This is a genomic window from Streptomyces sp. NPDC104226, assembly GCF_055584085.1.
In genome coordinates, this window is record NZ_JBVJMS010000002.1 from 112,015 (window position 1) to 169,685 (window position 57,671).

Annotated in this window: 46 protein-coding genes and 5 pseudogenes (2 of these 51 only partly in view); 23 read left to right on the plus strand and 28 right to left on the minus strand. The window is 70.4% G+C overall.

Translation table 11 applies throughout. From position 1 onward, the window contains the following. Together ACZ60J_RS05890 and ACZ60J_RS05895 are read right to left on the minus strand one after the other, a co-directional pair. A protein-coding gene (locus ACZ60J_RS05890) for an amino acid adenylation domain-containing protein (RefSeq protein WP_469679205.1) crosses the window boundary here: on the minus strand, positions 1-281 show its beginning. The gene continues 7,087 nt to the left of window position 1, outside the view; only the first 281 of its 7,368 coding nucleotides appear in the window; its start codon is at positions 279-281; its stop codon lies off the left edge, out of view. Positions 282-474: 193 nt separating this feature from the next. Then, on the minus strand, positions 475-1,536 hold the full coding sequence (locus ACZ60J_RS05895) for a hypothetical protein (RefSeq protein ID WP_469679206.1): 1,062 nt from the start codon (positions 1,534-1,536) through the stop codon (positions 475-477). A 1,241-nt stretch (positions 1,537-2,777) separates the two neighbouring features. On the opposite strand from ACZ60J_RS05895, the gene ACZ60J_RS05900 reads away from it, so the two are divergent. The 4 genes and pseudogenes from ACZ60J_RS05900 to ACZ60J_RS05915 all read left to right on the plus strand — a co-directional run. Then, on the plus strand, positions 2,778-4,880 hold the full coding sequence (locus tag ACZ60J_RS05900) for a molybdopterin oxidoreductase family protein (protein ID WP_469680238.1): 2,103 nt from the start codon (positions 2,778-2,780) through the stop codon (positions 4,878-4,880). Continuing rightward, positions 4,877-6,343 carry an FAD-dependent oxidoreductase gene (locus ACZ60J_RS05905; RefSeq protein WP_469679207.1) on the plus strand — a complete coding sequence of 489 codons (1,467 nt, stop codon included), beginning with the start codon at positions 4,877-4,879 and terminating at the stop codon, positions 6,341-6,343. Before ACZ60J_RS05900 ends, ACZ60J_RS05905 begins: the two co-directional genes overlap by 4 nt. Next, positions 6,340-7,590: an NAD(P)/FAD-dependent oxidoreductase gene (locus ACZ60J_RS05910; RefSeq protein ID WP_469679208.1), complete on the plus strand. Its 1,251-nt coding sequence runs from the start codon at positions 6,340-6,342 to the stop codon at positions 7,588-7,590. The genes ACZ60J_RS05905 and ACZ60J_RS05910 overlap by 4 nt, the downstream gene beginning before the upstream one ends. A 427-nt stretch (positions 7,591-8,017) precedes the next feature. Continuing rightward, positions 8,018-8,251: pseudogene (locus ACZ60J_RS05915) on the plus strand (hypothetical protein); the annotation flags it as partial. A 3-nt stretch (positions 8,252-8,254) separates the two neighbouring features. Here the strand turns inward: ACZ60J_RS05915 and ACZ60J_RS05920 are convergent. Next, a complete protein-coding gene (locus ACZ60J_RS05920) occupies positions 8,255-9,121 on the minus strand; it encodes a GNAT family N-acetyltransferase (protein ID WP_469679209.1) in 867 nt (288 codons plus the stop codon). Between the two features lie 419 nt (positions 9,122-9,540). Here ACZ60J_RS05920 and ACZ60J_RS05925 point away from each other — a divergent pair, with 419 nt between their 5' ends. Continuing rightward, positions 9,541-9,717 carry a hypothetical protein gene (locus ACZ60J_RS05925; protein WP_469679210.1) on the plus strand — a complete coding sequence of 59 codons (177 nt, stop codon included), beginning with the start codon at positions 9,541-9,543 and terminating at the stop codon, positions 9,715-9,717. A 736-nt stretch (positions 9,718-10,453) separates the two neighbouring features. Continuing rightward, positions 10,454-10,681 carry a hypothetical protein gene (locus ACZ60J_RS05930; protein WP_469679211.1) on the plus strand — a complete coding sequence of 76 codons (228 nt, stop codon included), beginning with the start codon at positions 10,454-10,456 and terminating at the stop codon, positions 10,679-10,681. A gap of 269 nt (positions 10,682-10,950) precedes the next feature. Here ACZ60J_RS05930 and ACZ60J_RS05935 read toward each other — a convergent pair whose 3' ends face one another. Then, entirely contained in the window at positions 10,951-12,588 is a 1,638-nt protein-coding gene (locus ACZ60J_RS05935; protein ID WP_469679212.1) for a trypsin-like serine protease, read from the minus strand. Between the two features lie 43 nt (positions 12,589-12,631). Here ACZ60J_RS05935 and ACZ60J_RS05940 point away from each other — a divergent pair, with 43 nt between their 5' ends. Continuing rightward, positions 12,632-12,754 (plus strand): hypothetical protein, encoded by a 123-nt coding sequence (locus ACZ60J_RS05940; protein WP_469679213.1) that lies wholly within the window; start codon positions 12,632-12,634, stop codon positions 12,752-12,754. 48 nt (positions 12,755-12,802) lie between these two features. On the opposite strand, the gene ACZ60J_RS05945 is transcribed toward ACZ60J_RS05940, so the two are convergent. After that, positions 12,803-13,300: a hypothetical protein gene (locus ACZ60J_RS05945; RefSeq protein WP_469679214.1), complete on the minus strand. Its 498-nt coding sequence runs from the start codon at positions 13,298-13,300 to the stop codon at positions 12,803-12,805. Between the two features lie 464 nt (positions 13,301-13,764). Here ACZ60J_RS05945 and ACZ60J_RS05950 point away from each other — a divergent pair. Further along, positions 13,765-13,845 (plus strand): annotated as a pseudogene (locus ACZ60J_RS05950) (hypothetical protein); the annotation flags it as partial. A 102-nt stretch (positions 13,846-13,947) separates the two neighbouring features. Continuing rightward, entirely contained in the window at positions 13,948-17,190 is a 3,243-nt protein-coding gene (locus ACZ60J_RS05955; RefSeq protein WP_469680240.1) for an ALF repeat-containing protein, read from the plus strand. 98 nt (positions 17,191-17,288) lie between these two features. On the opposite strand, the gene ACZ60J_RS05960 is transcribed toward ACZ60J_RS05955, so the two are convergent. After that, positions 17,289-17,936 (minus strand): hypothetical protein, encoded by a 648-nt coding sequence (locus ACZ60J_RS05960; RefSeq protein WP_469679215.1) that lies wholly within the window; start codon positions 17,934-17,936, stop codon positions 17,289-17,291. Between the two features lie 1,302 nt (positions 17,937-19,238). After that, entirely contained in the window at positions 19,239-20,210 is a 972-nt protein-coding gene (locus ACZ60J_RS05965; protein WP_469680242.1) for an NAD(P)-dependent alcohol dehydrogenase, read from the minus strand. A 179-nt stretch (positions 20,211-20,389) separates the two neighbouring features. Between ACZ60J_RS05965 and ACZ60J_RS05970 the strand changes: the two genes are divergently transcribed. After that, entirely contained in the window at positions 20,390-21,013 is a 624-nt protein-coding gene (locus ACZ60J_RS05970; RefSeq protein ID WP_469680244.1) for a TetR/AcrR family transcriptional regulator, read from the plus strand. Between the two features lie 226 nt (positions 21,014-21,239). On the opposite strand, the gene ACZ60J_RS05975 is transcribed toward ACZ60J_RS05970, so the two are convergent. Continuing rightward, entirely contained in the window at positions 21,240-22,754 is a 1,515-nt protein-coding gene (locus tag ACZ60J_RS05975; protein ID WP_469679216.1) for a glutamate synthase-related protein, read from the minus strand. 154 nt (positions 22,755-22,908) lie between these two features. After that, positions 22,909-24,594 (minus strand): acetolactate synthase large subunit, encoded by a 1,686-nt coding sequence (locus tag ACZ60J_RS05980; RefSeq protein WP_469679217.1) that lies wholly within the window; start codon positions 24,592-24,594, stop codon positions 22,909-22,911. A 496-nt stretch (positions 24,595-25,090) separates the two neighbouring features. Between ACZ60J_RS05980 and ACZ60J_RS05985 the strand changes: the two genes are divergently transcribed. Together ACZ60J_RS05985 and ACZ60J_RS05990 are read left to right on the plus strand one after the other, a co-directional pair. After that, positions 25,091-25,810: a hypothetical protein gene (locus ACZ60J_RS05985; RefSeq protein ID WP_469679218.1), complete on the plus strand. Its 720-nt coding sequence runs from the start codon at positions 25,091-25,093 to the stop codon at positions 25,808-25,810. A gap of 869 nt (positions 25,811-26,679) precedes the next feature. Beyond that, a pseudogene (locus ACZ60J_RS05990) lies at positions 26,680-27,051 on the plus strand (response regulator transcription factor); the annotation flags it as partial. 159 nt (positions 27,052-27,210) lie between these two features. On the opposite strand, the gene ACZ60J_RS05995 reads toward ACZ60J_RS05990, so the two are convergent. Both ACZ60J_RS05995 and ACZ60J_RS06000 read right to left on the minus strand, forming a co-directional pair. After that, positions 27,211-28,404 carry a serine/threonine-protein kinase gene (locus ACZ60J_RS05995; protein ID WP_469679219.1) on the minus strand — a complete coding sequence of 398 codons (1,194 nt, stop codon included), beginning with the start codon at positions 28,402-28,404 and terminating at the stop codon, positions 27,211-27,213. A 1,025-nt stretch (positions 28,405-29,429) separates the two neighbouring features. Continuing rightward, positions 29,430-29,945 carry a hypothetical protein gene (locus ACZ60J_RS06000; RefSeq protein ID WP_469679220.1) on the minus strand — a complete coding sequence of 172 codons (516 nt, stop codon included), beginning with the start codon at positions 29,943-29,945 and terminating at the stop codon, positions 29,430-29,432. A 10-nt stretch (positions 29,946-29,955) separates the two neighbouring features. On the opposite strand from ACZ60J_RS06000, the pseudogene ACZ60J_RS06005 reads away from it, so the two are divergent. Continuing rightward, positions 29,956-30,228: pseudogene (locus ACZ60J_RS06005) on the plus strand (IS21 family transposase); the annotation flags it as partial. A gap of 10 nt (positions 30,229-30,238) precedes the next feature. After that, positions 30,239-31,033 carry an IS21-like element helper ATPase IstB gene (gene istB, locus ACZ60J_RS06010; RefSeq protein WP_469679221.1) on the plus strand — a complete coding sequence of 265 codons (795 nt, stop codon included), beginning with the start codon at positions 30,239-30,241 and terminating at the stop codon, positions 31,031-31,033. A 21-nt stretch (positions 31,034-31,054) separates the two neighbouring features. Here istB and ACZ60J_RS06015 read toward each other — a convergent pair whose 3' ends face one another. From ACZ60J_RS06015 to ACZ60J_RS06025, 3 genes are all read right to left on the minus strand, one after another. Then, a complete protein-coding gene (locus ACZ60J_RS06015; protein WP_469679222.1) occupies positions 31,055-31,474 on the minus strand; it encodes a DUF5959 family protein in 420 nt (139 codons plus the stop codon). 676 nt (positions 31,475-32,150) lie between these two features. Continuing rightward, positions 32,151-32,396, minus strand: coding sequence for a hypothetical protein (locus ACZ60J_RS06020; protein WP_469679223.1), 246 nt, complete (start codon positions 32,394-32,396; stop codon positions 32,151-32,153). Between the two features lie 9 nt (positions 32,397-32,405). Next, on the minus strand, positions 32,406-33,692 hold the full coding sequence (locus ACZ60J_RS06025) for a polymorphic toxin-type HINT domain-containing protein (RefSeq protein WP_469679224.1): 1,287 nt from the start codon (positions 33,690-33,692) through the stop codon (positions 32,406-32,408). Between the two features lie 337 nt (positions 33,693-34,029). Between ACZ60J_RS06025 and ACZ60J_RS06030 the strand changes: the two genes are divergently transcribed. After that, positions 34,030-34,770 (plus strand): hypothetical protein, encoded by a 741-nt coding sequence (locus ACZ60J_RS06030; RefSeq protein ID WP_469679225.1) that lies wholly within the window; start codon positions 34,030-34,032, stop codon positions 34,768-34,770. Positions 34,771-34,848: 78 nt separating this feature from the next. Here ACZ60J_RS06030 and ACZ60J_RS06035 read toward each other — a convergent pair whose 3' ends face one another. From ACZ60J_RS06035 to ACZ60J_RS06055, 5 genes and pseudogenes are all read right to left on the minus strand, one after another. After that, the gene (locus tag ACZ60J_RS06035) at positions 34,849-35,814 is read right to left on the minus strand and encodes an LLM class F420-dependent oxidoreductase (RefSeq protein WP_469679226.1); all 966 of its coding nucleotides are present in this window, start codon (positions 35,812-35,814) and stop codon (positions 34,849-34,851) included. Between the two features lie 81 nt (positions 35,815-35,895). Next, on the minus strand, positions 35,896-36,186 hold the full coding sequence (locus ACZ60J_RS06040) for a DUF3253 domain-containing protein (protein ID WP_469679227.1): 291 nt from the start codon (positions 36,184-36,186) through the stop codon (positions 35,896-35,898). A 96-nt stretch (positions 36,187-36,282) separates the two neighbouring features. Continuing rightward, positions 36,283-37,476, minus strand: coding sequence for a spore photoproduct lyase family protein (locus ACZ60J_RS06045; RefSeq protein ID WP_469679228.1), 1,194 nt, complete (start codon positions 37,474-37,476; stop codon positions 36,283-36,285). 282 nt (positions 37,477-37,758) lie between these two features. Next, entirely contained in the window at positions 37,759-37,917 is a 159-nt protein-coding gene (locus ACZ60J_RS06050) for a hypothetical protein (RefSeq protein ID WP_469680289.1), read from the minus strand. A 43-nt stretch (positions 37,918-37,960) separates the two neighbouring features. Then, positions 37,961-38,779, minus strand: a pseudogene (locus tag ACZ60J_RS06055) (polyprenyl synthetase family protein); the annotation flags it as partial. Positions 38,780-38,806: 27 nt separating this feature from the next. Here ACZ60J_RS06055 and ACZ60J_RS06060 point away from each other — a divergent pair. Further along, positions 38,807-39,163: a hypothetical protein gene (locus ACZ60J_RS06060; RefSeq protein WP_469679229.1), complete on the plus strand. Its 357-nt coding sequence runs from the start codon at positions 38,807-38,809 to the stop codon at positions 39,161-39,163. Between the two features lie 116 nt (positions 39,164-39,279). Here ACZ60J_RS06060 and ACZ60J_RS06065 read toward each other — a convergent pair whose 3' ends face one another. The 3 genes from ACZ60J_RS06065 to ACZ60J_RS06075 form a co-directional block, all read right to left on the minus strand. After that, on the minus strand, positions 39,280-39,504 hold the full coding sequence (locus ACZ60J_RS06065; RefSeq protein ID WP_469679230.1) for a DUF5133 domain-containing protein: 225 nt from the start codon (positions 39,502-39,504) through the stop codon (positions 39,280-39,282). A 210-nt stretch (positions 39,505-39,714) separates the two neighbouring features. Continuing rightward, a complete protein-coding gene (locus ACZ60J_RS06070) occupies positions 39,715-40,455 on the minus strand; it encodes a dienelactone hydrolase family protein (protein ID WP_469680246.1) in 741 nt (246 codons plus the stop codon). A gap of 239 nt (positions 40,456-40,694) precedes the next feature. Further along, the gene (locus tag ACZ60J_RS06075; RefSeq protein ID WP_469679231.1) at positions 40,695-41,012 is read right to left on the minus strand and encodes an ArsR/SmtB family transcription factor; all 318 of its coding nucleotides are present in this window, start codon (positions 41,010-41,012) and stop codon (positions 40,695-40,697) included. A gap of 100 nt (positions 41,013-41,112) precedes the next feature. Here ACZ60J_RS06075 and ACZ60J_RS06080 point away from each other — a divergent pair, with 100 nt between their 5' ends. The 3 genes from ACZ60J_RS06080 to ACZ60J_RS06090 all read left to right on the plus strand — a co-directional run bounded on the left by ACZ60J_RS06080 (position 41,113) and on the right by ACZ60J_RS06090 (position 44,358). Next, positions 41,113-41,427 carry a putative quinol monooxygenase gene (locus tag ACZ60J_RS06080; protein ID WP_469679232.1) on the plus strand — a complete coding sequence of 105 codons (315 nt, stop codon included), beginning with the start codon at positions 41,113-41,115 and terminating at the stop codon, positions 41,425-41,427. Positions 41,428-41,663: 236 nt separating this feature from the next. Continuing rightward, positions 41,664-43,184 carry a catalase gene (locus ACZ60J_RS06085; protein WP_469679233.1) on the plus strand — a complete coding sequence of 507 codons (1,521 nt, stop codon included), beginning with the start codon at positions 41,664-41,666 and terminating at the stop codon, positions 43,182-43,184. 385 nt (positions 43,185-43,569) lie between these two features. Beyond that, entirely contained in the window at positions 43,570-44,358 is a 789-nt protein-coding gene (locus ACZ60J_RS06090; protein WP_469679234.1) for a hypothetical protein, read from the plus strand. Between the two features lie 95 nt (positions 44,359-44,453). Here ACZ60J_RS06090 and ACZ60J_RS06095 read toward each other — a convergent pair whose 3' ends face one another. Then, positions 44,454-45,638, minus strand: coding sequence for an MFS transporter (locus tag ACZ60J_RS06095; RefSeq protein ID WP_469679235.1), 1,185 nt, complete (start codon positions 45,636-45,638; stop codon positions 44,454-44,456). A 67-nt stretch (positions 45,639-45,705) separates the two neighbouring features. Here ACZ60J_RS06095 and ACZ60J_RS06100 point away from each other — a divergent pair, with 67 nt between their 5' ends. Beyond that, a complete protein-coding gene (locus tag ACZ60J_RS06100) occupies positions 45,706-46,281 on the plus strand; it encodes a CGNR zinc finger domain-containing protein (RefSeq protein WP_469679236.1) in 576 nt (191 codons plus the stop codon). Positions 46,282-46,383: 102 nt separating this feature from the next. Here the strand turns inward: ACZ60J_RS06100 and ACZ60J_RS06105 are convergent, their stop codons facing one another. The 5 genes from ACZ60J_RS06105 to puuE form a co-directional block, all read right to left on the minus strand. Continuing rightward, the gene (locus ACZ60J_RS06105; protein ID WP_469679237.1) at positions 46,384-46,827 is read right to left on the minus strand and encodes a hypothetical protein; all 444 of its coding nucleotides are present in this window, start codon (positions 46,825-46,827) and stop codon (positions 46,384-46,386) included. Between the two features lie 223 nt (positions 46,828-47,050). Next, positions 47,051-47,938 (minus strand): dioxygenase family protein, encoded by an 888-nt coding sequence (locus ACZ60J_RS06110; RefSeq protein ID WP_469680247.1) that lies wholly within the window; start codon positions 47,936-47,938, stop codon positions 47,051-47,053. Positions 47,939-48,066: 128 nt separating this feature from the next. Beyond that, positions 48,067-49,014, minus strand: a complete 948-nt coding sequence (locus ACZ60J_RS06115) for a helix-turn-helix transcriptional regulator (RefSeq protein ID WP_469679238.1) — start codon at positions 49,012-49,014, stop codon at positions 48,067-48,069. Between the two features lie 676 nt (positions 49,015-49,690). Next, positions 49,691-50,476, minus strand: a complete 786-nt coding sequence (locus ACZ60J_RS06120) for an SDR family NAD(P)-dependent oxidoreductase (RefSeq protein WP_469679239.1) — start codon at positions 50,474-50,476, stop codon at positions 49,691-49,693. Between the two features lie 120 nt (positions 50,477-50,596). After that, entirely contained in the window at positions 50,597-51,502 is a 906-nt protein-coding gene (gene puuE, locus ACZ60J_RS06125; protein ID WP_469679240.1) for an allantoinase PuuE, read from the minus strand. A 240-nt stretch (positions 51,503-51,742) separates the two neighbouring features. Between puuE and ACZ60J_RS06130 the strand changes: the two genes are divergently transcribed. The 3 genes from ACZ60J_RS06130 to ACZ60J_RS06140 form a co-directional block, all read left to right on the plus strand. Beyond that, a complete protein-coding gene (locus ACZ60J_RS06130; RefSeq protein WP_469679241.1) occupies positions 51,743-55,111 on the plus strand; it encodes a S8 family peptidase in 3,369 nt (1,122 codons plus the stop codon). Positions 55,112-55,449: 338 nt separating this feature from the next. Then, complete coding sequence (locus ACZ60J_RS06135) at positions 55,450-56,184, plus strand: SDR family oxidoreductase (protein WP_469679242.1); 735 nt, start codon at positions 55,450-55,452, stop codon at positions 56,182-56,184. 168 nt (positions 56,185-56,352) lie between these two features. Next, positions 56,353-57,671, plus strand: partial view of an MFS transporter gene (locus ACZ60J_RS06140; RefSeq protein WP_469679243.1) — the 5' portion only. The gene runs 37 nt beyond the window's last position; the window shows 1,319 of its 1,356 coding nt (coding positions 1-1,319); the start codon lies at positions 56,353-56,355; its stop codon lies off the right edge, out of view.

Sequence of the window (57,671 nt, forward strand, 5' to 3'; positions counted from 1 at the left end):
CAGGCGAGGGCGGCAGCGGTGTCGATGTGCTGCCACAGTTCGCCGTCCCGCAGGACGAAGCGGGTGCGCAGCGCCTCGTGCCGGTCGACCAGGCCCTGGGCGCAGGCGCGCAGCGCGGCTTCGTCCACCGGGCCTTCGAGGCCGTAGAAGACGGGCATGTGGTAGGTCGGCCTGCCCTCCTCCAGCTGCTGGAGGAAGTACATCCGCTGCTGCGCTCCGGACGCGCGGAAGACGCTGAAAGACGGCTCCGCAGGGCGTTCGATCGGATCGTGACTGGCCAAGGCAACTCCCTCGGCGCCGCACCGGTGACCGGCCCGCGACGCTTGCTCCGCTTGCTTGCCCGTCCAGCCTAGGAACAGTCCCGATTCGGGTGAAGTCGCCTGTTTTCGGTCCCTGGTTCACGTGACACGGGGCGGCTCCGTGCGGAGTACGGGACCCTCCACGGTCCCGTACTCCCACCGCTCCGGCTCGCCGCTACCCGGAGGTGTCGGACGCCCAGAACGGCTGGCCGCCGCTCTGCCCGGAGCCGTAGATGACGATGTTCCCGTCGCCCTGGAGCGCGAGGACACCGGTGGAGGTGTTCACTCCGGGCGTGCTCCAGCGCGTGTTGCCGGCAGCGTCGCGGATCACCAGTGCGGCTCCGGTGAAACGGGCGCTCAAGCCCTGGCCGTCGTGGCCCCACGTGTTGGTGGCCCACACGGCCGTGCCCGCAGCGCCGTACCAGACGAGGTTTCCGTCGAGTTGCATCACCAACTGGTGTCCGGTGACCGAGACCGCGGAGTTCGCGGGCAGTACCAGCCCGCCGAACCGTCCGGTCGTGGAGGTGAACCAGCGCTCCAGCCCCTGCGCGTCCGTGATCACCAGGCTGCCGCCGGCACCGGTCGACAGCCGGGAGGCAGGGCCGCCGGAGGTCGCGGACTGCCACAGCACCTGACCGGAGGGGCCGACGACCACGAGGCGGCCCTCCGGCGTGAACCGTGCCGAGGCGCCGGGGGTGCTCGTGCCCGTCGCCCAGACCGCGCTGCCGCGCGCGACGTCGTACTCGACGAGGTTCCCGTCGCCCTGCATGACCAGGGAGTAGGCCCTGCCGCTGCTCGTGAAGGTGATCGCCTGCCCGCTGGTGGCCGTCCAGGATCCGGAGTCGGCCGCCCACGGGGTGTCCGGGGCGCCCCAGGAGATGTCGACGCGGCCACTGCCGCCGGACCCTGACGGGGGCGTGTAGCCCGCTCCGCTTCCGGTGCTCACGCCGGTGACGGTCACACCGTTCGCCCCACCCCCGGCCCAGCCGCCGGGTGAGTCCGCACCGCCCTGCCCTGGGTAGGCGGCGCCACCGCCGCCACCGGCGACGACGATCCGGTCCTGTGCCCCGTACTGACCGTCACCGTTCTGCACGCGCACATCAGACGCGCCGCCGCCGCCGGAGCCGCCCACGTTGACCTGGAGGGCCTGACCGGGGGTCAGCCCCGACACGGTGGCGGTGGTTCGGCTGGGCGCTCCGTCGCCCGTGCCGTAGGCGGTGACCGCTACGGTGGTCACCGTCTGGGGCACCGTGAACATCTGGGCCCCACCGGTATGGCTGTACGTACACGTCTGACTCTGAGTCTGCGCCCCACCGCCATCGGCCGAGCACGCGGGCCCGCTCCCTGCCCCGTCGGCCCGAGCGACGCCCAACGGGGCGCACATCCCCAGGGCCATCCCCGCGCTCGCCGCGACCAACCGCCACCACAATCTGCCGATCGCACGTCCACGATCGCGCGGTGCCACTGCTTCCACTCTCCACCCCACGGACTCCGAGGCACCCCGAACGGTCCTCACGCTACCGAGAGTCACACATCGCAACGCTTCAGGAAAGACATACTCCGTCTGGCGGCTACCCGGGCGCGGGCACTGCCTCGACCACGGCGCGGAATAGACCGATGTGGCGGTCGGAGACGGCGTTCAGGGCTTCCGATGAGCGGGCCCGGCAGGGCCGCATCGCGCGACGGCGGGTCCAGAGCCGCTCGCGCAGCAGGGCGAACAACTGCGCGGTACCGTCGCGGCGGCCACGGGCGACGATGGCGAGCAACGGCGGCGAAGACGACCGAGGTCAGGGCGTGTCATCAGACCGTAGTAGGGGCCGGCTCCCCCGCTCCCGACACGGAGCAGAAAACTCCGATACTGCTCAGGCAGACCAACGCCCAGATCCGCCTCCAGCTCCCGGAGGCGTCCACCCCCATGACCGCCCCCAGCAGGAAACCCTGCCCCTGCCACTGCCACTGCCACTGCCACTGCCACTGCCACTGCCACTGCCACTGCCACTGCCACTCGGTGTGAACCAGGTCGTCCCTTCACAAACCAGCCCGGCTTGCTGCGGCCAGGGAGTCAGACGGCAGGCCCTGAAGTACGCGGCGGGGCTTCCCCCGTGCGCCGTTCGGGTGCCGGGCAGATCCCGAGCCTGATCCGATCGGCGGGCCCGGGCCGGACCGGTCGCGCCGCAAGGCCCGCGTCCTGCCGACCTGAGCCTTCGCTTGGCGGGGATTTGGGATTTCCGATGGCGTATCAAAACTCGGCCTCGGGTAATCCGGACCCATGCCCGGATATGCCGTAAATGCGCCGTTCTGTCCATGTGGTCGGTTCGACCGGCCGGGCCCCGGACACCCCCGGCGGCCCGCCCGGCCCGACCTCGCCACCCGCCCCGTACGGGTGGGGGCAGCCCGGTGACCCTCACCTCGCCCCCGGCCGCCGAGCCCACCGGCACGGAACACGCCGTGCTGCGCGAAGGCGTGCTCCCCGAAGCCGTGCCGGCCGGGGCCGCGCCCCCCGGTCCCGAGACGGCCACCCACTGCCCCTACTGCGCCCTCCAGTGCGCCACCCTGCTCAGCGGCCCCCGGGAGGCGGTGCGCCTGCGCCCCGACCCCGCCTTCCCCGTGAGCCGGGGCCACCTCTGCCAGAAGGGCTGGACCGCCACCGCCGTGCTCGGCGCCCCGGACCGGCTCACCGCTCCGCTGCTGCGCGATGGCGACGGGCGGCTCGCGCCGACGGGCTGGGACCAGGCCCTGGACCACACCGCCGAACGGCTGCGGACCATCCGCGCAGCCCACGGACCCGACGCCGTGGCCGTCCTCGGCGGCGGCGGCCTCACCAACGAGAAGGCCTACTTGCTGGGCAAGTTCGCCCGGCTGGCCCTCGGCACCACCCGCATCGACTACAACGGCCGCTTCTGCATGGCGGCCGCCGCCGTCGCCCAGCGGGCCGCCTTCGGCATCGACCGGGGGCTGCCCTTCCCGGTCACCGACCTCGACGACGCGGACGTGGTCCTGCTCGCCGGCGCCAATCCGGCCGACACCATGCCGCCCCTCATGCGGCACCTGGAACGCGCCGACCTGATCGTCGTCGACCCCCGCCGCACCCGTACCGCCGCCGCTGCCGCCCTGCACCTGAGGCCGGTCCCCGGCACCGACCTGGCCCTGGCCCTCGGCCTGTTCCACCTCGCCGTCAGCGAGGGGCTCCTGGACGAGGCGTACGTCGCCGGGCGCACCAGCGGCTTCGACGAGACCTGGGCGCGGGCCTGCGCCTGGTGGCCCGAGCGCGTCGAGGCCGTCACCGGGGTCCCCGCCGGGGAACTGCGCACCGCGGTAAGGATGCTGGCCGCGGCGCCCAGCGCGTACGTACTGACCGGGCGCGGCGCCGAACAGCACAGCAAGGGGACCGACACGGTCGCCGCGTTCGCCAACCTCGCCCTCGCCCTCGGCCTGCCCGGCCGCCCGGGCCGCGGCTTCGGCACCCTGACCGGTCAGAGCAACGGCCAGGGCGGCCGCGAAATGGGCCAGAAGGCCGATCAACTCCCCGGCTACCGTTCCCTGTCCGACCCGGCGGACCGGGCCCACGTCGCCCGGGTCTGGGGCGTCGACGCCGACCGGCTCCCCTCGCCGGTCCCGGCCCCCGGTGCCCGTACCCTTCCCGGCGCGTACGAGATCCTCGACGCCATCGGCAGCCCCGGCGGCCCCCGCGCGCTGCTCGTGTTCGGCTGCAACCCGGCGGCCTCAGCCCCCGACTCGGCCAGGATCGCCGAGCGGCTGGCACGACTGGAGCTGCTCGTCGTCGCCGACTTCGTACCCTCCGAAACGGCCCTCGCCGCCCATGTGGTCCTGCCCGTCGCGCAATGGGCCGAGGAGGAGGGGACCATGACCAGCCTGGAGGGACGGGTCCTGCGCCGGCGACGACTGCTCGACCCGCCTGCGGGAGTGCGCCCGGACGCCGCCGTCATCGGCGAACTGGCCGTACGGTTGGGGGAGCCCGCCGGCCACTACCCGGCCGAACCCCGCGCCGTCTTCGAAGAAATGCGGGAGGCGACCCGCGGTGCGCCCGCCGACTACTCCGGAATCGACTACGACCGCCTCGACGCGGGCGAGGCCCTCTACTGGCCCTGCCCCGAGGGCGGTTCGGGAACCCCGCGGTTGTTCCTCGACCGGTTCGCGCACCCCGACGGGCGCGCCCGCTTCACCCCCGTCGAACACCGCGACGCCGCCGAACGCCCGTGCGGCCGGTACCCGTTGTACGCGACGACCGGACGGGTCCTGGCCCACTACCAGACCGGCTCCCAGACCCGGCGCGTCGCGGAACTGGTGGACGCCGCCCCCGAACCCTTCGTCCAGGTGCATCCCGACACCGCCGCGGGCGCCGGAATCGCCGACGGCCAGCTCGCCCGGATCGCCTCCGCCCGCGGCAGTGCCCTGGCACGGGTGCGCCACGACCCCGGGCTGAGGACCGACACCGTGTTCGTGCCCTTCCACTTCCCGGGCGCCGGACGGGCCAACCTGTTCACCCACGCGGCGCTCGACCCCCGCAGCGGCATGCCCGAGTTCAAGGTGTGCGCGGTGCGTCTGGAGCCGGCCTCGTGACCCGGCGGAGTCGGGAGGACGAGGGCATCGTGGTCATCGGGTACGGGCCCGCCGCGCACCGGCTCGTCCAGCGGCTCGGTCACCACGGGTGGTCCGGTCCGGTCACCGTGCTCGGGGCGGAGACCGAACCGGCCTACAACCGGCCCCTGATCACCGCCGTACTGGACGGCTCCCTGCCCGCCGGCGCCCTGCGGCTGCCCGAACCTCCACCCGGCACGGTGGTACGGCTGGGCGTGCGGGCCGTCGCGATCGACCAGCGGCGGCGCCTGGTCCACACGGACTGCGGCGACTCCCTCCCGTACGGGCGGCTCGTCCTGGCGACCGGAGCCGCAGCCGTGGTACCCGACCTGCCCTGGGCCCGCCGCGGCGACGGGCGGCTCCACGAGGGCGTACGGCCGCTGCGGACCCTGGACGACGCGGTGCCGCCGCCCGGAGGGCAGGGCGCCTCAGACGGGCCTCGTACAGGGGTGGCGATCGTCGGCGGGGGAATCCTCGGAGTCGAGGCAGCCCTGGCCCTGCGCCGGCGCGGCCACCCGGTCGCCCTGGTCCACCGCGGCCCGTACCCCCTCGACCGGCACCTCGATCCGCGCGGGGGCGAGGCCCTGACGGGCCGGCTGGGGGCGCTGGGCATCGACGTCCGGCCGGGGCGGACCGTCGCCGCCCGCGAGCCGGGCCTCCTCACCCTCGACGACGGCAGCCCGCTCGACGCCGACCGGGTCCTGCTGTGCGTCGGCGCGCGCCCACGCGTGGGCTTGGCCCGAGCCGCGGGGCTGGCGGTCCGCACCGGTGTCCTCGTGGACCACCTCCTGCGCACCAGCGCCGACCGGGTCCACGCGCTCGGCGACTGTGCCGAGCCCCTCGACGGCGGCGGCCACGGCCCCTTCGCCGCACCCGGCCCGACCGGCCGGGTCCCCGCCGGGGGGTTCACGGCCGCCTGGGAGCAAGCGGAGGCGCTGGCCGTGCGGCTCACGGGCGGCCGGACCGCCGGGACCCCCGGCAGCCGGAGCGTACTGCGGCTCAAGGCAGAGGAGTTGGACCTCATGCGGGTCGGCACCCCGGCCGGGGCCGACGAGACGGTCGTGCTCGCCGACACCGCCCGGGGCCGCTACGCACGGCTGTCCCTGTGCGGTGGCAGGCTCACCGGTGCGGAGCTGATCGGCCTGGGCCGGGCCGCAGCCGACGTGGTCCGCCTCCACGAGCGGGGAGCGCCCGTACCTGCCGACCGGCTGGCGCTGCTCCTCGGCGGGGCCCCGGGGTACGCGGCCGGGCCTCCGCCCGGCACCGCCGTGGTGTGCCACTGCAACAACATCACCGGCGACGCCCTGGCCGCTGCCTGGCGCGCGGGCGCCCGTACGCCGGAGGCCCTCGGAGCGGCCACCCGGGCGGGCACGGGCTGCGGCGGCTGCCGCGACGAACTGCGGGACCGGTGCGCGGTGTGGGCACGAGAGGCGGGAGAAGGATGACACGGGTACTCGTCGTGGTCGGCCACGGCATGGTCGGCCACCGCCTGGTGCGGGAGGTGCGGGAACGCGACCGGACGGACAGTTGGCGGGTGGTGGTGATGGCCGGGGAGTCCCGGCCGGCCTACGACCGGATCGCCCTGTCCGCGTTCGCCCGCGGCGCCGACCCCGATGAACTGGCCCTCGAAGGTGCCTCGTTCGAGGGGGACGACCTGGTCGAGGTCAGGCTCTCGGCGCCCGTGGCGCGGATCGATCGGGCGGGCCGGGCGGTCTTCACGGCGGACGGCGCGCGGACCGGGTACGACGCGCTGGTACTGGCCACGGGGGCGCGGCCCTTCGTACCGCCGGTGCCCGGGCACGACCTGCCGGGCTGCCACGTGTACCGCACGCTCGACGACGTGAGGGCGATCCGCGCGGCGGCCCGCCCGGGCCGGCCCGCGGTGGTGGTCGGCGGTGGGCTCCTGGGACTTGAGGCCGCCGGCGCCCTCGCGGCCCTCGGCATGCACCCCGAGGTGGTGGAGGCCGCGCCGTGGCTGATGGCCGTCCAACTGGACGAGGGCGGAGGCCGGTTGCTGGGCCGACTCGTCGACGGCCTGGGCGTGCGGCCCCGGTGCGGTGTCGGGCTGCGGTCGGTCGACGCGGGCCCCGACGGCCGCGTGCGGTCGGTGACCCTTGCCGACGGGCAGATCCTGGACACCGACCTGGTGGTCTTCTCCACCGGGGTGCGGCCCTGCGACGAACTCGCGGCCGGAGCGGATCTGCCCACGGGCGAGCGGGGCGGCTTCCTCGTGGACTCCCGCTGCCGGACACCGGATCCACGGGTCTGGGCCGTCGGGGACTGCGCGGCGGTCGAGGGCCGCTGCCACGGGCTGGTCGCCCCCGGGTACCGGATGGCCGCCATGGTCGCCCGGGAGCTGTGCGGCGACCCCGACGGGGGCGCCTTCACCGACCCCGACCTCTCCACGCGGCTCAAGCTCCTCGGGGTGGAGGTGGGCAGCTTCGGCGATGCGCACGCCCGGACCGAGGGGGCGCTGGAGTTCATCCGCAGCGACCGGGGCGGAGACCGCTACGCCAAGCTCGTCCTGGACGGGGAGACGGGAGTCCTGCTGGGCGGCGTGCTGGCGGGCGACACCGGGGCGTACGCGACCCTGCACTCCCTGGTCGGGAACCCGCTGCCCGGACCACCACACGAGCTGCTCGATCCGGCGGGCCAGGGGCATTCCCTTCGGAGCACCTCGCTGCCCAGATGACGACGACGGCGAGGTCGAGTCCGGCGAGATAGATGGTGGCGGTCTCGTCGGAGCGGGCGCAGGCGGCACGGGCGGCTTGCTCGAAGGCGTCGGCCACCGCCTGGACCCGGGTACGGACGAGGGCCGGGGCCATGCGCGGCGGCCACCGCCAGGAGGGAGGATGCTTCGCGGATCCGGTGCTCGGCCAGCGCCCAGTCCGCGTCGGTGACGCCCGGCTCGTAGTACTCGCGGACACGGGGCAGGGACAGGTCGCAGGCCAGCGTGGAACCGGCGAACCAGACCGGCCGGGTGCCACCGTCGGCGCGGTCGCCGGGCAGCGCGACCACATACCCGACGAGGGCGCCGTCATCCGCCCGGCGTTCGCGCACGTGCAGGCCGACGTCTCGGAGTCGCCCGAGGAAGTATCACGGCGTCGGATTCTTCCTGGATGGCCCCGTTCTCCGGGCTGAGTCCTCAGGCCTTCGGGAAGCCGGTGACGGTTCTGCGGCGCCAGGGTGCGGACACGGTCCGCAGACGCCGCTCGCCGCTCGCCTGGAACCGCAACGACTGCAAGGCACGGGAGGAGTCCGGCGCCGAGGCCGCCGTCGGCAAGACCACCACGATCGCCGACGGCGGCTTCCCGGGCACCGAACTCGTCATCCTGCAAAGCCGAGACCGGGGCTCCCTAGGCGGCTCGGACGACGTCCAGCCGTTCGGGTGCCGGCTCGTAGCCGGCCGCCTTGTACGTGGCGACGGCCGCGGTGTTCGAGCTCTCGGCGGCGACCAGCGCGCTCGACGCGCCCATCTCGCGCAGCGCCGCCGCAGCGGCGATACAGATCGCCACCCCGTGACCGTGACCACGGTGGTCGGCATGGACCCCCATCGGCTCCAGCAAGCCGGGCCTGCCGGGCCCGGCAGACCAGACCGTCACCGCGGCCACAGCGTTGTCCCGGTCGTCGTAGCCGATCAGACAGCGGGCGTCGGCGTAGACCGGCCCGGCCGCCAGGACCTGCCAGATCTCCTCGGTGAACCTCGGGCTGCCGAACGCCGAACGGTGCACGGCGGCCCTCGTCTCCGCCGTCTGCGGACCGGCGACCTCGATGCGCAGGCCGGGGTCCTTCACCGGTTCGCCGAGGTCGCGGCCCAGCGGCGTCCACGGCTCGCCCAGATGCCAGCCCGCCCCCACGAGGGTCTCGCGGAGCAGGGCACCGGTGGGGATCTCGAGGCTGACCTGTCCGGACGGCAGGACCCCGCGCTCGGGATCATTGATGTCCGCCAGCAGGTGACGCGCCAGGGCCTCGTCCTCTCGCAGCTCCGGTGCGGTCGTCAGCCGAAGCAGGTCGGGGCCGTCCAGGTATCCGACGGCGACGATCCGCCCGTCCGTGCTCCAGGTGCGGACGGCCCGGGCCAGCCTCTCCCTGCCCAACGCCCAGGCCCAGCCGAGATCCCCCGGGTGGAGTTGCAGCGGTGTCCGGTCGTCCTGCCACGTACGGAGCGCGTCCACGGCCTCGGTCAGTACGTCGACACCGGGCTCGTTCAAAACGATCATCATATCCCGGATTCCACACCGTCACAGCAATCGACCGCACTCGAATTTCGCAGCCGCCAGATCAACAGGATCCGCGCCCCTTCCCGGGTCGGGAATCACGGCTCCACCCTGCCGGCCCGCCCCGCGCCCGCCACCAGGCTTCAACCGGTCATAGGGAGTCCTGGGCCACCAGAGTGCGCAGTGCCCTCCCTGTCAGCGTGCGCCTCCTCCACGTACTTCGGCGCCACCCGCAAGGACTGCGTGTTCACACTGACCCCATCCGGGACGGTGTCCAAGGCCGGCCTGACGGCTCCGGCTCCGGGCGAGGTCCGATGCACCGCAGGTTGTCTCCTGTGGGGGTAAACATGGTGATGGGGTGGTGGTGTGGGGGCCGTGCCCGTCCAGGCACAGGACAGTGGATTCGTCCCGGGGCGGGAGGCCCTGTGCGGCTGCGGTCCTGCCCAGGAGGAGACCTGCGCGTCGACGGCGACGTCGGCTTCGAGGTGGGCGCACAGCGCGCCGGCGACACCGTGGTGTCGTGGGCGCTGTTCTCCAATCCCGGAGAGTTCGCGGGCACGTCCTGGGACATCGCCCCTGCAGAGGCCTGGCCCCACTGGTAGGACACCCGGCGCCGGGCTCGGACCGGCACGATCCGAAAGAGACGGCCAGACGGGCCGCGTCCGTCACCACGACGTTGTCGTACGCACTGCGCCACGAACCCCCGGACAGCTTGCAGCCAGTGGCAGACGGCGGCCCGGAAACCGCGCAGCGTCTGAAACCTTGCTTCGCACGGGAAACGCGGGCCCGGTTGGGGTCGTTTATGCCTGCCTGGTGCGCGCGCCCGCGTGCACCCAGCGGTGGTCTGTATCGCGGTGTGCTCCGGGCGGCTCCCGGTTCACCCCCTGGAGCGGTCCCCCGCATGAAGCACGCGAACCAGACGATACGGATATTGAGGGAATTACCCGGGCGTTCCTGTCGCCGGGTGGTTCCGCCGGCACCGTCAGGACGGGAGCGTGCGATGTGTGAGGCAGAGACCCTTGAAGGGCGAGTGCTGGGTTTTGTCCGGTGGTGGGACCGCGCACAGGGCCGAGGCGAAATCGTCCCCGTCGATTCTGACATCCCGGTCCCTGTGGTCAGAGCGGATCTGCGGAGCAAGTCCGGGAGCCTTTCCGCGGGGCAGCAGGTCACCTTCACCCTCGAACTCGGCCCCTCCCGCTTCGAAGCAAGAGACGTGCGGCCCTGATCAGCGGACTCCGTCGGCCAGCTCGCCGGGTACGCCTGCGGCTGCCGGCGAAACCACACCGCGGGCTCTCCGGCGCCGACCGGACCTGCGCGTAGATACGGAAGGCCTTCATCGTGACCGGTAGTGCGGCCCCCCTGATCCTGATCGCTGACGTGCTGGAACGCGCTGTGTGTGCCGTGAGCATGCCCGGTGGCGGCCCGGCCCTGATCGTGCCCGTCGTCCTGGCCGACGGCAGCACCGCAGGCCTGGCCATGACGGAACTCGTCGCCGCCCGTCTCTGGGGAGCCCTGGACGGCCGTGACCCCGCCCTGCTCGACCCACCCCCCACACACAGACCCTGAAGTTCGGCCCCCGGGCCAGGCGGGCTTCAGGGTCTGCGCGTGCGCTGCCGACCCCAGTACACGCTCCGCCCTGTGGCCCGTCATCCAATCCCAGGGTTGGTCTGTTCCGGCGCGGTGCTGGCTGACGCGGCGTCCGGCCTGCGGTGTGGCGGAGCCGTGGCCGATGGCCCTGTCACGGTTCGCTGTGTGCGCCAAGCGCGGTTCGCCCGGGTGGGGGTACGGCGGGCGGGCACCGGATGTCGTCCCGGCGCCCGCCCGGTCTTCAGGACCTACATGGTGCCGGTGATGGTGATGTTGCCCGGGTTGCCCTTGATGCCGACGAGCGGCACGGGAGCAGTCGGGGCCCAGGTGCGGTCGGCGTGGCGGATGGTGTGCAGGGCCTGGTTGGCGGTGGTGACGACGCCGACCTGCAGTTCACCGTTCACGTGCGTGGCGCTGACGGACCGTGTGGTGACCTTTCCGAGGACACTGCTGAGGTGGGCGATGGGGTCCCACTGGCCGTTGCTCTTGCCAACGGTGTGGTATTGGTTGGCGCCGTTGTCGGTGGAGGTGACGACGTGGACGTCGCCGCCGATGCCGGTCATCGCGATGTGGTTGATGGGGCCGGTGTTGCCGGCGACCGATGCCACGTCTCCCCACTTGCCCCAGTTCCCGTCTGCCTTGCGCACGGTGTGGAAGGCCTTGCCGCCGGTTACGGCTGCGATGTGGAGTTGGCCGGCGACGCTGGCGGTGGCGATGGAGGTCACGGTGCCGATCGGGCCGACAGCGGCTGCGACCTGACCGAAGTGGGTCCAGTTGCCGTCGGCCTTGCGCATGGCGTGGTAGACCTTGCCGTCCGCGAGGGCAAGAACGTGGAGGTCGTTGCCGATGGAGACGGTGGAGACCCGGGTGATGTTGGTGAGGGTTCCGGCGACTTCGTTGATGTTGCCGAAGTTGGTCCAGGTGCCGTCCGCGGAGCGGACGGTGTGGTGGAGGATTCCGTCGCCGCCGACCGCGACGACGTGCGTGGCGCCGTCGATCCCGGCGGCGGTTACGGCCCAGTTCTTGATTCCCCCGATGTTGCCGGCCTTGGACTGGACGTCGGTGAAGTCCGTCCAGGATCCGTCCCCGAGCCGGGCTCCCTGGTAGACGCTGACGCCGGTCTGGATGAGGGCCGAGGTCTTCCAGCCGACGGACTGGGCGAGGATCTCCTTGTTCATCCAGTCTCGGATGTCGTCCGCACGGGCCGCGACCGCGCCGGTGCGGGTCTCGGTGGCGGGGGTGCCCATGCATCCGCCTTGCCAGGACCGGCTGCTGATGCCTGCCAGCTCCCCCTTGCCGTTGAGCACGGGACCGCCCGCGTCTCCCTGGCAGATGGAGTCGGTCCCCTTGCCGGTCAGAGCCAGCGTCGTAGCGTCGGCAGAGGCGACGCCGAACGCGGCGGTGTGGACCTTGTCCTGTACCCAACCGGTCTTGGTGCGCCCGAACCCGGCAGCTGTCACCGGTGCGTTCGCGGCCGGCTTCGCGGTGGCGACCTTGATGGGGGTGATGCCGGTCACGGGCTTGGAAAGCTTAGCGAGGACGACATCGCGGTCACCGCGCGGCACGATGCTGATTACGTCGAGGACGGTCTTGCCGAAGGTGGCCTTGGCCGGCATCTGGGGTTTTCCAGCGGGAACGGCCTCTCCGGGCTTCTTGGCGAAGCAGTCCGATGCGGTGACCACCCAGCTCTGGTCGATGAGAACGGCGGAGCAGGCACGGCTGTTGGCCTCGTCCCCGATGTTCAGCTGCCCGACGTAGGGACGCTTGGTGTCCGGGGTTCCGACGGCGGCGTGCGCGGATCCGGCGGAGATGACCGAGGCGGCCATGGCGGTCGAGGTGACGAGGATGGTGCCCATCCGGTTGATACGGGGGCGGGGGGAAGACATGGAGTTCCTTCGGACGGGAACGGGTGCTGACGAGGAGCCCGGAGTGTCAGTTCCGCTCACGATGGTGCGGGTGGTCGGTCTCGAGCAGGTCCTCGCAGAGGGCGAGGACGACGGGGTCACGGTCCCCCTGGCGAGCTTGGCGTCGCGGCGCGGTTCGTCGGGCTGAGACGGGCGCACGCGCGTTGCCGCGGTTCTCGTGGGGATGTCGGTGCCGCTAGCCGGTGATGCGGAGTTCGACGAGTACGGATCGCTTGCCGCCTCCCGGCTTGTCGGATTCACCGACCGGCTTGGAGGAGTTCTTGGGGACGTCGACCGTGTTGGTCTTGCCCTCCGCAGTCAGCTTTGCCTTGACCGGGTGGTCCTCGGTCCAGATGCCGAAGGTGTCGGCGATCTCCAGAGTCACGTAGGCCTTGGTGGACAGAGTCTTGAAGCAGAAGGCGCCCTTGCGGGCGTCGATCATGACGTCGTAGGTGCCCTCGCACGAGGTCAGCAGGAGCTTGCCGTCCCCCCGCTTGAGCTTGATGCCTTGTTCCTGCTCGATCTTCGCTGCGTCGGGATACCCGAAGCTCTCGACGGCCGAGGGCATTGCCGCGGCCGAGGTCCCGGGGGCGGGCTCCGCCGGCTGGGCTGACGCGATGGCGCCTCCCGCGGCCGAGGTTGCGACTGCTGCGATGGCGACCGCGACCAGGGTGGCACGAGCACGAGATATCACAAGGTTTCCTTCTAGGTAAGGACAATCTGGCCATAAGGGCAAGATGTCTGGCATGTGCGTCATGTCGGTAAGTTCTGTGTAATCTAACAGCATTATTCGCTTCTGCGAACATATGCTTCGGTGTCAGGCCGTTCTGAGTGGAGGTCAGCTTCCAGACTCAGGGCCACGTCTCACCGGACAGACGCCAAGACCGTGACACCGCGCAGACCGTGCCCTCCTGCCCAAGCCGGCACGGCTGCGCCGCACCCCGTGGGACCGGGCCGTGTGGGCGGCCAGGCGGTCCACGCTCATCGACTCAAGGACATGAAGTGAACAACTGTGTTCGCCGCTCAGGCGAGCCAAGGGCAGGCACCAGCACCCGAACACGGCCGCGGCGCCTGCAGGCGGCCTGTGCGATGGCGCTGCCAGTCGCCCTGCTGGCGGGCGTGATCAACACCACTCCGGCAGTCGCCGCGTCAGACGTGATGCCTGAAGCAACCGGCCGCGCAAGGGTCGTTGAACTGTGGACCACAGGCGGACCAGGTGTAAAGGCGGCAGCCGAGGCTGCGCTCACCGGGAGCGACGCCGACGTCAACCGGTTCCTGAGCACCGGTAGGGCCCAGGAACAGGCGATTGACGACCGCGTCGACGGCTACACCCTTGCGGGCATGGGAGGTACTGCCGTCCAGGAGGCCGCACGCAAGGCCCTCCAGGGAAGCCACGAAGACCTGAAGACCTTCCTTCAAAAGGGCTGGAAGGCCCCGCTCGCCGAGGACCAAAGGGTCCAGGCCTGGTCGGTCATGAGCACCGGCGGCGTCGGCGTGAAGGAAGCCGCCGAGGAAGCCATCAAGGGCACCCCCGAGGACGTCAGCAAATTCCTCTCCGAAGGTCAGTACGACGCCCGCCGCATGGACAACCGCGTGCTGGTGATGTCGATGATCAGCACCGGAGGCCCTGCCACTCAGGCCGCGGCCAAGGTCGCTCTCAAGGGCACCCCGGAAGAGGTCGAGGAGTTCCTCGATGTAGGCCAGCACGTGGCCCGCACCCGGGACCAGGAACACGCCACCGTCGCCCAGCTCGCCGAACAGGCCAAGGAAGCAGGTCTGCAGGCCGAGCAGTCGAAGAACCTCGCCGAGGAAACCTCCAAGACGGCCGTCAGCGCCGCTCGTCTGGCCAAGGAGGCGGCCCAGCGCGCCCAGAAGGAGACAGAGGAAGCCAAGAACGACTCCCTGAAGGCAGCCGGTGCGGCCGGACGGGCGGCCGAGGCCGCCCGCGGTGCAGCCCGCGCCGCCGCACAGGCAGTCACGTCCTCGGCCGCCGCCACACGTGCCGCCCGGGTCGCCTCCAGCGCGGCGTCCCAGGCATCCGCCGCCGCGATCGGGGCGGCCGCCGCAGCCAGCAAGGCCGGCAAGGCCGCCGCGGCCGCGGCGACCGACAAGGGCAAGGCCGGCGATGCGCGCAAGGCCGCAGAAGAGGCCCGTGAAGCGGCGAAGAGCGCCGGCATGGCAGCCGGGGCCTCCCGGGAGGCCGGCAAGGCAGCCGAGGCCGCCGCCGGAGCCTCCAACGCGGCGAAGAGTGCGGGCGAGAACGCCCAGGCCGCGGCCGATGCCGCGACCGAGGCCGACCGGCTTGCCGCAGCCGCAGGTGTCCAGTCCCGCGAAGCACGTGAAGCAGCCGAACAGGCCCGCCGCCACGCCCGCGAGGCCAACCGGGCGGCAACAGCCTCCGAGGCCCTGGCCCGTAAGGCCGCCAAAGCCGCCTACGAGGCCCACGACGCCGCGAACTCCGCAGCCCTCCACGCGCAGAACGCGGCCAAGGAAGCCGACAACGCCGCAGACCATGCGGGTGAGGCGGACAGGGCCGCAGCCGAGTCGACCCGCCACGCGAAGGCAGCCAAAACGGCCGCGCAGTCCGCGACCGACGCGGTCAAGAAGGCCACCGAGATCCACGACCTCACCCGCGAGGCCGAACAGGAGGACCTCAACACCCGCACCGCCGGCGCCATCGAGAAGGCCAAGGACCTGAAGAAGGCCAGCGATGACCTGCAGAAGGACATCAACGGCACCATCGAATCCCACCGGGCCCTCGACGCAGAAGCCGCACGGCTGGGGGCCGAGGCCGCGAAACCCAAACCGAACGTCAAGGACCTCGCAGCCCAGGGCCGCAAGCTCGCCCTCACCGCCCTGAAGCAGCGAGGTTCATGGAGCCAGTACCACGCCGGCATAGCCCTGTCCGGCACTGACGCCGACGTCATCCACTACCTGCGCTACGGCTGGCAGCAGGGCCTGCACGAAGAGGACCGGGTCACGGCCGAGAAGCTCGCCGACGACACCGCCCAGCCCCAGGCCGTGCGCACCGCAGCGGCCAAGGCCCTCAAGGGCAGCCCCCAGCAGATATCCGACTTCGTCCGCACAGGCCAGCACGAAGCCGCCCGTGTCGACTACCGAGTCAGGGCCACCGCCCTCATCAGCGATGCTGAGGTGGGAGTAAGCGAAGCAGCCCAGAAGGCGCTCAAGGACGGCAGTGCCCAAGCGCTCCTCGCCTTCCTCAACCGGGGCCAGCACGACGCCCGCGCCAAGGACGACCGGGTCAAGGCCACCGAGTACCTCGGCACAGGAGGACCCGAGCTGAAGGCCGCAGCCCGCATCGCGCTGGCCGGCCCGCCGGAGCTCGTGCGCGATTTCATCAAGTACACCCAGTTCGTCGCCCAGCGCAAGGACGACCTCACCACCACCCACAGCCACCAGATCCAGCAGCTGATCTCCGAGGCCTCCGGTATCGCCGCCAAGGCGCAGGAGGACTCCTGGCGGGCAGCAGAGGTTGCCGCGATCGCCAACCAGGCGAAGGCCGACGCGGACGCAGCGGCCGCCGAGGCGAAGAAGTCCTCCACCCTCGCGGGGAAGTACGCGCAGGACGCCAAGAAGTCAGCGACCAGCGCGCAGAACTCCGCAACGAAGGCTTCCGCCTCCGCCAAGACCGCGCGCGCCGCGGCCCAGTCCGCCAACCAGGCTGCGCGGGACGCCGAGATCTCGGCGATTCTCGCCGAGTCCTCCCACCAGGCCGCCTCCGATTCCGCCTGGAGCGCCAACCAGGCAGCCGACCAAGCACACAAGGACGCCCTGGCCGCGGGCCAGTCCGCCGAGGCAGCCGACAAGGCCAAGTGGGATGCCTACGGCCACTGGGCCGCCAAGTACCGCGAAGAACTCCAGGCCCGCCTCGGCGCAGAGGAGCAAAGGCTCCGCAAGGAGGCCGAGGAGGCCGACAAGAAGAAGGCCTACTGCACCGGTCTCAAGGGCGGCGCCGCCGGCTGCGTCATCGGAGCCTGGGCACGCGGAGTAGAGGTCGGCGACTCCCGAGACGTCCTCGACCCTTACCGCGAGGGTCTGAAGAGCATGCTGGGCTACGACGAACTCAAGGCCTGCGCGGATGCCCCTGGCGGGACGACCTGCGGCATGTTCGCCATGGCCCTGATCCCCATCCCGCCGGCCAAACTCGCCAAGCTCAAGAAGCTCGGCAAGCTCGCAGCCGAAGTCGACGCCGGCGACGCGGCCGCCGCGACGCGCATGGGCAGGATCGGCCAGCTCGGAGACATGGCTCTCGACTCGGCCGGAAAACCCTTCGGAAAGAAGGGATCCGGCCCCGTGTACGAAATTCCTTCCGAGAAACTCGCAGAGATCGAACGAGGACTGCGGAAGAAGTTCGGAGATCCGCAGAAGATCTATACACGCGAGGGCAAGGAAGTCGAATTCTGGAAGTTCGATGGCGGGAACGTTGAATACAAGAAGTGGAGCTCCACAGGAGGGGACGACGACCCCACCATCGGATTCTCCGGAGAGCTGAGCAAGGTTCTCGGCTTTGACAAGTATCACGTCGTGAAGCCGAAGCCTCCAAAGCCCAACTCTGCAAACTAGAAAATTGGCCCTGGCCGACCGCGCAAGCGGCCGGCCAGGGCCAATTGGCTTTCTATAGGTAGGTGAGGCGGTGACGTTCGAGGTGGAATTGAGCCGGGCTATCGGACGATGCGGGAGTTCTGGGTCACGGGCAGAGACTCGATCTGCGGATCATCCATGATTGCCTGAGCAACGCCCTTGGAGCAGGCCACATACGTGGAGTCGAGATCGCGATCGGTGACGACAACCCAACTGCGATCCTGAGCCCACCAGTGCTCGGGTCCTTCGAGGTCGCCCTTCTCACTCACGGCTTCCCTGACTTTTTCCACTGCAGCAGCCGAGGACCCGGTCACGATGAGAGGAGCTTCCACATCCCACAACACAGCCTCCCAACCGTATGCAAAGTAGACAGGCTGGCTTCCAGAATGCGCATCCAGGATGCGGGACAGAGCGACCCTGGTGCCGACGTCAGGTTCAGCCCTCGAGATAGTCCAGTCCTGCTCCCTATCCGTATCCCTCACGGCATCCGCCATTGAAGACGACGACATTTCCGCGTGATAGGGAATCTCAAATTGATGCGCCAATTCCCGCCAGGTTGCCGTCACGCCCGTCCCGTCGGTCCTCACCCACCGATGAAGCACCCGGAGGTAGCAGGCGAATCCGTCAGGGACGATCGTGGAGACGAACCCGGCCGGCCTTCCTGCCAACACGTCGGCCATCCACGCCATCTCCGTACCGTCGGTAGTCCATCCGTTCTCATTCGCCATACCCGACAGCATATCTCGCCCTGCTGGTTCGTCTGCTCCACCGACGCAGTCTTTGACGCAACGTCAGGCCGCCGACTGTTCTGCAGTCGAAGCCACCCTAAAGTCGGTATACGTTTGCCGATCCCGGCGAATTTTTTCCGCGCATGCCGCAGACCGCTCTCAAACCTTGCTTTCCATGTTTCGTTCCCCAGGGGCGAAAAGACGATTCCGCGAAAGCCGTTTCCCTACTGGCCAGCAACCTGCCGCAGACAGACGGATGCCGAACTCAGTTGCAAGAAGGCCGAGTTCACGGCCGACACTAACTGCGGCCCCTCAGCCGGGCGGACCTTGGCAGCCTGCCGCACAGAACCGTCGCGATCAGCAACTCGACGGACTCAACCAGGTCAGAGAACTGCGTGAGCCAGCCGCAGGACCTCCTCCAGAACCAGAACAGGAACGGGCCCCCACCGCCCCGACACCCTGACGGCCCGCGCCAGCCTCACCATCACCTACACCCAGCTCGGACGCCACCACGAGGCGGAGCTCCTGAAGAACAAGAACCCTCAGAACAGCAGCCGGCTGCCCTGAGGACGGGCAGATCATCCGCCACCCTCCTGGGCAGGCCCGACCGTCGTGTAGGGAATACCGCCCGCTTCGCTAGGCGGCGCTCCACGGCATACCCTCACACCCAAGGGTGACGTTCTGCCACGAGCCGGAAACCTCAGCCCCGCACCGGCTCATCCACCCCTACCGTCCCGGTCACACCCCGCCACTCTCGGAGGCTCTTCCTGACCTGAACGGACTTCCCCATGCTCATGCCCTGCACCCTCCATGTCGTGGCCATCGCCGCGATCACGGCCGTGACCGCGCTCGCGCTCCCCAGCCAGGCAGACGCCGCAGGCATGGACACGCTGCGCGTGACGTAGTTCTGGTACGACTCCCCCAGCAGCGACACCCGCACCAACGCCTCGCTCAACACCGAGTGGGTGCTGCACCAACGGCACCCGTGCCGCGGTCGCGCTCAAGGGCTGGACGCTGACGGACGCCACCAGCCACGTCTATGTCTTCCCGCCTTCACGCTCGGCGCCCTACACATCCAGCCGACCACGCCTAGGCATCAGCCGGGAGCCGGCCGTCGGTCGCCCCTACGGGACGGCTGGAAGCAGGACGTCCCTTACGGGCGAGGCAGCGCCGGGGGTCGGGCCCCTGGAGTCGGACCCGGCTGGTGTGCGGTGGCGGCCTCGTGCGGATGACGGCGGCTCCTGCCGCTCGGCGGCCGGCCGGGGAGACTGCAGTGGCGACTGCGGGCGGAAGCGGTCGTACTCAAGTGGCCGTTACCGACACCACGTACTTCCCCCGCACACCGCCTGCCTCCAGCGCCCGGTGCGCCCCCTGCACCTCGTCCATGGGAAAGACGATGTGGACCATCGGCCGCAACCGTCCCGCCGCGACATGCGCGGCCACCTCGTCGAGCAGGTCCCGTCGCGGATTCCCGCTGAAGAACCGCACCCGGCTCCGCCCGTGCAGGAGCGTGCTCAGCCCGAGGTAGCCCAGAGAACGGACCGGACGTCCCAGGTCGAAGGCGATCGTCACCATCCTGCCGCCCGGAGCCAGCAGCGCACGGTGCTCCGGCAGCCGGGTGCCCACCGTGTCCACCACCACGTCGAACCGGCCCAGGTCGCGGAGGTGGACGGCGTTGTGGTCCACGGCCCGGGAAGCGCCGAGGGACCGTACGAAGTCCAGGTTGCCCGCCCGCGCCAGTCCCGTGACCTGCGCCCCGGCCGCCGCCGCGAGCTGCACCACGGCATTGCCGACCCCGCCCGCCGCGCCCCGTACCAGCACCCGCTCGCCGGGGCGCAGCCGTGCCGTGTCGCGCAGCGCCGTCACCGCCGTTGTGGCAACGGGCAGCGCGGCGGCCTCGACCAGGTCGGTGCCGTCGGGTATCAGGCCCAGTCGCTCCGGCCGGATGCTCACGTACTCGGCGGCGCTGCCGTACCCCGAAGTGCGCTCCATCACCCCCCATACCCGGTCCCCCAGGGCGAGGCCGCCCGCACCGGGTGCGGCGCCCGGTCCGAATCCGGCCACGGTGCCGCTGAGATCGATCCCGATCCGCTTGGGGAACGAGCCCCCGCTGAGGAGCCGCAGCCGGCCCGCCCGGAAGGCGGTCTCTCCGCCGTTGACGCTGAACGCGGCCACCCGTACCAATACCTCACCCGTCCGTGGAACGGGGCGCGGTACCCGCGCGAGGCGTAGGACTTCGGGGCCTCCGTACCGGTCGAAGAGCACCGCCCGCATGGTCGTCGCGGTCGCCGGTTCCCCGCGGCCCTCCACAGCGTCGTCCACTGTCCTGTCCGCCTTCCGTCGCTCTGCCACCGGCGCTGCCTCGCCCCGGTGGGCTCACCGTAGGATCGAATTCGGAATGCACCATCCGTTTTCGCCCGAGGTGAGAGACAGTGACCACGACTTCCTCTCGGATCACCTCCGGGAACCCGTCCGACGGACCCGTGCCCGGCAAGGCCCCGTCCCGTCGACGCGACGCCCGCCACAACCGTTCGCGTCTGCTGGCCGCAGCCCGGGAGGTCTTCGCCGAACGCGGCATCGCCGCTCCCATGGCGGCCGTGGCCCGACGAGCGGGCGTCGGCCCGGCAACCCTCTACCGGCACTTCCCCACCCGCACCGACCTTCTGCGGGAAGCCTTCACCGAACAGACGGCCGGCTGCCGGGCCGCCCTCGCGGCCGCCGTCGCCGACCCCGACCCGTGGCGGGGATTCAGCGGCCTGTTTCAAGAACTGTGCCGCCTCCAACGCGCGGAACGCGGCTTCCCAGCCGCCTTCCTCACCGCGTTCCCCGCCGACGCGAAAGCTCACATCCGGGAACGAGAAGCAGCCGGGCACGCCCTCACCGACCTCGTCCGCCGAGCACGCGCCACCGGCGAGCTCCGCCCGGACTTCCACCCCTCCGACCTCATCGCCGCGCTCCTCGCACACAACGGACTGGTCACGGCCCTCCCCGACGACGAACGCGCCACCCGCCGCCTGACCGCCCACCTGCTCGACGGCTTCCGCGCCCGCCCAGCCCAGCACCCCCTGCCCTCGTAGCCGGCCCGGCCGACCAGGACCCCCAGATCGCAGGCCGCACTGGCACCGGCGGCCGGCGATGTACGGGGTACCGGGGACGAGGGTGGTGCGCACCGCGTCCATCGGGTGGCCTCTACCGGATGGGCGCATCGCTCCCTGACAGCACCACCGTCCGCTCGGTGCGCTCGACTCGGTGGGCGTGCTGCGCAGGGCATGACGGTTGAGAGCAGGTGGCCGAGTAGCCAGCTCAGGTGGTGATCAGTTCGGCGATCTCATGGGCGAGCTCCGGCCCGAGCGAGCCCCAGCCGTCCTTGTAGCCGTACACACTCCCCAGGGTGCGGGCGTCGTAGTCGCCGTTCAGGATGTCTATGTCGGTGGGGTTGATGAGCGACGGGTGGGGGACACCGACGGCGCCCGAGACCCTCAGCAACTCCCTGCGCAGGGTGCGCAGGTACATCGCTGCCCGGATGCCCTTCGAGGGCGCGTCGATGCCGCGCGCCAGCCACGGGTTCTGGGTGGCGATGCCGGTGGGGCACTTGTCGGTGTGGCACTTTTGGGCCTGGATGCAGCCGATGGACAGCATCGCCTCACGGCCCACGTTGATCATGTCGACGCCGAGGGCGAACGCGACGACGGCGTTCTCGGGCAGGCCGAGCTTGCCCGAGCCGATGAAGGTGACGTCGTCGGTCAGGCCCCGCTCGGCGAACACGCCGTAGACGCGGGAGAAGCCCACGCGGAACGGCAGGGACACCGAGTCGGCGAAGATCAGGGGAGCCGCCCCCGTGCCGCCCTCACCACCGTCGACGGTCACGAAGTCGACCCCTCGCTCACCCCGCTCCATCAGCGTGGCGAGCTCCTCCCAGAACTCCGTCTCCCCGATGGCGCTCTTGATCCCGACCGGCAATCCGGTCTCCGCGGCCAACAGTTCCACGAAATCGAGCATCGAGTCCACGTCGTGGAAGGCGGTGTGCCTCGACGGCGAAGCGCAGTCCCTGCCCGCAGGAATGCCGCGGATCCCGGCAATCTCGTCGGTCACCTTCGCGCCCGGCAGCATGCCCCCGAGCCCCGGCTTCGCACCCTGCGAGAGCTTGATCTCGATCGCCTTGACGGGCGCGCCCGCGACCATGGACTTGAGCCTGTCGAGGTTGAACGTCCCATCCTCGTTGCGGCAGCCGAAGTACGACGTACCGATCTGGAGAACAAGGTCCCCGCCGTTGAGGTGGTAGGGCGACAGGCCGCCCTCGCCGGTGTTCTGCATCGTCCCGGCCAGCGCCGCGCCCTTGTTGAGCGCCGTGACGGCCGCGCCGGACAGCGAGCCGAAGCTCATCGCCGAGATGTTGATGACGCTCGCCGGGCGGAACGCCTTCGCGCGGCCGCGCGGTCCGCCGAGCACCTTGGCCGAGGGCAACGCTGCTTGCGGGTCGCTCAGATCGGGCAGCGCGCCGGCGAACGTACGCTGCTTCACGTATGCATGACCCTGCACGTGCTCGACGTCGTTGTCGGTGCCGAACCCGAAGTAGTTGTTCTCCCCCTTCGACGACGCGTAGATCCAGCTGCGCTGGTCACGGCTGAAGGGACGCTCCTCGTCGTTGGACGTCACGATGTACTGCCGTAGTTCGGGGCCGATCGTCTCCAGCACATACCTGGCATGTCCCACCAGGGGGAAGTTCCTCAGCAGCGCGTGCTTCTTCTGCACGAGGTCGCGGGCGGCCACCAGCGCCAATCCCGTGGCAGCTGCCGCACCTATGCTCCGAGCACGCATCACAATCGTTCCTCTCCTCGACCGGACGAACCTGACGGCGACCGTCTACCCCGCGCCGCGGAAATGCCACGCGATGCCGGAAACCCGAGGGCACCGCCCCTGCGGGAGGGCCGCCGCGCGGCCCGTGCGGGGGTCGGGCCTCGCGGCGGGCGCGTCAGAGCGCCGAGTCGAGGTTCCCGAGGTGCTCGATGAGGTTCATGTTCTCGGCGTAGTCCACCGGGCAGTTGATGATCGACACGCCCGGGTCCGCCAGTGCCTCGCGGAGCGTCGGCAGCAGATCCCCAGCGGACTCGATGTGGTAGCCCTTCGCGCCGAAGCTGCGGGCGTACTGGACGATGTCCGGGTTACCGAAGTCGGTGTTGGAGTTTTCCCCGACCTCCAGGTCCATCTTCCACTTGATGAGCCCGTAGCCGTTGTCCTCCCAGATCAGCACGGTCAGTGGAATGTTCTCGCGGACCGCCGTCTCGATTTCCTGGGAGTGCATGAGGAACGAGCCGTCACCGACCGCCGCCAGCACCTTCGTCTGCGGCCGGGCGAGCTGAACCGCGAGCGCGCCGGGCAGCGAGAAGCCCATGGTGGACAAGCCGTTGGAGATGAGGCAGGTGTTCGGCGCGTACGTCGGGTAGAGCCGGGCCATCCACATCTTGAGCGCGCCGGTGTCGACCAGCACGATGTCGTCGCGACCGAGCGCGGCGCGGGTGTCGGCGATGATGCGCTGCGGGGCGAGCGGGTAGCGCTCGTCCGTGACGCCCTGCTCGAGTTCCTTGGCCAGCAGCGCGCGGGTGGCCATGGTGTCCTCGTCGTCGATGGTCCAGCGCAGGCCGTCGAGTGCGGTGGCGAGGGCGTCGAGGGAGGCGGAGATGTCGCCGATGATGCCGACGTCGACCGAGTAGCTGTCGTCCACCTCCGCCGGGACGCGGTGGAGGTGGATGATCTTCTTGTCCCCGTCAGGGTTGATCCGGGACGGGTCGAACTCCTGCAGCTCGTAGCCGACGGCGATGACGACGTCGGCCTCCTCGAACCCGAAGTTGGTGTAGTCGCGCCGCATGAAGCCGAAGGTGCCGGTCGCGCACGGGTGGTCGTCGGGCAGGACGCCCTTGCCGTGGAAGGTGGTCGCCGTCGACACGTCGAGTGCGGTGGCGAACGCCGTCAGCGACTCTGCGGCGCCGTCGCGCGCCGCGCCGTGTCCGGCGAGGATCACCGGTCGGCGGGCCTCGCGCAGCAGTTCCACCGCTCGCTCGATCTGCTTCGGGGACGGAGTCTCGGGCTGCACGACGTTCCTGCGCAGCGGGCGCAGGTCCGAGCCGTCCGTCGCCGCGTCGACGTCCTCGGGCACGGCGAGATAGACGGCGCCGGGCCGCTCGGACTCCGCGGTCTTGAACGCGCGCCGCACCATCTCGGGGATGGCCGGGGTGGCCGGGACCTCTGCCGACCACTTCGTGACCGGGGCGAACATGCTCACCAGGTCCACGAACTGGTGGGACTCCTTGTAGTTGCGCTCCTTGCCGACCTGCGCGGTGATTGCGACGACGGGCGTGCTGTTCGTCATAGCGTCGGCGACGCCGAGCATCAGGTTGATCGCGCCGGGCCCCAGCGTCGCGGACATCACACCCGCCGAGCAGGTGAGCCGGCCGTGCATCTCCGCCATGAAGGACGCGGCCTGCTCGTGCTGGGTGAGGACGTAGCGGATCTTCTCCGAGCGGGCGAGGGCGTTGGTGAAACGGATGTTCTCCTCGCCGGGCACGCCGAACACCACCTCGACGCCCTCGTTCTCCAGGCAGCGAACCAGGAGTTCGGCCGCTCCGTCGGGGGTCTGCTTCCGGTGCTCGACGTCGCTCACCTTGATCGTGTCCTCTCCTGAGTTTTGGCCGCGCCGATGGGCGGTCCGGTCAGCCGTCTACCCCGGCCGGCCGCACTCACAAGCTCGCACCGGACGAGAAGGAAGCCAGCCGCGTCCTCGCGATCGGACGGGCACCGGTCAAGCACGGCTTCGCCCATCTCAAGAACTGGCGGATCCTCATCAAGTTCCGCACCGCCCCCACCCGCGCCAATCTGCCTCCTGCGTGCTCCGCTCGTCCTGACGAAACATCGAAGTCAACCGCGACAGGGGATCTTCATCGCGAACTCCCGTCCATGACCAGCGTGAGCATGTGGACGATCGGTCACACCAGCCCTTTGAACTACGACTTCAAGTTGGTGGGGGTTCAGTGGAGCCCAGTCAAGAAGCGGCAGGTTGAAGGACCGCGGGCATCAACAGGGCGGGGAGAGCGCGGACCCGGGTCCCTCAGGTGAACCCTGACATTGACCAACTTGGGCGGGACGGAGATCGTGAGCCCATGACGGACAGCATCTGGCTCAACCTCGATCACCAGTTCGTCCCCGGCAACGAGGTCTTTCGCAGCGACCGCAGCTTCCATCTCTTGGCCTACACCGCCAGCCACAGCCAGCTCCTGATGCGAAGTCTCGGGCGCCCCGGCGAAGCCGGCGAGGCCGGCGAGGCCGAGACGACAATCGACCTGCTGTTCAAGCCAGCCGCCGTGATGAAGATCAATACCGACTACCGAGGCTTGGCCATCAGATGCGCAACCGAGGCCGAGAGCGAGCGGGTGAAGGCCGAACACGCAAGTGTGTCCTTCGACCGTGACGATCGCGTCTTCGTCCTGGAGAGCCAAGGCGAGTGCGACTACGTGGTGGCCATGGCTGTCGGCTGGACGGAAGGAGTGCTCGGGCGCACTCAGCAGAGCTTCTTCCACGATTTCCACCCTTTCAGGCCGATCACCTGGCCCAGCCGGCCTCTTTCCGGAGTCCATGCCGGCCTCGACATCGCCTCAGCCCAGGAACTCGTCGAGGCACTGTCGGCTGAAGAGAACGCCACTATCCGACGGGAGCGTCACCGCCACGTCTACGTCGTCATGACACGGCTGCCCCGCCTTGAGGGGCCCGAGGTCACCGGAGCGGGTGTCTTCCTGACCAGAGCCGACGCCGAGGAAGCCCAAGCCGTGATCACGGCGAAGTCAGTCGACTGCTGGATCGAGGAACTCCCCATCGCACTCTGACCCGCATCCGCTCGGCCGACCACGGCTTGGACCTGAAACACCGCCGAGCTGGACTGTGAAAGGAACGTCCCTGGCTCACATCCGGTGGTGGTGCAGGGCGACGGTTGTCACGTGCAGAGATACCACCGGCCAGTTCAGCCCGACGTTCAGGGCACCTCAGTTCAGGCGTGCGGGAGGGTCGGAATCCTGGCCTGGAGGGGCACCCACCAGCTCGACCAGAACATTCCTCGATGATTATCCGCCACCACCGGATACGAGCCAGAGGCGTCTACTGGACAGGCCGCGCACCGGCTGCCGTGAGACTCACGGAACGGCCCAGCGCCGGGGAAGCCCAGACACTCTCCCGAGGAACTCACCTTTCTCAACGACGCTGAAGGGAATCGGTTCTGCGCATCGGTGGAGGAAGCCGTCACCCGCCTCCAGTCGTCTCGTTGACACGGGCAAGGGAAATGTACGGAACCACACGCCCGGCCCCGCCGGGGGTGTGCCGGAAGAAGAGCCTGGCAGACCCCCGGCAGGCGACCTGCGGCCAAGCCGGGTGCAGGTCACCGGCCCCCCTGCCCCTTCTGACCCTGCCAGGGCCTTGATGAATCCCTGGATGAAAGAGCAGGAATCAGCCCGGCGGGTGGTTTTTTGGTGCTCCCCCGCAGCCACGGGCCTCGCCCCGGGAGTAACGTCTGACCCTCTGTGAGCCCAACTCCGTCTATCGGTCGGCAAGGTGCGGGTGGGACGGGTTTCAGGGGTTGAGGAGTTGTTGGAGCTGGCTCGCCAGCTCGCTCGGGTCCCGGCTCAGGGAGGCTTTCACCATGGCGGTGAACTCGTCGGCCACGACCTCGAAGGCATCGGCCTCGACACCGTCCAGGGCAAGACGAACCGTGGCCCGCGGCGAAGGCCCCCTCGCACCCGCCGTCACCCGCCACCTCATCGGCCACCTCGCCGGACACCTGAACCCGACAAACCACACCCACCCGGCCAGGGACGACGTCCTGCGCACACTGACCCCCCGCGAACTGGAAGTCCTCCAGCACCTTGCCGAGGGCCTCTCCAACGCCGAGATCGCGCTAGCGCTCTACATCACCCCCGAGACCGTCAAGACCTACGTCTCCCGCATCCTGACCAAATTGGGCCTCCGCGACCGCGTCCAAGCCGTCGGGCGAGATGAGCCGGCCCGAAGACAACCGGAAGAAAGTCGGTCGCCGCTGACCGGGGAGATCCACCCGAGCCGGACGATCTGGTCGTAGTCGGCTCGGCGCACGCTCAGGTGCACCGCGCTCTGGTCGGGGCCCAAGGGCACGTGGTGGTCGAGGAAGGCAGGCAGGTCCCGGCGCCGGGCGAGGGCGACCACCTGCTCCGCATCCTGGGTCCGGTGCCGGTGGAGGGCGGGCCCCGGCGGGAGTCTCTCAGCCCTTGAGCCGAGCCAGGAGGAAGAGGAAGAGCACCACGCACGCCACGGCGACTGCCATGCCTCCGACACCCGTCATCCCGGTGGAGGGATGCTTGACGTCCTGGATGCGGATGAGTCCGTTCTTACCGCTTCCTGCGACTTTGGTCAGGTCGATGCCCTGCTGGGCGGCGAACTCCCGGGCTGCGCGGGTCGCGTAGGCGCCGTGTCTCGTCTTGACGGCGGCGATGACGTCCTGAACCCGGATGCGGCCGTCGGCGCCCGTGCCGTTGACGGAGTTCACGTCCACATCGTGCTCGGCCGCGAGTCGGTGGACAGAAGGGTCGTGGACTCCCTGTCGCCGCTCGTCGGTCGCCCGCGGGGTGTTCGGTGTCCCCGACTGCCTGCCCTCCGTGGGGCGGGCGCCGGTCCTTCTGGCACGGCTGAGCATTGCCAGCGCCTGGGGGATGGTGGGGCGATCGGCCGGATCCCTCGCTAACAGGCCGATGAGCAGTGGCGTCAGCGGACCGGCGCGTTGCGGACTCCGGGGCGTCTGTGTCAGAGCGGCGGTGGGGTTGTCCGAGGGGAACGGTGGCACGCCTTCCACTGCCTCGTACAGCGTCACGCCCAGCGAGAAGAGGTCGGACCTGTCGTCGTTCGGCGCGCCCTGCCAGCGCTCGGGTGCCATGTAGGCGGGCGACCCGATGACCATGGTGGTGCGGGTGAGCCGGGGATCGGTGTGGGCTACGGCGATGCCGAAGTCCGTGAGCAGGACGTCACCGTTCTCGCTGAGCATCACGTTGGCCGGCTTGACGTCCCGGTGCATGATCCCCGCGTCGTGGGCCGCACCCAGAGCACTCAACAGGGCGTCGGCGACGTCGACGGTGCGCCGCAAGGTCAACGGGCCGTTCGCCCTCAGCTCGTCCGCGAGCGACCCGCCGTCCACCAGCTGCATGACGATCCATGGAGCGTCGTCGACCTCGATCACGTCGTGGACGGTGATGATGTGTGGGTGGTCCCGTAAGCGCGCCGCATTGCGGGACTCCCGCGCCGCCCGGGCCAAAAGTTCTGCGCGTGCCTCGTCGGGGACCGAGCTGAGGCGCACCATCTTCATCGCCACATCCACATCCAGCACCGGGTCGTGGGCCTCCCAGACCTCGCCGAAACCACCGGCTCCCAACGGGCGGGTCAGCCGGTAACGCCCCCCGATCACCGTTCCTGGATACGCCCCCATGTCATCGCTCCCCCGTTCGGACTCGCATCGCATGCCCCGTAATGATCCTGCCCGGAGTTCGAGCAGGAACAGGATAGGAATTCGACCGTCGTTGCGGTAGGTACACGCCTGGGTGCCGGGCCCATATCCGTACCTCGGCGGCCCAGTACCCGGCCTCAGGCCAGGGACACATCCGTCGCGCCGCGGCCCTCCCCCGCCCGCCGCATGCCCGCCGGACTGCACAACGCAGCCCGGTCCCATCAGTGCTGAAGCCCCACGACGCGCGATCCCCCCTTCGTCGCGTCCGCTTAACATCTTTGGTGCAACCCGCTGTCGACCAACGGCGCGGCAGCCCAGGCCTATTACGAGCTCCACGGGACCCTGGCCGCCCCGCTGCACGCCACCCCTTCCCCGCGCGGTCGGGAATGTGCACCAGCCGGGCGGACTCGGCAAAGACCCCGTATGCCGGGCCGCATCGCTCACGGCGATCGAGGAAGGCTGGCCCCCGGGGCCGGCGGGTGGAACCGTGGACTGCCCTCGGCACTCCACCTACCTCGCCCTGCTCCCTGCCGGCCGAAGGCGCGCGCCTGGCCGCGCTTGTACCCTGGGTGACCCGGCACGGCGAGGACGGTGGCTCACCACCCAACGACGCAACTTCAGCAGGCTCAACACTGCGCAGCAGACCCGGCTCGGGAGGCTCGGCGTGGAGGCAGGCGTACCGGAGCGTGCGGCTGCGGGGAAGACCAGCCCTGCGCCCAGGTCCGGTCGGGGAGAAATCCTCTGCGGTTCCACAGGCGCGTGACGACATGGGAAATGACCACCGAGCAGGACGGATCGGGGGGCGTGCCTCCGTGGACACACGTCGACGTGCCGGGGCCTGAGCGCTCTGGCGACCAGCGGCCTCCGCACCAAGGGAGAAACCCGAACCCTGCGCTCCAGTAGGGCATGTGGGAGTCCACGGCCTTCTCCCGCTGGGCCATCGCGGCCCCCTGCTCGCGGGTGAGCACCACCCTGGCCACCGAGGTTCAGTACCCCCGTGCGCTCCACCCAGTCCCGCTCAATATCCTCGCCCGAGCAGTCGAAATCACCGACCACGGCGAGGTGGGCTGCGCGTTGCTCCCGTTTGACCCGGTCGCGGACTGCGTCGGGTAGGACTGGGAGCCGAAGCCACAGACCACGAGCACGGGGATGCCGGCGAACTCGAGCCAGCCGGTCAGCTGCTGCCGAAGGGTGTCTTTCTCCGCAGCGACGTACAGGACATGCCCCTGGCCCGCCGTAGGGTCCAGGCGGAACCAGCCGGGCATCTCCCGCGCGAAACCATCCGCGTCCGGCCAGGCCGACGGGACGTAGACTTCGCGGACCGTGTCGAACAGGTCGGGGCAGCGGCTCTCGCGGCGGGCCTGGGCGTGCTGAGCGGACAACCGGCGATACATCGGCGGCGATTGCGGCAGCACGCCCTCGGCCACGAGCCGGTACATCACCTGTCGCAACGTGACCTTCAGCGGGGTGTACCCGCCGACGAGTGGCTGCACCTGTTCCACGACGAGCGGCCACCTGCCCCACGAACACCTGATCACCGGCCTCGCCGCGGCGCTGAAATCCGGCGCTTTGACCGCGGACGCCGTCGCCCTGGAGGCCCGCAAAGCGGCCGACGCCGAGCCCGAGAACCCTGCGCCGCCCGTCGTCCCTGGAAGTCCGCCCGGTATCGCTCCGCTGCCCGCTGCCGTTCGGGCCCGCCTGCCGCCCGACACACACCCGCTGCCTTCCGTCGCCCACTACGACCAGCTCCTGCGGCTCCGCCGATCTGACCGCCCCACCCCTTGAGGAGAACGCCGTGCCCCTTCCCCGCCAGCGAGGACTCACCGAGCAGGCCGCCACCACTGCCGTCGACCAGGCATGCCGGATGCTGCGGCTGCCCACCATCCGGTCCCAGTTCCCCGAGCTTGCCGAGAAGGCCGAGCGCGAGCAGATGTACTACCTCGGCTTCCTCGCCGAACTCCTCCTCGCGGAGTGCGACGAGCGGGCCCGCCGACGCTCCGAACGACGTATCAAGGCCGCCGGCTTCCCCCGCGACAAAGCACTCCGCAAGTTCGACTTCGACGCCAACCCCAACATCGACGCGGCGATGATCCACACCCTCGCCAAGTGCGAATGGATCAAGAAGGGCCTGCCTCTCTGCCTGATCGGCGGCTCCGGGACGGGCAAGTCCCACCTGCTGATCGCGCTCGGCACCGAGGCTGCGATGGCCGGCTACCGGGTCAAGTACGTCCTGGCGACGAAGCTGGTAAACGATCTCGTCGAGGCTGCCGACGAGAAGCAGCTGACCAAGACCATCGCCCGCTACGGACGCGTCGATCTCCTCTGGATCGACGAGCTCGGCTACATCGAACCCGACCGCCGCGGCGCCGAACTCCTCTTCCAGGTCCTGACCGAACGGGAGGAAAAGAACAGCGTGGCGATCGCCTCGAACGAATCCTTCTCGGGCTGGACAAAGACGTTCACCGCCCCCCGCCTCTGCGCGGCTATCGTCGACCGCCTCACCTTCGGCGGCAACATCATCGAGACCGGCACCGACTCCTACCGCCTCGCAACCACCCGCGCCCCCGCAGAACAAGCAGCTGCCGGCTGACCACCAATGACGTCAGGACGGTCAGCTAGCGAACGCTCGCCGCACCTTTTCGAGACGCGCACGCTGATCATCGATCCAGCCGGTCGCCGGGAAGAGGGGGAAGCTGACCGTCACCTGCGACGACGGGCCGTCATGGATCGACACCCCGATCACACCAGGGCTCAGCGGCTTGATCTTGAACTGGACCGTCCGACCCGAGTTCAGCCATGACACGAACCGACCTGCGGCGAGCGCCTCAAGAGCCTCCTGCCAGTCATCAAGGTCATCGGCCGTTACATAGACCGGGAAGGTGCCCTTGACGGTGTCGGTCTCGATGACGAACTCGCAGTCCAGGCAGTCCCTGCCAGGAGCTGGAAGCTCCAACACCCGCAGAGACACAACGTGGCCACTCGTGCCCGGCGGATCCGCCAGATGAATCAGCTCGCCCAGCTCGTCTTCCATGACAGCCTCTCTCCATCGGCCTCGAACAGAGGAATCGTTCCTGAGCTCCTCGGCAAACACCGCGCCGAGGTGGGTGTTACTGATTCTCACCAACATTCCGCAGCCAGCGGATCACCTATCGTTCCCGAAACCTCTCTACAACCGTTCCTCGTTGTCACCTACGCAGCCACCAGGCCGGGGACGAGAGCATCGCGTAGCGGACCAGGCCCTCGGGTGCCAGGGCGCGGAGCTGGTCCGCCCACCGGTCGGTGCCCGCCGCCTTGACGGTCGCCGCGTCGCCTGGACAGTCGTGGCGACGCCCCGCCGGGGCAGGAACACGCTCATGTCGACGCCGACCTGCTGCAGGGAGACGAGCTGACGGGCCATCTGCGGCCAGTGCGCCCCCTTCATCAGATCGCCGAGGACGCCCTCGTCCAGGACCGGTCGCAGCTGTGCCTCGGCCCGGCGCGAGCGCGGCCAACTCGTCGCCGAGTTCTTCCTACTTGCTGGCCCGGGCTTTCTGGGAAGCGCGTCGTACGGCTACGGCTACGGCTACGGCTACGGCGAGGAACAGGCGCATCGCCATGCCCGCCCCCACGATGAGCAGGAGGACGGGCCACGATCCCATTCACACGACCACCTGCCCGAGTGCGGCCGAAGGCCCCGCCGACCAATCGACGGGGCCAAGACCTCTATGTCACGCGATGTGCCGCAGCCATTCCCAGTCTCCAGGACGCGTCTGCAATTCGGCCAACCCGTAGTCCAGGCATTCCTGCAGGCTGGGCATATCAGTATGAATGCCGCCTTGTTCACCCAATCCAGGACCTGACATAACAATCGTCCAGAAGCGGCCCGATTCAGCAAACCTTCCATGGTCGGCCTTCAGGACCATGGTGACGCCAACTTTAGCCAACTCTTCCATGAGCAGCTCGATATCGATCACAGCATCTCCTCAGAATCCTCGCAGCATCGCTGCGATCTTACCGATATCCATCGTGTGACCAGGTCGCGCACTATCACTGACGTTGTCAATTACGGCCCACAATTCGTCAGCCGTGGGGCCACTGACGACATTATTTCGCTGCATGAGCTGACTGACTACCTCGTGCGCAGTTCGCTTGTTTCCGTTGTCGAACATGTGACTTCCGGCGATATCCCTGATCATTACGCCAGGCTTCTCCCAGAAGCTATTGTAATATCCAGCATTGATCATTGCATTCTCGGGCGACCCATTCAAAAGCCGAGTGCCCTCGAAATTACTATTGAGCTTCCGGATTTCGTCGGTCGATACGGGAACCTTGAATCCGCCGTTGCAGTTATGCACCAGGACTGGCGCCACCCCTGCAAAGACGTAGTAGGTGTGGTAATCGCTGACGGTCAGATCGAAAGCAGCTTGCCGACCAAACCAGTCACGCGTGCCAGCAATGGAGACGTTATCACCCTCCGCAGTACGGAGCTGGTCTCCTGCTGTCAGGTCTCCGGCTTCTCGCCACTGCTGGTGCGTTGCGGACCAGAAGGGGTGATGGATCGTCGATGTGAGTTCGGCACCATCCTCGAGGGTGAGGTCGGTGAACGCCCTGTCTTCTGGAGTCCGAATAGTGTCGACCACAGCCCGAGGAGCGGTTTCACCACTCACAGGGTCTGTCGAAGCGACGACCTCCCCAATACGTATTTCCTCGATGGGGCGGGCACTTCCGTCGGCCATGAGGACACGAGTTCCAGCAGGGAAGCTGTGCGCAGCCCTGACCAGACAGCCGATAGCACCGCCCGTTTTTCGGTAGTCCTTCACAGCCCCTATAGCGTCGCCGATTTTACTGAGTAGCTTCAGTCGACCTATTGGCAGGACACCGACGGCCGCCACCGCGCAACCCAGCGCAGTAGGCTTCTCTACGCACTCCTTGACATCGTTGGCGCCTGTGAGTTCCCATACGATCGCATTCATAATCGGATCGATGGGGACTTCGATTGTGGAGTTTCCTGGGTCCGTGGCGCACGCCATGATCGGCGCCATCGTCTCACGGGACGGGTGGGGAACACAGATCCGCTTAGGCTTATCCCGCTGCTGACGCTTGCGTTCTTCTGCGGCCTGGCGACGTGCTTCGGCGGCCTCTTTCTCCCGCAGAACCTCGACGGCCTTACGGGCCGCCTTGGCTTGCAAGACAGGACATGCAGGAAGGACGCGGCACATGAGCACACCGGCGACGGGCGGATCGAGTGCGCCCCCGAGCGGCGGCGGCACCCAGGGCAGCCAACGGCCCGCGACCGGAGCCGTACCGGGACCGGGGGCCACGCCCGTCCCCGGAGGCACGTCGGGCACGGGGGGTACGCCGGCTGCCGGGGGATCTCCCGCAACCGGGAGCACACCCAACCCGGCAACCACGCCCGGCGCGGCAAGCACACCCAGTACGGGAGCCATTCCGGCGCCAGCAGGCGCCACCGGTACAGGAGCCGCACAGGCACCCGCAGGAGGCGCGACTCCGCCCCCCGCCCCCACTCCCCCGGCCCGTTCGCCGGGCCGACTGCGCAGGTCACTCTCAGCGACCCGGAGCTGGCAGGGCGGCCGCATCCTCGCCTGGGTGACCGTCGCCAGCCTGGTCGTCGCCGCGGCGAGCCTCGCGCACGACTTCCTCACCGAGGACGAACCCGGCGACTTCTCCGTCCTCGAACTGTCCGCGAACTCCACGAAGGACGTCCCCGCCACCGAGAAGGACCAGGTGGACGCAGCGGCCACCACCAATACGACCACCGAGGCCACCATCCTGTCGGTGGGGCTCAAGAACGACACCACCTCCCTGCGCTCCTTCAAGGAGATCGGAGTCCGGAACAAGGGCCAGGCCTCGATCGGCGCCTGCGAGGGCGGTTCGGGAGGCGGGACGGTCTTCACCGCGGATTACGCGATCGAGGTCCCGGACGTCGGGCAGACGACCCGCGTCGCGGTCCCGCACGGCCACAACTTCGAACCGAAGAAGGCCGAAGCCTTCCACCTGACGCTCGGCACGGGCAACGGGACCGGCCGCGATGACAAGAGCCAGGTCGGTGACGTGTACGCCCTTGAGGTCTTCCTCGTGGAGGACAACGGCAGCATCTTCGAAGTCGGCCCCCTCACCGTGGCCTCGACCCCGGCCACGGCCGCCCTCTACCCCATGGACCTCACCTTGCTCCCGATGGACCGGTACCCGCGCGAGGACTGCCTGCGTACGACGGCCGCCGACATCAAGAAGCTGGAGACCAAGGGCTACCCCCTGTCCGACCCGGTCAAGAGCCTCCGCGCCGGCCTCCTCAAGACCGCCGACGCCGTATCCAAAGCCCGCCAATAGCGCCCGCGTTCCGCCGGCCGCCGACGCCTCCGCCAGGTGGTTGCGCGGCGCGATGCCGTCGCACGGCGACCCCGCCCCTCACAATTCCCCAAGCGCCGGAAGGAGTTTGGCCTCGGCCCATTCCAGGAAGGGACGTTGGTGGTCGCCGCCGATCTGGACGAGAGCCAGTTCGGTGAACCCCGCGTCCACGTACGGGCGTACCGCCTCGACGAAGGCGTCCACGTCGTCGCCGCACGGCACGGCCTCCGCGATGTCGGCGGGCCGGACGTGCCGCGAGGCCTGCTCGAAGGCGGCGGGGCCAGGTAGTTCGGCGTTGACCTTCCAGCCGCCGAGAGACCAGCGGAACTGGTCGTGCGCGCGGGCGACCGCGGCATCCCGGTCGGTGTCGTAGCAGACGGGCAGCTGGCCGACGCGCGGCTTGCCGGCTCCGCCGTGCTCGTCGAACAGCCGGAGCAGTTCCTTCCTGGGCTCCGTGGCGATCACGAGATCGCCGTGGCCGCCCGCGATCTCGCAGGAGCGGGGGCCCGAGACGGCGATCCCGATCGGGGGCGGCTCGTCGGGAAGGTCCCACAGCACGGCGTTGTCCACGTCGAAGTGGGCGCCGTGGTGACTCAGGCTCGCCCCGGTGAACAGCTTCCGGATGATGCCGACGGCCTCCTCCAGCATGTCCAGTCGTACGGGCGCGGCCGGCCAGCCGGCCCCGACGACGTGTTCGTTCAGGTTCTCCCCCGAACCCAGCCCCAGCCGGAACCTGCCCTCGGACAGGATCTGCACCGTCGCCGCCTTCTGGGCCACGATCGCGGGGTGGTAGCGGAAGGTCGGACAGGTCACGTAGGTCATGAGCGGGATCCTGGAGGTGGCCTGCGCGGCAGCGCCCAGAACGCTCCACGCGTACGGGGCGTGGCCCTGGGACTCCAGCCAGGGGAAGGCGTGGTCCGAGATCACGGAGAAGTCGAACCCCGACTTCTCCGCATCCACCACGTGGGACACCAGCTCACGCGGTCCGGCCTGCTCGGTCATCATCGTGTACCCGATTCGCACCATACGAGGCGCCTTGCCGGTATCCCCTCCCGCAAACTCCCCACGAAGGGAAAGCCCGGCGATCCCCGGCGATCGGCCCGGACGTCAGCGGGTACGGCGGATGCGGATCGGCCCGTGCGCCGTATCCGGATCCACGGGGCGGCCGCCCTGGGTGATCTCCACCTCGCCTGACGCGACCAGCCGTCGAGCGGCACGGCGGATCGGCTCCATGAGCGCGCGCCACCCGTCGTCATCACCCTCGTACACCCCTCGCGCGGCATCGGAGGGGCAGATGGTGGCCGCAGGACCACGCCGGTCCAGCAGTTCCAGAATCGCCGTCTCCAGACGCCTGTCTCCTGCTGCGGGGCGGGAACCACCGCGGTTGCCGGGCCTCATGTGCGCACGCCTTCCCCGCCATCGGCCCGGCATGCCCCGGCCCTCCTTCTCACGGGCCGCACGCCGTGCCCGGAGGAGTCCTGGTCCCGGTCCGCGTCAGAAGGCGTACCGGATCCGCAGCCACGGTGCGTGGGTGGCCACGAGCGTGCGCATCGTCTCGACGGCCCCGGCCTTGACGCCGCCCCGGTAGCGGACGTTCCAGCTGCCGTTCTCGGAGCGCTTGGGCTGCTGGAGGTCGGGCCGCCACAGGGCGTCCTCGGCGCGCGGGTGCCAGCCGAGGTTGAGCGCGTGCAGTTCCTCGTTGTGCGTCAGCATGATCACCTCTGCGGCCGCCTGGTCCTTCACCGGAGCCGGCAGCACGTCGTCCATGTGCCGCAGGAGGAGCGCCCAGTCGGTATCCCACCCGGGGCGCAGGACGACGGGCGAGAGGTTGAAGTGGACCTCGTACCCCGCTTCCAGGAAGTCTCCGGCGGCGGCGATGCGGCTCTCCACCGGGCTGGTACGGATGTCGAGAAGCTTGGAGTCCTCCGGCGGCATGACGGAGAACCGCACGCGGGTACGGCCACGGGGGTCCAGGAGAAGCAGGTCCGGGTTGACGAACTTGGTGGCGAAGGAGGCCTTGGCCGACGGCCACCGGGCGAAGGCCCGCACCAGATCGGCCACGTTGTCGCTGATCAGCGCGTCGACGGAGCAGTCGCTGTTCTCGCCGATGTCGTAGACCCAGGCGGTGGGGTCGCACTGGTTGGGCTCCGTCTTGGGACCGAGCCGTGCGACGTGCCGCCCGAGGTGGGCGATGATGCGCTCGATGTTCGTGAAGACCGTGATCGGGTTGGCGTAGCCCTTGCGGCGCGGTACGTAGCAGTAGGCGCAGGCCATCGCGCAACCGTTGGCGGGGCCGGGGGCGATCCAGTCCGCCGAACGTCCGTTGGGCCGCGTGGTGAGCGTCTTCTTCTCCCCCAGCACCAGGACCTCGCTCTTGATGCGCACCCAGCGGTCGACGTTCCCCGCATTTCCGTGCAGCTCCGGGATGGCCCAGTGCGAGTCCACGGGGACGATCTCGGCGTCCGGGAAGCGGGCGAGGATCTGCCGGCCGCGCGGGGAGGCCGCGGCGGCGGGCTCGGCGCGGATCTCCCGTACGGAGAGCAGCCGCCTGACCGCCGGGGAATCACGGAACAGCGGCCCGCCATCCGCGGACGGGCGCGCTGCCCACCCCGTGTCGATGTCCTCGATGCCGAAGAGGGCCTCCTCGTGCCCGGCGTCCGGTCGGCCCCGGTACGACTGCTCGCCCATGTGCGGCTCCTGCGATGGCGCGGCCCCGGGAGACGGTGCCGTGAGGGAGAAGGCCGGGACGCAGCGCTCGCTCCCGGGTGACATTGCACTCTAATGCCGTGACCGGAGACGTCGGCGGATGTCCGCCCTCCGGGTCACGGCGCCGCCTGCCTCATGAGAGCGCTCCCCGGCAGAGGGCGGAGGCCCGTGGGCGAAGGGCCCGTCCCGGCCTGCCCGTGATCGCCCGACCCCACCGCGTCGGCCCCCTCCACGCGAAGGAACGCACGAGAGTGTTCTTCGCGCTCAGGGACCCTCCTGGCCATAGCGGCCGGTCTCTCGGTGCCATTTCAGGTTGCCCGCGATCCAGACGGTGATGTCGTCGAGCGAACGCTCGACGTCCCGCCACTGCGACGGGGGCGTGAACTCCCGCACCGTGCGCATCTCGGCACAGGCGGACAGCACTTCGGAGGTGGCGTTGCCGATCGCCTCGACCGTGTCCGCGGCGGGTCTCGGATCCGTCCATCACGTCGTCGTGGATGAGGGCGAAGGCGTGGAAGAGTTCCAGGGAGGCGGCGAGGGCGAGGGCGGTGCGCGGATCGCCGCCGGCTCCGCCCGCGTGCCACCCGATCAGCGCGAGGAGCGGCCGTATCCTCTTGCCGCCCGCCGCCGTGAACTCCTGCAGCGGCAGGGCCAGGTTCGGGAGGCACCCTCCGCCCGTCGGGGCCGTCGCCTTCGAGGCGAGGAACGCGTTGAGGACCCGCTCGGCCGATTCCTTGAGCTGGTCGAGGTCCAGTCCGCTGTGCGCCGCCGGCCCGGCCCGGTACGCGGCTTCGGGTCCCGGGTCCAGGACGGCCGCGGCCGGCCCGATGCGCCGCGTCGGCTCCTCGGCCTCCGCAGGCTCGTCGGATGTCCGGGGCACGGGCACCGGGCCTCGTCCGGATCTGCGTTGCTGCTTGCTGACCACACCCGCCTCCTCGATCCCGCACTCCGTCGTACCCACAACCGCCGGAGAGAAGTCGGGCCGCGCGATCACATGACGGCAAAGCCGCGCGGGCGGCGGCTCCGGCCACGGTCTGGAAGCTGAGCCCGGTACCGGCGTCACCCGAGCTGTTCGACGCCGTGCTGCGCCTGCCCCTGATGGACCGCACCCGCGTCCGCACGGACCTGGGTCGGCAACCCCGGCACAGCGACACGTGCGGATGCGCCGTCGACTTACTCCCCAACTGCTCTGACATCGAGTGGTGTTGCTGCCGCGAGCGCGATATCCGGACGTTCTGGCAGGGCCCCGCCCCAGGCAACCCCGCGACGGCCCGGCCGGGCACACTGGTGTCCTCGGGGAGCATGGGCTCCGGTGGGCCGGCCCGGGGAGGCCGCCGAGCTCCAGGCGCTGTTCCAGCTGGCCACCGGCCTTCAGGCCGGCGGGCGGACGCTCTTGGCCGTCCCGGTCCTGCGGCGGTTCCTCACGGCATGCAGGCAGGCGGGAGACCGCCACCGCGAGGCCCAGGCGCTCCTGCTGCTCGGGGCCTCGCTCGTCGACACCGGCAGCTACGAGGAAGCCCTCGGTGTCACCGAGCGGGCGGCCGGCCTCTACGGGGAGCTCGGCAACTCCCGTAGTGCGGAACTGGCGTCCGAGCACCACCGGATCGCCCTGCGCGCCCTCGGCCGGAACGACGGCCGAGGGCGAGGGCGAGGGCGCTGGAGACGGTGACGCAGGGCGCCCTGAGAACCCCACGCGGCGGACAGCAACTCGGTCGCGCGTCCGCCCGTCCGACAAGAAGCGGTGCTGCTCCCGTCACGCCGCGCGAGAGCAGGCGGGCACCGTGATCAGTTGGAATCGAGTGCGGAGTCGTCGAGAGTCCCCGTGCCGGGCAGGCGGTGCCGGGCGGCTATCAGCGCGGCGTGCACGTCCGCCGTACCCGTGGCCACGCACAGGGCGTATTCGACGTCCAGGATCTCCTTGCTGACGGGCGAGACCTCGGGTCCGGCATCGAGGACGGACAGGGCCCAGTAGCGTTCGACGAGGCCGGGGAGCACAGCCGGGTGAGCCATCAACATGTATGTGCCTCCGTCGATCGATTCTTCGAGTGGCCCCCGCCTACCCTGCCGATCACGCTTGAATCCGAGCGCGGGCCCCTGCCGAGGGTCTGGCGGGGGCCCGCGGTGCGGAGAGCCGTGGAGGACCGGACCGGAACCTGTCCTTGGACGGGCACCATCCGGCCGACACGGCCTACCGCCTGCTGGCGGACTGGCGGCCCGGCGTCACTTCAGGTGCCGGGCGAGGAACCGGCCCGCTTCGTCACCTGCGGACTGCGGCACCCCGGTGTGCCCGCCCATGTTGGCGTACAGGGCCTTCTCCTCCGAGCCGAAGGCGTCGAACAGGTCCAAGGCGGCCTGCCGGTCGTTGCCTTCGTCGTCCCACTGCAACAGGACGTGCAACGGAATGGTGACCCGGCGGGCCTCCTCGAACATGACCCGGGGCACGAAACTCCCGGCGAACAGAACGGCGGCCGAGATGCGCGGCTCGACCACCGCCAGCCGGGTCCCGATGGAGATCACTCCCCCCGAGTACCCGACCGGACCGCCGATCTCGGGCAGCGACAGGAGGGCGTCCAAAGCAGCCTGCCACTCCGGGACCGACTGGTCGACCAGCGGGAGGACGAGGGCGTCGATGATCTCGTCGCTGACGGGCTCGCCGGCCTCCATGGCCCGGCGCAGGTCGGCGCGGGCCTGCTCGACCGCGGGCCAACTGGGCCGGTCACCGCATCCGGGGAGCTCGATGGTGGCCGTGGCGAAGCCGTCGGCCGCAGCGTGCCGGGCCCGGCCCACCAGCCGGGGGTACGTCCTGCCCAGCCCGAGAGGAGGAGGGCAGAGCAGGATCAGCGGCGTCGGTGCGGACGCGGACGCGGCTACGGGCGTCCACAGGATGCCGGGGATCTCACCGAGGGTGAATGCGCGCTCGAGGACGGCGTCGTCGAGGCGCCGTTCAGAAGTGAAGTACATGGTGGTGCCTTTCGGGAATGCCATGGAACGGCGCTCCCGGACGACCTATCGCCCGACCATGACCCCGGAGAGGAGCACCCATGTCGATACGTTCACGGGTACCACCTCCTCACTCTCCTGCACGGCCTCGGGAAACCTAGCAGTGGCTGCCGCGGTTCCGCCAGCGGATTCTTGCGGAGGCAGCGCCTGAACGCGCCGGAGCTCGGGCGGCGGCGACCCGCCGCGAGGCCTCCCGCGCGTCACGCCTCCCGTTCGGCCGTCACGATGCCCAGCAGCCCGGGGAACCGCTTCTCAATGTCGTCCCGGCGCAGCTCGGCCATGCGGCTGTTGCCCCGGTCGACCTGCCGGATCAGCCCGGCCTCGCGCAAGGCGCGGAAGTGGTGCGTGAGGGTCGCCTTCGAGACCGGCAGGCCGAAGGAACTGCAGGTGCGGGCCGTCCCGTCCGGTGCGGACGCCAGCTCGCGCACGACCCGGCGGCGCAGCGGATCGTTCAGCGCGGCGAGCACGGGACCGAGCGCGATCTCGGCGGTGTACGGATGGCCCTCGCTGTCGGGCATGCGGGTCACCTCCCCTCAGGTATGGATTGCATCGTACCTCCCTGTTCGATAGCGTCCGTTAGGTACGAGATTCCTCGTACCTAACGGACGGGATCCCTCCATGCACGCCCAACCCTTCGCACTCGTCGGCACCGCACGCCCGAAGCCGGAGCGGGCCGAGGAGCTGAAGCAACTCCTCCTCTCGTTCGTCGAACCGACCCGGCAGGAGCCGGGCTGCCTGGAGTACCACTTCCACGAGGACCGCGAGCAGCCCGGACTGTTCGTCTTCTACGAGGCCTGGCGCACACGGGCGGACCTTGACGCCCATCTCGCACTTCCCCACATGCGGTCCTTCTGGGACCGCAGGATGGACTACCTCGAGACCGACCTCGACATCCGGTTCCTGGAGATGCACAGCCCCTATCAGCCATCCTGACGCCCCTACGGCCACAGCCCGACCGGGCGGTAGGTACACGCATGCGCCGCTTCGCCCGGAGGTCTGCCGAAGGGAGGCCAGCCGGGGCGACTGGCCGTACATGCGTTTGTCATCGGCCGGGCGGGGCTAGGCGTAGAGCCGCGGGTGGTGGTCTTCGCGGATCGGACGTTCACGGGGCTGCCACCGGGGACGCCCCTGAACCGCATCGGCGTCCTGCTTCGAGAAGGGAAGGCTCCATGACCAACGTTCCGCCGGCCACCACCACCGATTCGGGCGCACCCGTCGAGAGCGACGAACACTCGCTCACCGCGGGTCCCGGCGGGCCGATCCTGCTCCAGGACTCCTACCTGATCGAGCAGATGGCCCAGTTCAACCGGGAGCGGATCCCCGAGCGGCAGCCGCACGCCAAGGGCAGCGGCGCCTTCGGCCGCTTCGAGGTGACCCATGACGTCAGCGCCTACACCAAGGCCGCCGCCTTCCAGCCGGGCGTACGCACCGAGCTGCTGGCCCGGTTCTCGACCGTCGCGGGCGAGCGCGGGAGCCCGGACACCTGGCGCGACCCGCGCGGATTCGCGCTGAAGTTCTACACCAGCGAAGGCAACTACGACATGGTCGGCAACAACACGCCGGTCTTCTTCGTCAAGGACCCGATGAAGTTCCAGCACTTCATCCGCTCCCAGAAGCGCCGCGCCGACAGCAACCTCCGCGACCACGACATGCAGTGGGACTTCTGGACCCTCTCCCCCGAGTCGGCCCACCAGGTGACCTGGCTGATGGGCGACCGCGGGATCCCGCGTACCTGGCGGCACATGAACGGGTACACCTCGCACACGTACATGTGGATCAACGCCGCCGGTGAGCGGTTCTGGGTGAAGTACCACTTCAAGACCGACCAGGGCGTCGAGTGTTTCACTCAGGACGAGGCCGACCAGATGGCCTCGGCCGACACCGACTACCACACGCGCGACCTCTTCGAGCACATCCGGGACGGGGAGTTCCCCAGCTGGACCCTGTACGTGCAGGTGATGCCGTACGGGGAGGCCGAGGGGTACCGGTTCAACCCGTTCGACCTGACGAAGGTGTGGCCGCACGGGGACTACCCGCTGATCCAGGTCGGCCGGATGACACTGGACCGCAACCCCACGGACCACCACGCCGAGATCGAGCAGGCCGCGTTCCAGCCGAACAACTTCGTCCCCGGCATCGGCCCGAGCCCGGACCGGATGCTGCTGGGCCGGCTCTTCTCGTACGCCGACGCGCACCGCCACCGCATCGGCGGGAACTACCAGCAGCTTCCGGTCAACGCCCCGGTCGTGGAGGTGCACACGTACTCCAAGGACGGCGCGATGGCCTTCCGGAAGACGACCGACCCGGTCTACGCGCCGAACTCCAAGGGCGGTCCGGCGGCCGACACCGAGCGGTACGGCCGGCCGCCGAGCTGGGAGACCGACGGGGCGATCACCCGCAGCGCCTACGTGTCGCACACCGAGGACGACGACTGGGGCCAGGCGGGCACGATGGTCCGCGAGGTCCTGGACGACGCGGCCCGCGACCGGCTGGTGGAGAACGTCGTGGGGCACCTCCTGAACGGGGTGACCGAGCCGGTCCTGGAGCGCGCCTTCCAGTACTGGTCCAACATCGACAAGTCGATCGGCGAGCGCATCGCGCAGGGCGTACGCGCCAAGGCGGCCGAGAAGGACCCGAAGGCGGCCCGGCAAGGCAACCCGGCACGGAGCAGCATGCAGGACAAGGCCTGAGCGCTCGCGTACGGACCCGCTCCGCGGGCGCGCGACCTGAGCACGGCACCACAGCACGGTACGGGCGGCCCGGATGCCGGGTGGAGCCGGCCACCACGAGAGTGGCCGGCTCCACCCTGCCTTTCAGCTGTCCGGCTCCAGTCCAGTACCCCCCAGGGCGCAGGGGCCGGAAGTCCCAGCAGCTTGGTTACCAACGTCCGTCATGCCATCTGAACTGGCATTTCTCTTGATCGGCAGGCAGCGGGCGGGGTCGTACGGCCAGCCGTTACACAACGGACGGACGCTCTACGCACGGCACTCGTAGCGTATTCCTCGGGCCGCAGCAAAGCGGTTCAAACCGTCATCAATCCTTTTCGGATGGATCTGGTCACCTAGGAGAACCCCGGTGCGTACCCCTGCGCGTTCCTGCCGCATCGCCGTCGTCACGGTCGGCGCGGTTGCCGCTCTCGCCGCCTCGGCGGTGTCGTCCTTCGCCGACACCCAGCCGGCCACCGCGCCCGGCAACGCTCACGTGGGGCAGACGGCTCCGACGGGCAATCACCGTGCCCCCGCCTATGCCGCGGTGGGCGGCTGGGAATCGAAGGGAGTCATCGACCTGGGCGGTGGCTGGACCGCGAGCGTCGACGTCAACGCCTCCGCTCGCACCGCCCGCGCCGACATCGCCCGCGGCGGCGTCTTCAAGGGCAGCCTGAAGGCCTACGGAAACAACGCGAGCATCCAGCTCGGCAACCGCACCTTCACCCTCACCCCCGGCGGGATGATCACCGCGAGGACGAGCCCTGCCCCGGCTCCTGCGCCGGTTCCGGGCGGCTGGGTGTCGAAGGGCATCACCCACCTCGGCGGGGGCTGGACGGCCAAGGTGTCGGTGAACGCCTCCGCTCGCACGGCCCGGGCCGAGATCGCCCGCGGCGGCGTCTTCAAGGGGAACCTGGAGGCCTACGCAACGAATGCGAGCATCCAGCTCGGGCACCGCACCTTCACCCTCACCCCCGGCGGCACGATCAGCTCGGTCTCCGGCACGACCGCCGACGCCCCGGGGGCCTCGCCCGCCGCGGGGGCCGGCGATCCCGGTGCCGGCTGGACCTCCCCGATCGCAGGGTCTGCCGCATCCAGCGCAGCCGACCTCGGATTCGCCGGCATCTCCCAGGGGCAGCAGGAGCTCTTCGCGGCGTAAGGCGGATGCCGGTGCGCCGGGACGGCCCGTCCGGGCACACCGGCCGACGTCCCACCTGGCCCGACTGCTCCTCCCGATGACCGGGATCCTCCTCGTCATCGCCGTCGGCGTGGGCATGCCGGGGCCAGTCGCCTCCTGAGCCAGGGCTGTGCGGCGGCCAGGGCAACGGCTGCCGCGGCATTGGTGAGCCAGAGGCCCTCGGGGCCGGCGGTCGCCAGCAGGTAGGTCACGATCAGCGGCGCGACGGTGGTGGCCGCACCCCAACAGAGGCCGAACACGGCGAGGTACCGGGCGCGGCCGCCGTCGGGTGCGAGGCCTGCCGCCTGCGTCAGGTAGCGGCTCAGCAGGAGCGTTTCGCCGACGCTCCAGAATGCTGCGGCGAGCAGGAAGACCGGCAAGGTGGTGGCGAAGGCGCAGATCGTCAGGCCGGCGGCGAGCAGGAGAAAGCCGATGTTCATCGCGCGGAAGTCGTCGAGCTGCACGCGCAGCAGCCGTTGCGCGACGATCATCACCACCGCGGAGACCGCCAGAATGATGCCGGTACCGGACGCCGGCAGCTTCTGCTCGATCAACGTGAGCGGTACGCCGACCACGAGCTGCATGTAGATCGTGGCGAACACCGTGCCGCTGGCGAGCAACAGCAGGAGTCTGCGGTCGCGCCACACGCTGACTCCACCGGCCTGCGCCCGATTCCGCCGTACGTCGACCGGAAGCGCAAAGGCCACGAGGACAGCGCAAGCCAGGCAGGTGACCGCGTCCGCGACGAACAGCCACCGCAGATCCCAGTGGCCGGCGGCCGTGGCCAGCAACCCGGCGAGTACGCCCGCCACGGCCATCGCCGAACCGAGCAGCCCGTACGCCGCCGGACGGTCGGTGGGCGCCGTGGCATCGGCAACGGTCGCCTGACTGGGCGGTTCGTAGATCTCGAACGCCAGGCCGAGGACGATGGCAGCGGCCGTGGCGGACCACAACGTCGTGCTGGCGGCGATCCAGAGCTGAGCCCCGGCACAGCCGGCCAGCCCGAGGACGATCGTGCGGCGACGGCCGATCCGGTCGGCCAGGACACCACCGAGCAGCCGTGAAGGGACCGTCGCGAGACCGAAGAGCGCGACCACGAGACCGGTTCGGCTCAGCGAGGCGCCGAGCTCGACGGTCAGCACGATCGCGAGGAACGACAGCGAGAACGCGCCGATCCGGTTGACCGCCCGGGCGGCCACAAGCACCCAGACCGTCCTGGGCAGACCGCGCCACGGCTCGATCAGGGTCGCCACAGCACTCATTACCGACTCCATGACTAGCTAAATAGGTATGATCAGTCACGCAAGCCTGAGCGTACGAAGGAGAACCGTGACCGGTCAACCATCTTTTGACAGTCACGCCCGGAGTGTGCTGGCGGCCTCGGTCGAGTACGTGAACCGGCTGACCCCCGGCTTCTCCGGCGGTTCGCCGTACGCCGGACCTGCCGACGAGGCGCGGGCCGTGGGCGAATCGCTGGCGGCAATCGGCTATCCGCAACCCCATGTCTCGCCCGAGGACGCGCGGCGCCTGACGGAGTTGGCCGGGCGGATGCGGATCGTGTTCGAGGCCGCGCAGGCCGACGACCTGGACCGGGCCGCCGACGAGATCAACGCCCTGCTGGTCGACACGAACGCACGGCCAAAGCTCGACCGCCGGGAGGAGGGCTGGGGCCTGCACTTCCATGGCCCCGACGACACGCTGGTCAACGGCTGGGCCGCGGGCTGCGCCGCCGGCCTCGCGCTCGCAGTCGGCAGCGACCTGGCCGGCCGCCTCGGCGTCTGCGCCGCACCACAATGCGACCGCGTCTTCGTCGACACCTCGAAGAACGGCCGGCGCCGCTTCTGCTCACCCCAGTGCCAAAGCCGGGTGAAGGCCGCCGCCCACCGCGCCCGCCAGGCGACCTGATCAGCGCACGGGGTTCCGGACTCGCCTTCGCCTCGACCTACGAAGGCTCGAAGCCGGGAGGGCCTGCCGCGCAGGAAGCACCTTTGCGGCAGGCCTTACCGCTTACGTCGTCTTGGGCCAGAAGTCGATCGTGTACCGCTCCACTCCGTGCGCAGCGCCTTCGGTACGGGTGACCCTCTCTACCTCGGCTCTGCCCGCGCAGCTCACGCGGACCCGCCACAAGCCGGCCCGGCCCAGCCTGATCAGCTCATCGGAGCGGCCGGTCCCCCACACCGCCACGTCGCCGGTGACGGACTCGTAGTCCACCTCGGCCTGCTCGTCCCAGCCGATGGTCTCCACCTCGGGCTCGCCGTCCCAGACGCGCGCGGTCACCGCGGCGGTGTGCGTGTGCCCTGCGCTGAACAGGTCGAAGCGCCGTACGTGCGGCTGGAGGAACACCCCCCACTCAAAGCCATCGGGATACGGTACGGGCACCAGGCTGTCGTCCGATTCCTGGAACCCGAACGACCTGAACGCAACCTCGGCAGCCACCTTCTGTTGGTCCATCAACACGGCCACGGCTCCTCCAGCCCCGAGCCCCACAGGCCCCCGCGGACCCCACCGTGACGGTAGTACAGGAGCTTGTCGATCCGTGGTGCATGCGCCTCAGGCTCCGCGAGCCCCTCAGCGTGCGATTGCTCCGATTGCCGGCGCTCCACCGCTTCCGGCCCGAGAAGCGGTGGAGCACCGGCACGACACCGGTGGTCAGTCTGCCGTGCCTTCGAACGTCTCAGCCGCGGCTCCACAGGGCGGGGACGTTCGGGGGCTCCCACCCGGGGACGGCGGTGTGGGCCTGGATGCAGGTGTACGCCGTCCCTGCGTAGGTGACGCGGTCGCCGGTCCGGTACGCGGTCCCCGCAGCCCAGGTGCCCCCGGGCGGCGTGCTCGGGCCGGGGGACGTGACCGTGGGGGAAGGCGACGGCGACGGCGTCTGCGGTACGTCCAGGACGAAGTCGAAGGTGCCGTCCCTCCCCGGGCCGTTCTGACGTACGTTCATCAGCAGCCTGGCGTCGAAGATCGAGTCCGTGCTGTTGCGCGGCTCCCCGGGGAAGTACAGCTGGGTGGTCAGCACGGGCCGGCCCGGGGCCTGCACCTTGACGTGGAGGTGCCGGGTGCGCCCCGGGTACAGCCCCGGCACGATGGTCGCCAGCCGGAACGCCCCCTGGGCATCGGTGAACTGGTGGCCCCGAAACGCGAATCCGGCGTTGTCGTACGCGCCGTTCACATCGGCCTGCCAGAAGTCGAGCAGGGCCCCCGCGACGGGCAGGCAGGCCCGGCCGAACACGTACCCGCTGACCGTGAGCCGGATGCCCGGGGTGGACGCGGTGACCAGGGACGTACGCAGCGGGGAGTTCGGCTTGAAGTAGGGGCCTTCCGTCTGGGGCACGGTGGGGTGATCGCCGTCGTCGCAGGCCGGGGTCAGTCCGGGCGCGGCACCGGCCCCGCGCTGGTCACGGGCAAGGGCCGCTCCACCGCCGATGAACAGCGGCGTGCCGGCGGCGAGGGCGGCGGCCTTGAGGAAGTTCTTGCGGCTCAGCCGGCTCGGCCGGCCGGACGGGGCGGGGGCGCCGTTCGGCGGTGCGGACCGTGACGGGTCGGTGCTGTGTTCTCCGGGAATGGGCACGGGCAGGACTCCTTCTCACTCGTGGGGCGGGGAAGGTGGTGGGCGGATCCGAGCCCCCGGGCCGCGGTCGGGCGCAGCCCGGGGACGGGCGGCGCGCACCCGCTCGCCCGGACCCCTCGGCGTCAACCTACGGTTCGCTCCGCGACGGCCGCGATGGACGGGATCCGGGGATCATGGTGAATTCCTCCGCCCTGCGGACTGCTGCTCCCCGGGCCGATCGCCGCGCGGTAGTCCCCCGGAGTCAGGCCGGTTTCGCGCCGGAAGAAGCGGCAGAAGTACGCCGGGTCGGCGAAGCCCGTCTCCCCTGCCACCTGCCGGATCGTGAGGTCGGTACGGGCCAGCAGGCGTTTGGCCTCCAAGGTCTGCCGACGGCGGATCAGCCGGCCGGGGGTCTGGCCGGTGGCCTCCTTCACCAGCGCGTGCAGGTACCCGGCGGACACGCCGAGCTCCTTCGCGCAGGAGGCCACGGACACGTCCGTACCGCCCGCGGACGCGATGAGGCGGGTGAAGGCGGCGGCCAGCTCGGCGGCACGTCCCGGTGCCGCGGCTTCCAGCCCCGGGCCCGGCTCGCGGTTGCGCAGGGCCCGGACGATCAGGATGTGCAGGAAGGCGCGCAGCACCCCGGCGTATCCCGTGCGCAGGGCCCGGTACTCGTGTTCCATCTCGGCCAGCAGATCGGGGATCCCGTCCTGGCGGTCCCTCAGGCGCAGCCATGGCCGGTCGGCCAGCAGGTCCAGGGCGGCTGCGTCGTCGGGGTGGGAGAGGAGGAAGTCCTCGTTGAAGAGCATCACCCGCCCGGTGAGTCCCTCGGCGTCCTCCCAGTGGTGGACCTGGCCGGGGGTGATCACGCACAGGTGCGGTGGGTCCAGGGGCAGGTGGGCGAGGTCGAGCACATGCGCGCCGCGGCCGCCGGTGACGTGGACGATCTCGTAGAACGCGTGCCGGTGGGGGAAGTTCGCGCGGGAGAGCGGTCCGATGGAGTCGAAGGATCCGATGGCGAAGGGCAGGAGATGCGGGAAGGGGACCTCCAGCCGGTGCAACGGCAGCTCGCCGGTCCGGTGCGTGCTCACGGGGATATCCGTAACGGGTTCATCGAAACAGTCTGCGACCGGCCCACCCACTGGTCCAGACCAACGACCATCGTCGGGGCCGGTCGGAACAGGCCGAGACGGCGCGAGGAGTTTCTTCGCAGCACGTAACCCAGACCGCGCCGAATCGTTTCTCTAGGTGTCGCAGAACACACCCGCGTCCCCCGCGGTGTTTGCGGCCCAGGGCCCGGCGAGTCCATCACTCCCCGGGCCCTCGGTCTTTCCCGGCCCGCGCGGAAGCCCCGTTTCCCGTGCGCAGTTCGCCGTCGCAGGCGTCTGTTCGGCTGCTTCGCGAAGGTCGTGCCGAGCAGGTGTGTGCCCCGGTGCCCCTCAGGCAGCGGACAGCGGAGCGCCCCTGATCCGGCACCCTCTACGGCGGCGCACACCTGACGCCAGGCGACGGTGTCGTCTCCGCTGTCCCACACCGCCTGGTTGCCCGCGGCCGAGCACAGCGCCATGTGGTCTGTGCGATGACCTCCGTAAAGCAGGCACCGCACCGCACCGCGCCGCCAGGCCGATGACATGGCCGAGCCCGACCAGGGCCTCCGGCGCGTCTTCAGGGCGGGCCTTCTTCAACACTGTTCGAGTCACCCGCGCCACGAGCACCGCAAGCACGACAACGATGGCCACCGCGCATGCCACGTGACGCGGACGGTGGTCACTCGCCGCGCAGGGCCTGGCGCAGGCTCTGGTGGCTGGTGAGGATGCCGCCGTCCACGGGGAGGCACAGGCCCGTGATCCAGGCGGCGTCGCGGGAAGCGAGGAAGGCCACCGCCGCCGCGATGTCGTCGGGCAGGCCGACCCGGCCGAGCGGGTAGTGGGCGGCGGCGGCTTCCAGGTCGGACTCGCGTCCCGCCCAGGCGTCGGTGCGGACCGTTCCGGGGGCGACCAGGTTCACGCGGACCCCTCGCGGCGCTGCGTGGCCGGCGAGGGTGCGGGTCAGGCTGGCGAGGCCTGCCTTGGCAGCGCTGTAGGCGTGGTTGCCGAAGTCCCGCTCGCCGTTGACCGAGCCGATGCTGACGATCGCACCGCGGCGGTCAGGGGCGGCCGCGAGGTGCGGGAGGGCGGCGCGGGCGCAGCGGTAGGCGCCGGTGAGGGTGATGTCGAGGTCCTGGTGCCAGGTCTCGTCGGAGTCGTCCTCGAAGAGCGGGGTGTCCGGATGGCAGGCGTAGGCGTTGTTGACGAGCACGTCCAACGTGCCGAACCGCTGTACCGCGTACGCGACGGCCCTCTCGACCGAGGAGCGGTCGGCCACGTCGCACAGCAGCGCCTCGGCAGCGCCTCCCGACTCCCTGATGCCGGCGGCCGCCTTCTCGGCCCGGCTCTCGTCCAGGTCGGTGACCAGCACCCGCGCGCCCTCACCGGCCAACCGGCGGGCGGTGGCCTCGCCGATGCCACGGCCCGCGCCGGTAATCAGTACGCCGTACCCCTCGAAACGTTTCATGGGCGGCTCACTACCCGGTCGTCGACGAGCCTGAACCGGGGGTGCGCCTCGAACGCCCCCCACTGAACCTTCGCCGTCCGACACGTACGGCAGGCGAACCTGCCGATGACCCGGCGTGGGTCAGGCCGGCGGGTGGGCGGCGAGCCAGTGGCGGGCGATGCGTTCGCGCGTGGTGACCCAGGCCCCGCCGCGCTGCGCGACGTGCTTGAGGAAACCGTCCAGCGCACGGATGCGGCCCGGGCGGCCGATGATCCGGCAGTGCAGGCCGACGTTCATCATCCGCGGCCGGTCGGCGCCTTCGGCGTGCAGGGTGTCGAAGGTGTCCACGAGGTAGGTGAGCATGTCGTCGGCCGTCGTGAACCCGTGCACGATCAGGAACTTGAAGTCGTTCGCGTCCAGGCCGTACGGCACCACCAGGTGCGGGCGGCCGGCTGCCTCCACGTAGAACGGCAGGTCGTCCGAGTAGTCGTCGGAGTCGTAGAGGAAGCCGCCCTCCCGTGCCACCAGCGTCCTCGTGTGCTCGCTGGTGCGGCCGGTGTACCAGCCCACGGGACGGCGGCCGACGAGCCGTTCGATCGTCGCGGTCGCCCGCTCGATGTCGGCGCGCTCCACGTCCTCGGGCACGTTCCGGTAGTCGATCCAGCGCCGGCCGTGGCTCGCCACCTCCCAGCCAGCCACGCCCATCGCCCTTGCCGCGTCGGGGTTGCGTTCGAGCGCCTGCGCCACCGCGAACACCGTCAGCGGCGCGCCGTGGGCCGCGAGCGTACGGTGGACGCGCCAGAAGCCGGCTCGCGATCCGTAGGCGAACATCGACTCGGCGTTCAGGTCGCGGCCGCCCACCACCGGCGGCGCTCCCACGATCTCGTGGAGGTAGCCCTCCGACTCCGCGTCACCCTCCAGGACGTTGCGCTCGCCCCCCTCCTCGTAGTTGAGGACGAGGCTCACGGCGACGCGGGCGCCCCCGGGCCAGGCGGCATCCGGCGGCACGGCGCCGTATCCGATGAGGTCGCGCTGAGGCCCGGACACGGGCCGGACTCTACCGCCGGTCCCGTGCCGCACCCGGGAGGGCGCGCGTCCGCGGCGCGGCGGTCCGGCCGCCGGGCTCCGAACGCGCCGGCTCCCGCGGAATCTCGCCCACCGGAATCACGCCGTCACCAACCGTTGCGGAACGGTCATGGACCGGTCATCAGCCCCGGGGCAATACTGCGAGCACACCACGGTGCCTTCTTCCCGTCGGTGATCGCTTGTCTTTCAGGGGGAATTGACGTGCGCACACCTCGTATTCGGAGAGCGGGGGCGGCCGCCTCGGCAGCCGTCGCCGCCATCGCGCTCGCGGCGGGTCTCACCACACCCGCCGCCGCCGCACCCACGTCTGGCAGCCCGGACGCCACAGCGGGTCGACAGCCCGCCGGACAGGGGCTCACCCGGCTGACCCTGGTCACGGGAGACCAGGTCACCGTGGACAGCGAAGGCCGTCCGGTCGGCTTCGCCCCGGCCAAGGGCCGGGAGAAGATACCCGTCTCGCTCCGCCGGGACGGAGGGGGCAGCAGTCTCGTCCCGCTCGACGCCCGGCCCCTGATCGAGTCCGGCCGGCTCGATCCCCGCCTCTTCAACCTCACCGAACTCGCCCGCCCCGAGTACCGCAAGGCCCGGGGCGACCAGCTGAAGCTGATCGTCCGCTACGACGGGGCCGCCCCGGCCGCCAAGTCCGCCCTGCGTTCAGCGGACGGCCTGCGCCTGGACCGTACGTACGGCCTGCTCAACGCGGAGGCCGTGACCGCGACCCCCGCGAGTGCCGCCGCCCTGTGGAAGGGGCTCACCGGCCGGCAGGAAGGCGCCGCCCGGCCGACCGTCCCGTCCGGCATCGCCTCCGTCTGGCTCGACGGTGTCCGCACCGCCACCCTGGACAGGAGCACGCGGCAGATCGGCGCCGACAAGGCCTGGGCCGCCGGCTACGACGGCACCGGCGTCAAGATCGCCATCCTCGACACCGGCATCGATACGGGCCACCCCGACCTCGCCGGCCGGGTCGTCGCCGCCGCGGACTTCTCCGAGTCCGGCAGCACCGCGGACCGCTACGGCCACGGCACCCACGTCGCCTCCATCGCCGCCGGTACGGGGGCCAAGTCGGGCGGGAAGTACAAGGGCGTGGCTCCGGGAGCCGCGCTGCTCAACGGCAAGGTCCTCGGCGACGACGGCTACGGCAGCGACTCCGGCATCCTGGCCGGCATAGAGTGGGCCGTCGCTCAGGGCGCCCAGGTCGTCAACCTCAGCCTGGGCGGCCCCGACGCACCGGAGATCGACCCGATCGAAGCCGCTGTGAACCAGCTGTCCGCCGACAAGGGCGTCCTCTTCGCCATCGCCGCCGGCAACGACGGGAAGGCCGGTCCGGGCACGATCGACTCCCCCGGCAGCGCCGACGCCGCCCTCACCGTGGGCGCCGTCGACAAGTCCGACGTCCTCGCCGACTTCTCCGGCACCGGCCCGCGCGCCGGTGACGGCGCCGTCAAACCCGACGTCACGGCCCCGGGCGTGGGCATCACCGCGGCCGCCGCCGTCGGCAGCGCGATCGAACGCCGCCTCGGCCAGAACCCGGCGGGCTACCTCACCCTCTCCGGAACCTCCATGGCCACCCCGCACGCGGCCGGGGCCGCCGCCCTGCTCAAGCAGCAGCACCCGACGTGGACCGGCGCCCAGATCAAGGGCATCCTCACCGGCTCCGCCGAGCCCGGCCCGTACAACGCCTTCCAGCAGGGCACCGGCCGGATCTCGGTCGGCAAGGCGCTCGGCCAGTCGGTGGTCGCCGAACCGCTCGCGCTGGCCTTCGGGAACGCGCTGTGGCCGCACGAGGACGACGCCCCCGTCACCCGCAAGGTCACCTACCGCAACCTGGGCACCGCCCCGGTCACCCTGAACCTGTCCGTGACCGCCACCGGCCCCGACGGCAAGCCCGCCCCGGCCGGATTCCTCGCCTTCGCCCGCCCGAGCGTCACCGTGCCCGCCGGGAAGACCGCGTCGGTGGACCTCACCCTGAACACCCGGCTCGGGGGCTCCGTCAACGGCCGGTACACCGGGCACGCGGTGGCGACCGCGGCCGGGCAGAGCGTCCGTACGGCGATCGTCGCCGACCGCGAGGTCGAGTCGTACGCGGTGACCATCCGCCACGTCGGCCGGGACGGCAAGCGGCCGGCCGGCTACTTCAGCGCCCTCCAGGGCGTGAGCGGCCTGGCCACCGGCAGGAACTTCGACAACCACGAGGGCTCCGCCTCCCAGACCATCCGCGTCCCCAAGGGCAGCTACATGCTCGACTCGCAGCTCTGGGCCGACCCGGAGAACAGCGAGGAGGGTCTCGACTGGGTCTCCCAGCCTCGCCTCGACATCACCCGCAACACCACGGTCACGGTCGACGCGCGCACCACGAAGCCGGTGGACATCACGATGCCCTCGGACGCGTCCGTCGTCGGGTACATCACGCCCAGCTACGAACTGCGCGTCGGCGGCGCCGGCTACACCTTCGGATGGTGGCTGTACGCCGCAATCCCCCTGCGCACCCGCGGTCAGGGGCCCGAGCCGGCCGCAGGCAGCAGTCTGACCCAGCGGTGGGACAAGCACGCGGTGTCCGAGACCGAGGAGTACCACGCCACGCTCGGCGGGCCGGTGCGCAAGCCCGCCACCGGCTACACCCGCCACCTGAAGGCCGCCGACCTGGCCACCGTAACGGTCGACCACGGCTCCTCGGCCCCCGGCAAGGAAGGCGTCGTACGAGCCGTCGGCCAGCTCCCGGGCAACGGGGGCCCGAGCTCCATGTGGCAGCCGCGGCCCCTGCCGAGCACGGTGACCATGCACCTCTCCTCGGTCGACGGCGTGAAGTGGGCGCTGTCCGCATCCCAGTTCGGCGTGGACGCGGACGGCTACCAGGTCGCGGAGACCTCGTACGCCGTCGAGCGCGGCTACGCGGGCGGCCGCTCCTACCGGGAACGCTTCAACACCGCCGCGGCCGGGCCACGGGTGGACACCGCGGCGGGACTGGGGCTCTACCGCCAGGGCGACCGGATCTGGGGCACGTTGCCGCTGCTCGCGGACGGCGCCGGGCACGACGGCACCGGCTTCCACGCCAAGGGCAGGACCGTGCTCTACCGCAACGGGGTCGTCGTCGGCGACCAGGCAGCCGAACTCCGCGACGCCAAGGCCTTCGCCGTCGCGTCCGGTGAGGCCGCCTACAAGCTGGTGGCCTCCGCCACCCAGTCCGACACCGTCAGCCGTACCTCGTCCAAGGTGACCGCGACCTGGTGGTTCCGCTCCGGCACCACCGCCGCCGGCTCCCCGGCGCAGCTGCCCGCCTCCGTCGTCCGGTTCGCACCCCCGGTGCGTCTGGACGGCACCGTCAACCCGGGCTACCCGCTGCGCGTCCCCGTCACCGTCGAGGGCCCGGCAGCCGGCAAGGGCCTGAAGTCCCTGACGGTGTCCGTCTCCTACGACGACGGCTACACCTGGCAGACCCTGCCGGTCCAGGACGGGGCGGTCGTCACGCAGACCCCGCCGCAGGGCGGCCACGCCTCCCTGCGCGGCACGGTGGTGGACACCGCGGGCAACAAGTCCGAGGTCACCGTCCTGCGCGCGTACCTGACCGACTGACGGGTTCCCGCGCCGCGAGACGAACCCGGAGGCTTCCTGCACCTCCGGGTTCGTCTACGCGTGCGCCGCCGCGCCGATCTCCTCCGGAGCGATCCGGGGGCGCCGAGAGCGCAGGCAGTCGGGCTTGCGGTCGACGGTGGGCGTTCATCCCTCCAGGCTAGGCGGTGCCTTGCGAATCGGCCGGACCGGGCGGACCGACCCGCAGTGGGGCCACCGCCGCTGCTCCACCGCAAGGCGGCATCCGGCGCACCCCCCGTACGACCAGGCCCGCGCTGCGGGGCCCACCGCACGGTGCTCTCCTGGAACGGAGCCCCTTTCTCCGCCGCTCCCGAAGGATCGTGATCACCACCATGCAGAAGCCCCTCGCCGTCGTCACCGGCGCCAGCTCCGGCATCGGCGCGGCCACCGCCCGCCTGCTGTCCTCCCAGGGACACCCCCTGCTCCTGCTCGCCCGTCGGCTGGACATGCTGGAGGCGCTCGGGCTGCCGGACGCCCTGTGCCTCAAGGCCGACGTCACCGACCGGGCCGCCGTGGAGGCGGCCGTCCGCGAGGGAGAGGAGCGGTTCGGCCCGGCCGACCTGCTGGTCAACAACGCCGGCTCGATGCTGCTGGGCCGCATCTCCGACCAGCCGGTGGACGAGTGGGAACGGATGATCGACATCAACGTCAAGGGCCTTCTCTACGGCACCCGGGCGGTCCTCCCCGGCATGATCGCCCGGGGCTCCGGCACGATCGTGAACATCAGCTCCGTCGCGGGCCGGAAGACCTTCCCGAACCACGCGGCGTACGTCGGCACGAAGTTCGCCGTCCACGCGATGTCGGAGAACCTGCGCGAGGAGGTCGCCGCCACCGGGGTCCGGGTGGTGACCATCGCCCCCGGCGCGGTGGAGACCGAACTGCTCTCCCACACCAGCGACGAACAGATCAAGAGCGACTACCAGGCATGGAAGGAGTCCGCGGGCGGGGCGCTCGAGCCCCAGGTCGTGGCGGAGGCGATCGCCTACGCGTACGGCCAGCCCCCGAGCGTCACGATCCGCGAGATCGTCCTCGCCGCCACGGGCCAGGAGGCCTGAGCTCCCGGCACGGCTCCATCGCCGCGATCGCGTGCCCGTTCCAGCGCGCCGCCCTGCTGGTGGCCCGCTGGTCCGGAGGCTCCTCGACCCCGGGGCCCGCGGGAAGTTCACGGCATCGTCATACGCACCCCTTGTCACCGGCGGGACCGCTCGCCGATGATCGGCGCCATGCCAGCCGATCACCCTGCCCACCGCGTCCGGGCCTCTGACCTGCCGCGTCGCGTCCGGATCGGGTACGGGCTCGGTTCCTTGTGCACCGGTACGTTCGCCACCGTGCCGGGGCTGATCCTGCTCTACTACCTGACCAACATCCTCGACGTCGCCCCGGCCCTCGCAGGTGCCGCGGTCTTCCTGCCGAAGGCGTGGGACGTACTGATCAACCCGCTGGTCGGTGCGATGTCCGACCGGAGCCGGCTGCGCGGCGGACCCCGGCGGCCCTTCCTGCTCCTCGGCGCCTGCACCCTGCCGCCCCTCTTCGTGCTGCTGTTCGCCTCCCCCGCGCTGCGTGGCGGGGCCGCCGCCGCGTACGTGGCCGTGGTGTTCGTGCTGGCCGCCACGGCGTACGCCGTCTTCCAGGTGCCGTACGTGACGATGCCGGCCGAGATGACCGAGGACCCCGTCGAACGCGGCCGGATCCTCAGCTGGCGGGTCGCCCTGCTCGGGGTGGCGATCCTGTTGTCGGGGGCGCTGGCCCCGGCCGTCGCCCACTCCGACGGCGGCAGCCCGGCGAGCTACCGGCTGATGGGGATCGGTGTCGCCGTCCTGCTCGCCGTCGGCATGTTCGGGGCCTGGTTCACCACCCGGTGGGCCCCGGAGGTCGCGCGCAGTGCCTCCGAGCCCTCGCTGGGCGCACAGCTGGCCGCCGCCCGCTCGCACCGCCCGTTCCTCCACCTGGCCGGCATGTGGACCCTGCAGGCCCTCGCCGTCGGCGTGATGCTCGCGGGTGTCCAGTACTTCGCCACCTACACGCTCGGTTCGCCCACCGCCGTCACCCCGCTCTTCGCCTGCCTCATCGGCCCGCTCGTCCTCGTCATGCCGCTGTGGCAGCGGGCCGCCCGGCAGTGGGGCGTCAAGACCGCCCAGTGGGGAGCCTCCCTGCTCTTCCTCTCCGGCGCCCTGTTGCTCGGCCTCACGCCCGTGGCCGGCGCCGGGTTCGCCTACGGGGCGGTCGCGATCGTCGGCCTCGCCTACGCCGGGATGCAATTGCTCCCGCTGGCGATGCTGGCAGACACCCTGGCCGCCGACGCGGCCCGTACCGGGAAACGGCGGGCCGCGACCTTCACCGGGCTGTGGACCGCTGCCGAGACCCTCGCCTTCGCCCTCGGCGCGGGTGTCTTCGCCCTGGTGCTCACCGTGACCGGCTTCCTCTCCTCCGACGCCGACCACGCGGTGGCCCAGCCCGATGCGGCCCTGACCGGCATCACCGCGGGCATGAGCGTGGTACCCGCCGTGCTCGCCGCCACGAGCCTGTGGTTGCTGCACCGGTA

Coding starts and splice junctions, on each gene's coding strand:
- ACZ60J_RS06035 (WP_469679226.1), bottom strand. CDS start 35,814: ATGGTGCGAATCGGGTACACGATGATGACCGAGCAGGCCGGACCGCGT.
- ACZ60J_RS05955 (WP_469680240.1), top strand. CDS start 13,948: ATGGGAGGTACTGCCGTCCAGGAGGCCGCACGCAAGGCCCTCCAGGGA.
- ACZ60J_RS06120 (WP_469679239.1), bottom strand. CDS start 50,476: ATGAAACGTTTCGAGGGGTACGGCGTACTGATTACCGGCGCGGGCCGT.
- ACZ60J_RS06105 (WP_469679237.1), bottom strand. CDS start 46,827: ATGGACCAACAGAAGGTGGCTGCCGAGGTTGCGTTCAGGTCGTTCGGG.
- ACZ60J_RS06040 (WP_469679227.1), bottom strand. CDS start 36,186: ATGAGGCCCGGCAACCGCGGTGGTTCCCGCCCCGCAGCAGGAGACAGG.
- ACZ60J_RS06085 (WP_469679233.1), top strand. CDS start 41,664: ATGACCAACGTTCCGCCGGCCACCACCACCGATTCGGGCGCACCCGTC.
- ACZ60J_RS06045 (WP_469679228.1), bottom strand. CDS start 37,476: ATGGGCGAGCAGTCGTACCGGGGCCGACCGGACGCCGGGCACGAGGAG.
- ACZ60J_RS05975 (WP_469679216.1), bottom strand. CDS start 22,754: ATGCGTGCTCGGAGCATAGGTGCGGCAGCTGCCACGGGATTGGCGCTG.
- ACZ60J_RS06075 (WP_469679231.1), bottom strand. CDS start 41,012: ATGCCCGACAGCGAGGGCCATCCGTACACCGCCGAGATCGCGCTCGGT.
- ACZ60J_RS06095 (WP_469679235.1), bottom strand. CDS start 45,638: ATGAGTGCTGTGGCGACCCTGATCGAGCCGTGGCGCGGTCTGCCCAGG.
- ACZ60J_RS05960 (WP_469679215.1), bottom strand. CDS start 17,936: ATGGCGAATGAGAACGGATGGACTACCGACGGTACGGAGATGGCGTGG.
- ACZ60J_RS06070 (WP_469680246.1), bottom strand. CDS start 40,455: ATGTACTTCACTTCTGAACGGCGCCTCGACGACGCCGTCCTCGAGCGC.
- ACZ60J_RS05910 (WP_469679208.1), top strand. CDS start 6,340: ATGACACGGGTACTCGTCGTGGTCGGCCACGGCATGGTCGGCCACCGC.
- ACZ60J_RS05965 (WP_469680242.1), bottom strand. CDS start 20,210: ATGCGGGCGGTGCTCTTCGACCGGTACGGAGGCCCCGAAGTCCTACGC.
- ACZ60J_RS06080 (WP_469679232.1), top strand. CDS start 41,113: ATGCACGCCCAACCCTTCGCACTCGTCGGCACCGCACGCCCGAAGCCG.
- ACZ60J_RS05920 (WP_469679209.1), bottom strand. CDS start 9,121: ATGATGATCGTTTTGAACGAGCCCGGTGTCGACGTACTGACCGAGGCC.
- ACZ60J_RS05985 (WP_469679218.1), top strand. CDS start 25,091: ATGACGGACAGCATCTGGCTCAACCTCGATCACCAGTTCGTCCCCGGC.
- ACZ60J_RS05935 (WP_469679212.1), bottom strand. CDS start 12,588: ATGTCTTCCCCCCGCCCCCGTATCAACCGGATGGGCACCATCCTCGTC.
- ACZ60J_RS06015 (WP_469679222.1), bottom strand. CDS start 31,474: ATGGAAGACGAGCTGGGCGAGCTGATTCATCTGGCGGATCCGCCGGGC.
- ACZ60J_RS06065 (WP_469679230.1), bottom strand. CDS start 39,504: ATGGCTCACCCGGCTGTGCTCCCCGGCCTCGTCGAACGCTACTGGGCC.